This window comes from Streptomyces silvisoli, assembly GCF_029269905.1.
In the GTDB taxonomy this organism is placed as follows: domain Bacteria; phylum Actinomycetota; class Actinomycetes; order Streptomycetales; family Streptomycetaceae; genus Streptantibioticus_A; species Streptantibioticus_A silvisoli_A.
Window position 1 is genome coordinate 114,951 of the sequence record NZ_JARJBC010000016.1, and the last position, 57,671, is coordinate 172,621.

Annotated in this window: 46 protein-coding genes (1 of these 46 only partly in view); 29 read left to right on the forward strand and 17 right to left on the reverse strand. The window is 69.8% G+C overall.

The features are described 5' to 3' along the window. A protein-coding gene (locus P3G67_RS23945; protein WP_276095310.1) for an nSTAND1 domain-containing NTPase crosses the window boundary here: on the forward strand, positions 1 to 3,745 show its 3' portion. 272 nt of this gene lie to the left of the window's left edge; 3,745 of the gene's 4,017 nt are visible here — the last part of the coding sequence; its start codon lies beyond the left edge, outside the window; it ends in the stop codon at positions 3,743 to 3,745. A gap of 139 nt (positions 3,746 to 3,884) precedes the next feature. Here the strand turns inward: P3G67_RS23945 and P3G67_RS23950 are convergent, their stop codons facing one another. The 9 genes from P3G67_RS23950 to P3G67_RS23990 all read right to left on the reverse strand — a co-directional run bounded on the left by P3G67_RS23950 (position 3,885) and on the right by P3G67_RS23990 (position 11,264). Beyond that, complete coding sequence (locus P3G67_RS23950) at positions 3,885 to 4,169, reverse strand: hypothetical protein (RefSeq protein WP_276095311.1); 285 nt, start codon at positions 4,167 to 4,169, stop codon at positions 3,885 to 3,887. A gap of 142 nt (positions 4,170 to 4,311) precedes the next feature. After that, positions 4,312 to 4,908 carry a UTRA domain-containing protein gene (locus tag P3G67_RS23955; protein WP_276095375.1) on the reverse strand — a complete coding sequence of 199 codons (597 nt, stop codon included), beginning with the start codon at positions 4,906 to 4,908 and terminating at the stop codon, positions 4,312 to 4,314. A gap of 153 nt (positions 4,909 to 5,061) precedes the next feature. Beyond that, positions 5,062 to 5,868: an NshR/TsnR family 23S rRNA methyltransferase gene (gene nshR, locus P3G67_RS23960; protein WP_276095312.1), complete on the reverse strand. Its 807-nt coding sequence runs from the start codon at positions 5,866 to 5,868 to the stop codon at positions 5,062 to 5,064. Positions 5,869 to 5,966: 98 nt separating this feature from the next. Further along, entirely contained in the window at positions 5,967 to 6,989 is a 1,023-nt protein-coding gene (locus P3G67_RS23965) for a pyridoxal phosphate-dependent aminotransferase (protein ID WP_276095313.1), read from the reverse strand. Between the two features lie 4 nt (positions 6,990 to 6,993). Beyond that, positions 6,994 to 7,422, reverse strand: coding sequence for an ester cyclase (locus tag P3G67_RS23970; RefSeq protein WP_276095314.1), 429 nt, complete (start codon positions 7,420 to 7,422; stop codon positions 6,994 to 6,996). Positions 7,423 to 7,489: 67 nt separating this feature from the next. Continuing rightward, positions 7,490 to 8,728 (reverse strand): acyl-CoA dehydrogenase family protein, encoded by a 1,239-nt coding sequence (locus P3G67_RS23975; RefSeq protein ID WP_276095315.1) that lies wholly within the window; start codon positions 8,726 to 8,728, stop codon positions 7,490 to 7,492. Next, on the reverse strand, positions 8,725 to 9,591 hold the full coding sequence (locus P3G67_RS23980) for an SAM-dependent methyltransferase (protein WP_276095316.1): 867 nt from the start codon (positions 9,589 to 9,591) through the stop codon (positions 8,725 to 8,727). The genes P3G67_RS23975 and P3G67_RS23980 overlap by 4 nt, the downstream gene beginning before the upstream one ends. Continuing rightward, on the reverse strand, positions 9,588 to 10,169 hold the full coding sequence (locus tag P3G67_RS23985; RefSeq protein ID WP_276095317.1) for a DUF2867 domain-containing protein: 582 nt from the start codon (positions 10,167 to 10,169) through the stop codon (positions 9,588 to 9,590). Before P3G67_RS23985 ends, P3G67_RS23980 begins: the two co-directional genes overlap by 4 nt. A gap of 42 nt (positions 10,170 to 10,211) precedes the next feature. Continuing rightward, on the reverse strand, positions 10,212 to 11,264 hold the full coding sequence (locus P3G67_RS23990) for an alpha/beta hydrolase (RefSeq protein ID WP_276095376.1): 1,053 nt from the start codon (positions 11,262 to 11,264) through the stop codon (positions 10,212 to 10,214). Positions 11,265 to 11,703: 439 nt separating this feature from the next. Between P3G67_RS23990 and P3G67_RS23995 the strand changes: the two genes are divergently transcribed. From P3G67_RS23995 to P3G67_RS24105, 23 genes are all read left to right on the forward strand, one after another. Next, positions 11,704 to 11,889, forward strand: coding sequence for a thiocillin/thiostrepton family thiazolyl peptide (locus P3G67_RS23995; RefSeq protein WP_276095318.1), 186 nt, complete (start codon positions 11,704 to 11,706; stop codon positions 11,887 to 11,889). Between the two features lie 137 nt (positions 11,890 to 12,026). Further along, positions 12,027 to 12,830 (forward strand): alpha/beta fold hydrolase, encoded by an 804-nt coding sequence (locus P3G67_RS24000; RefSeq protein ID WP_276095377.1) that lies wholly within the window; start codon positions 12,027 to 12,029, stop codon positions 12,828 to 12,830. Next, the gene (locus P3G67_RS24005) at positions 12,827 to 15,493 is read left to right on the forward strand and encodes a hypothetical protein (protein WP_276095319.1); all 2,667 of its coding nucleotides are present in this window, start codon (positions 12,827 to 12,829) and stop codon (positions 15,491 to 15,493) included. Before P3G67_RS24000 ends, P3G67_RS24005 begins: the two co-directional genes overlap by 4 nt. Then, positions 15,490 to 16,491, forward strand: a complete 1,002-nt coding sequence (locus P3G67_RS24010) for a lantibiotic dehydratase C-terminal domain-containing protein (RefSeq protein WP_276095320.1) — start codon at positions 15,490 to 15,492, stop codon at positions 16,489 to 16,491. Before P3G67_RS24005 ends, P3G67_RS24010 begins: the two co-directional genes overlap by 4 nt. 4 nt (positions 16,492 to 16,495) lie before the next feature. Then, positions 16,496 to 17,602 (forward strand): lantibiotic dehydratase C-terminal domain-containing protein, encoded by a 1,107-nt coding sequence (locus tag P3G67_RS24015; RefSeq protein ID WP_276095321.1) that lies wholly within the window; start codon positions 16,496 to 16,498, stop codon positions 17,600 to 17,602. Continuing rightward, on the forward strand, positions 17,599 to 19,233 hold the full coding sequence (locus P3G67_RS24020; RefSeq protein ID WP_276095322.1) for a hypothetical protein: 1,635 nt from the start codon (positions 17,599 to 17,601) through the stop codon (positions 19,231 to 19,233). The genes P3G67_RS24015 and P3G67_RS24020 overlap by 4 nt, the downstream gene beginning before the upstream one ends. Next, a complete protein-coding gene (locus P3G67_RS24025; RefSeq protein WP_276095323.1) occupies positions 19,230 to 20,888 on the forward strand; it encodes a hypothetical protein in 1,659 nt (552 codons plus the stop codon). The genes P3G67_RS24020 and P3G67_RS24025 overlap by 4 nt, the downstream gene beginning before the upstream one ends. Next, positions 20,885 to 22,816, forward strand: coding sequence for a TOMM precursor leader peptide-binding protein (locus P3G67_RS24030; RefSeq protein ID WP_276095324.1), 1,932 nt, complete (start codon positions 20,885 to 20,887; stop codon positions 22,814 to 22,816). The genes P3G67_RS24025 and P3G67_RS24030 overlap by 4 nt, the downstream gene beginning before the upstream one ends. Further along, positions 22,794 to 24,143 carry a cytochrome P450 gene (locus P3G67_RS24035; RefSeq protein ID WP_276095325.1) on the forward strand — a complete coding sequence of 450 codons (1,350 nt, stop codon included), beginning with the start codon at positions 22,794 to 22,796 and terminating at the stop codon, positions 24,141 to 24,143. The genes P3G67_RS24030 and P3G67_RS24035 overlap by 23 nt, the downstream gene beginning before the upstream one ends. Then, a complete protein-coding gene (locus P3G67_RS24040) occupies positions 24,119 to 25,414 on the forward strand; it encodes a class I adenylate-forming enzyme family protein (protein ID WP_276095326.1) in 1,296 nt (431 codons plus the stop codon). Before P3G67_RS24035 ends, P3G67_RS24040 begins: the two co-directional genes overlap by 25 nt. Next, complete coding sequence (locus tag P3G67_RS24045; RefSeq protein WP_276095327.1) at positions 25,411 to 26,592, forward strand: hypothetical protein; 1,182 nt, start codon at positions 25,411 to 25,413, stop codon at positions 26,590 to 26,592. The genes P3G67_RS24040 and P3G67_RS24045 overlap by 4 nt, the downstream gene beginning before the upstream one ends. Further along, on the forward strand, positions 26,580 to 29,063 hold the full coding sequence (locus tag P3G67_RS24050; RefSeq protein WP_276095328.1) for a lantibiotic dehydratase: 2,484 nt from the start codon (positions 26,580 to 26,582) through the stop codon (positions 29,061 to 29,063). Before P3G67_RS24045 ends, P3G67_RS24050 begins: the two co-directional genes overlap by 13 nt. Beyond that, entirely contained in the window at positions 29,060 to 29,653 is a 594-nt protein-coding gene (locus P3G67_RS24055) for a pyridoxamine 5'-phosphate oxidase family protein (RefSeq protein WP_276095329.1), read from the forward strand. The genes P3G67_RS24050 and P3G67_RS24055 overlap by 4 nt, the downstream gene beginning before the upstream one ends. Further along, on the forward strand, positions 29,650 to 30,843 hold the full coding sequence (locus P3G67_RS24060; protein WP_276095330.1) for a YcaO-like family protein: 1,194 nt from the start codon (positions 29,650 to 29,652) through the stop codon (positions 30,841 to 30,843). The genes P3G67_RS24055 and P3G67_RS24060 overlap by 4 nt, the downstream gene beginning before the upstream one ends. Positions 30,844 to 30,849: 6 nt before the next feature. Beyond that, on the forward strand, positions 30,850 to 32,223 hold the full coding sequence (locus P3G67_RS24065) for a TfuA-like protein (RefSeq protein WP_276095331.1): 1,374 nt from the start codon (positions 30,850 to 30,852) through the stop codon (positions 32,221 to 32,223). Then, positions 32,220 to 33,941 carry a tryptophan 2-C-methyltransferase gene (gene tsrT / locus P3G67_RS24070; protein ID WP_276095332.1) on the forward strand — a complete coding sequence of 574 codons (1,722 nt, stop codon included), beginning with the start codon at positions 32,220 to 32,222 and terminating at the stop codon, positions 33,939 to 33,941. Before P3G67_RS24065 ends, tsrT begins: the two co-directional genes overlap by 4 nt. Beyond that, positions 33,938 to 34,744, forward strand: coding sequence for an SDR family oxidoreductase (locus P3G67_RS24075; RefSeq protein WP_276095333.1), 807 nt, complete (start codon positions 33,938 to 33,940; stop codon positions 34,742 to 34,744). Before tsrT ends, P3G67_RS24075 begins: the two co-directional genes overlap by 4 nt. A 67-nt stretch (positions 34,745 to 34,811) precedes the next feature. Beyond that, positions 34,812 to 36,392: a TIGR02677 family protein gene (locus P3G67_RS24080; RefSeq protein ID WP_276095334.1), complete on the forward strand. Its 1,581-nt coding sequence runs from the start codon at positions 34,812 to 34,814 to the stop codon at positions 36,390 to 36,392. Then, on the forward strand, positions 36,389 to 37,564 hold the full coding sequence (locus tag P3G67_RS24085) for a TIGR02678 family protein (protein WP_276095335.1): 1,176 nt from the start codon (positions 36,389 to 36,391) through the stop codon (positions 37,562 to 37,564). Before P3G67_RS24080 ends, P3G67_RS24085 begins: the two co-directional genes overlap by 4 nt. Continuing rightward, on the forward strand, positions 37,561 to 41,661 hold the full coding sequence (locus tag P3G67_RS24090) for a TIGR02680 family protein (protein WP_276095336.1): 4,101 nt from the start codon (positions 37,561 to 37,563) through the stop codon (positions 41,659 to 41,661). Before P3G67_RS24085 ends, P3G67_RS24090 begins: the two co-directional genes overlap by 4 nt. A 4-nt stretch (positions 41,662 to 41,665) precedes the next feature. Then, positions 41,666 to 42,925 carry a TIGR02679 family protein gene (locus P3G67_RS24095; RefSeq protein WP_276095337.1) on the forward strand — a complete coding sequence of 420 codons (1,260 nt, stop codon included), beginning with the start codon at positions 41,666 to 41,668 and terminating at the stop codon, positions 42,923 to 42,925. A gap of 232 nt (positions 42,926 to 43,157) precedes the next feature. Continuing rightward, positions 43,158 to 44,195 carry an SEC-C metal-binding domain-containing protein gene (locus tag P3G67_RS24100; protein WP_276095378.1) on the forward strand — a complete coding sequence of 346 codons (1,038 nt, stop codon included), beginning with the start codon at positions 43,158 to 43,160 and terminating at the stop codon, positions 44,193 to 44,195. 102 nt (positions 44,196 to 44,297) lie between these two features. Beyond that, positions 44,298 to 44,654, forward strand: coding sequence for a calcium-binding protein (locus P3G67_RS24105; RefSeq protein WP_276095338.1), 357 nt, complete (start codon positions 44,298 to 44,300; stop codon positions 44,652 to 44,654). A gap of 897 nt (positions 44,655 to 45,551) precedes the next feature. On the opposite strand, the gene P3G67_RS24110 is transcribed toward P3G67_RS24105, so the two are convergent. Continuing rightward, positions 45,552 to 45,752, reverse strand: a complete 201-nt coding sequence (locus P3G67_RS24110) for a hypothetical protein (protein WP_276095339.1) — start codon at positions 45,750 to 45,752, stop codon at positions 45,552 to 45,554. Between the two features lie 189 nt (positions 45,753 to 45,941). On the opposite strand from P3G67_RS24110, the gene P3G67_RS24115 reads away from it, so the two are divergent. After that, on the forward strand, positions 45,942 to 47,417 hold the full coding sequence (locus P3G67_RS24115) for a NaeI family type II restriction endonuclease (RefSeq protein WP_276095340.1): 1,476 nt from the start codon (positions 45,942 to 45,944) through the stop codon (positions 47,415 to 47,417). A gap of 379 nt (positions 47,418 to 47,796) precedes the next feature. Here P3G67_RS24115 and P3G67_RS24120 read toward each other — a convergent pair whose 3' ends face one another. The 7 genes from P3G67_RS24120 to P3G67_RS24150 all read right to left on the reverse strand — a co-directional run bounded on the left by P3G67_RS24120 (position 47,797) and on the right by P3G67_RS24150 (position 54,274). Then, complete coding sequence (locus P3G67_RS24120; RefSeq protein WP_276095341.1) at positions 47,797 to 48,294, reverse strand: hypothetical protein; 498 nt, start codon at positions 48,292 to 48,294, stop codon at positions 47,797 to 47,799. Between the two features lie 459 nt (positions 48,295 to 48,753). Continuing rightward, the gene (locus P3G67_RS24125) at positions 48,754 to 49,218 is read right to left on the reverse strand and encodes a hypothetical protein (protein WP_276095342.1); all 465 of its coding nucleotides are present in this window, start codon (positions 49,216 to 49,218) and stop codon (positions 48,754 to 48,756) included. Positions 49,219 to 49,246: 28 nt separating this feature from the next. Then, positions 49,247 to 50,830 carry a restriction endonuclease fold toxin-2 domain-containing protein gene (locus tag P3G67_RS24130; protein WP_276095343.1) on the reverse strand — a complete coding sequence of 528 codons (1,584 nt, stop codon included), beginning with the start codon at positions 50,828 to 50,830 and terminating at the stop codon, positions 49,247 to 49,249. A 910-nt stretch (positions 50,831 to 51,740) separates the two neighbouring features. Then, positions 51,741 to 52,430 (reverse strand): pentapeptide repeat-containing protein, encoded by a 690-nt coding sequence (locus tag P3G67_RS24135; RefSeq protein WP_276095344.1) that lies wholly within the window; start codon positions 52,428 to 52,430, stop codon positions 51,741 to 51,743. 74 nt (positions 52,431 to 52,504) lie between these two features. Next, positions 52,505 to 52,696, reverse strand: coding sequence for a multiple cyclophane-containing RiPP AmcA (amcA, locus tag P3G67_RS24140; protein WP_276095345.1), 192 nt, complete (start codon positions 52,694 to 52,696; stop codon positions 52,505 to 52,507). Continuing rightward, complete coding sequence (gene amcB, locus P3G67_RS24145; protein ID WP_276095346.1) at positions 52,693 to 53,850, reverse strand: cyclophane-forming radical SAM peptide maturase AmcB; 1,158 nt, start codon at positions 53,848 to 53,850, stop codon at positions 52,693 to 52,695. The genes amcA and amcB overlap by 4 nt, the downstream gene beginning before the upstream one ends. A 199-nt stretch (positions 53,851 to 54,049) precedes the next feature. Continuing rightward, positions 54,050 to 54,274 (reverse strand): hypothetical protein, encoded by a 225-nt coding sequence (locus P3G67_RS24150; RefSeq protein ID WP_276095347.1) that lies wholly within the window; start codon positions 54,272 to 54,274, stop codon positions 54,050 to 54,052. A gap of 261 nt (positions 54,275 to 54,535) precedes the next feature. On the opposite strand from P3G67_RS24150, the gene P3G67_RS24155 reads away from it, so the two are divergent. The 4 genes from P3G67_RS24155 (at position 54,536) to P3G67_RS24170 (ending at position 57,511) form a co-directional block, all read left to right on the forward strand. Continuing rightward, positions 54,536 to 55,801: an XRE family transcriptional regulator gene (locus P3G67_RS24155; RefSeq protein ID WP_276095348.1), complete on the forward strand. Its 1,266-nt coding sequence runs from the start codon at positions 54,536 to 54,538 to the stop codon at positions 55,799 to 55,801. Next, complete coding sequence (locus P3G67_RS24160) at positions 55,798 to 56,310, forward strand: NUDIX domain-containing protein (RefSeq protein ID WP_276095349.1); 513 nt, start codon at positions 55,798 to 55,800, stop codon at positions 56,308 to 56,310. The genes P3G67_RS24155 and P3G67_RS24160 overlap by 4 nt, the downstream gene beginning before the upstream one ends. Positions 56,311 to 56,383: 73 nt before the next feature. Next, positions 56,384 to 56,704, forward strand: coding sequence for a peptide deformylase (locus P3G67_RS24165; RefSeq protein WP_276095350.1), 321 nt, complete (start codon positions 56,384 to 56,386; stop codon positions 56,702 to 56,704). Positions 56,705 to 56,722: 18 nt separating this feature from the next. Beyond that, the gene (locus P3G67_RS24170) at positions 56,723 to 57,511 is read left to right on the forward strand and encodes a glycoside hydrolase family 25 protein (protein ID WP_276095379.1); all 789 of its coding nucleotides are present in this window, start codon (positions 56,723 to 56,725) and stop codon (positions 57,509 to 57,511) included. Positions 57,512 to 57,671: the final 160 nt, after the last annotated feature.

Here is a 57,671-nt window from a genome sequence, read left to right on the forward strand (position 1 = left end):
GGGCCTGTACGACCTGTCCCAGTGGCAGAACCTGTGGGAACAGGCGGTGGGCGTCCGGACGACCACCGAGGAGGAAACCGGCGATCCTCCGCAGTCCCCACCCGAGGTGGGCGTTTGCCCGTACCGTGGACTGGCCTCGTTCCGCCAGGAGGACGCGCGGTGGTTCTTCGGCCGGGAAAGGGCGACGGACGCCCTGGTGGCCCAGTTGCGCGCGGCCCGGAATTCCGCCGGCCTGGTGATGCTGGTGGGCGCATCCGGGGCTGGAAAGTCCTCCCTGCTGAGGGCCGGGCTGGTACCGGCGCTGCTCAACGGGGCACTGGACGAAGGGGATTTCGTCGCGGGTCCCGCACTGGTGATGGTGCCGGGCACCGATCCGCTCGCCGAGTTGACCCGGCGAATACCCGAACTGGCCGACGCCATACCGGATGCGGGCACACCAGAGGCGACGGAACCAAATATTCCGCAATTCGCCGAACAGATAAGGGAATCGGTTACGGCCTGGGCTCGGCGGGTGGCGCCGCCCACCGCCCGCCCCATCCTCATAGTCGACCAGTTCGAGGAGTCCTTCACCCTCTGCCGCGATGAATCGAGCAGGCGCGCATTCATCCAACTGCTCCATGCCGCGGCTTCCCCCGCACAACCCGGCGGCGACGCGCCGGTATTGATCGTGCTCGGTGTACGAGCCGACTTCTACGGCCAGTGCCTGGTACATCCGGAACTGGCCGACGCGTTGCAGCACCGGCACATGGTGCTCGGCCCGCTCACCACCACGGAACTGCGCGAGGCGGTGATCGGCCCGGCCAAGGCGATCGGCCTGGAACTGGAACCAGGCCTGGCCGAACTGATCATCAGGGAAGTGAGCGCCGGTGACGGGCAGGCCGGCCCCGACGGAGCGCGCCACGCGCATGAAGCCGGGGCACTGCCGCTGCTCTCACACGCCCTGCTCGCCACCTGGCAGCGACGCAAGGGGGGCAGACTGACGCTCTCCGGCTACCGGGCCGCGGGCGGCATCCGGGGCGCGGTTGCGGCCACCGCCGAGCGGGCCTGGTCCGGCCTCGACCCGGCCGGGCGCGCCGCGGCCAGACTGCTGCTGCTCCGGCTGGTCCGGCTGGGCGAGGACACCCAGGCCACCCGAAGGCGCGGCACCCGGCGCCAGTTGGCGGACGAGTCCACCGATCCGGACAAGACCGAGGAGTCACTGGAGGCCCTGGTACGCGCCCGACTGGTGACGCTGGACGCGGAGTCGGTGGAGATCACCCACGAGGCGCTGCTGCACGCCTGGCCGCGACTGCGCGACTGGCTGGACGAGGACCGCCATGACAACCTGCTGCGGCAGAGGCTGGAGGAGGACAGCAGGGCCTGGGAGGCTTCCGACAAGGACACCGCGCTGCTGTACCGGGGCAGCCGCCTGGAGGTGGCCCGCGCCTGGGCCCAGTCGGCGGGGAACACCTTCCTGACCCGTGGCGTCGCCGAGTTCCTGGCCGCGTCCGCCCGGCTGCGACGGCGCACCGTCTGGCTCGCCCGCGCCGCGGTGTCGGCGCTGGTGGTCCTCGCGGTGCTGGCGGTGGTCTCAGCGGTGGTCGCCCGACAGCAGCGGGACGACGCCGTCTTCGAGCAGGTGGTCGCCGAGGCCGACCGCGCCCAGAACGTGGACCCGTCGCTTTCCGCCCAACTCGACCTGGTGGCACACCACTTGCGGCCGGGCGACCACGGCGTCGCGGGCCGGCTGATCTCCACCGAGAACGCGCCTCTGGCCACACCACTGCTCGGCCACACCGGCGCGGTGTACCTGACCTCGTTCAGCCCCGACGGGCGCATCCTGGCCACCGCCAGCTACGACCGCACCATCCGGCTGTGGGACGTGGCCGACACCACCCGCCCCAAGCCGCTGGGCAAGCCCCTCGCCGGGCACACCAGTTGGGTGAGCGCCGCGGTCTTCAGCCCGGACGGCCGCACCCTGGCGAGCTCCTCGGACGACGGAACGATTCGGTTGTGGGACGTGCGTGATCCACGCCAACCACGGCCGCTGGCACCGCCGCTGGCCGGGCACGACGGCACCATCTACCTCGTCGCGTTCAGCCCGGACGGGCACACACTGGCGTCCGCCGACGAGGACCACACCGTCCGGCTGTGGGACGTGCGCGATCCGCGGCAACCACGGCCGCTGGGACCCCCGTTGACCGGGCACACCGGGGCGGTGCGCTCGGTGGCGTTCAGCCCGGACGGACGGACGCTGGCCAGCGGCGGCGACGACAACAAAGTCCGGCTGTGGGACGTGGCGGATCCGGCCCACCCGCAGCCACTGGGCGAGCCGTTGACCGGGCACACCGCGGGGGTGCACTCGGTGGCCTTCGCCCCGGACGGGCGCACGCTGGCCAGCGGCAGCACCGATGACACCATCCGGCTGTGGAACGTGACCGACCCGGCCCACGCGGCACCCCTCGGCGCACCGCTCACCGGTCACACCGGACCCGTGTGGTCAGTGGCGTTCAGCCCGGACGGCACCATGCTGGCCGCGGGCAGCTCGGACAGCACAGCCAGCCTGTGGAACGTCAGTGACCCGGCGTACCCGTCCCAGGTCGGAGAGCCCCTGGCGGGCAGCAGCAGCGGGATGTACACCGTCGGCTTCAGTCCGGACGGGCGCACGCTGGCCACCGGGACGGGGGACAGCAAGGTCCGGTTGTGGTCGATCCCGACGTCGGATCTCCTCGGCCAGACCGGCGCGTTCAGCCCGGACGGCCGCATCCTGGTAACCGCGGCGGCCGACAACACCGCCCGGCTGTGGGACGTGACCAAGCCGACCCGGCCCGTACCGCTCAGCAAACCGTTCACGCCGGGGCTCATTTGGGAGCGGGAATGGCCGGCGATATTCACCCCCGACGGCCGAACGCTCGTGTTCCGGTCAGGAAGCGACACGGTCCGGCTGTGGAACGTCGCCGACCCCACCCGTCCGGTCCCCTACGGCCCGCCACTGGAACTGCGGACCCGCTACGCGGGCGCGAACGCGATGGCCTTCAGCCCGAACGGCCGTGTCCTGGCGACCGCGTACGACGACGACAGCGTGCAGCTGTGGGACATCGCCGACCCGGCCCACCCCATACCGCTCGGCGCGCCGCTCACCGGTCCCGCGGGGTACGTCAACGCACTGGCCTTCAGCCCTGACGGCCATACGCTCGCCTGCGGCAGCGCAGACGACGACGTACGGCTGTGGAACGTGACCGGCCCACGGCACCCGACGCCGCTCGGCGCGCCGCTCACCGGCCACCTGGGCCCGATCAACGCGCTCGCGTTCAGTCCGGACGGGCACACGCTGGCCAGCGCCAGCGACGACAGCACGGTCCGGTTGTGGAACGTCACCAATCTGCTCCGGGTGACCCAGCTGGGCAGGCCGCTCACCGGTCACACCGAATCGGTCGCGTCGCTGTCGTTCAGCCCGGACGGCCACACGTTGGCCAGCGGCGGTGACGACAACGAGGTCCGGTTCTGGAACGTGTCACGTCCGGCCGCGGCCACCGCCATCGGCGAATCGATCAGCCCCAACGCCAAGACCGGTCACTTCCTGTCGTTCAGCCCCAAGGGGGGTCTGCTCGGGGTGTCGAGCGGTTCCGACACCGTGCGACTGTGGAGCCTGGACGTCGACCAGGCCGCGCGTCGCGTCTGTTCGACCACCCGGGGTCTGCTGACGAGGGAGACCTGGCAGAAGTACCTGCCAGGTCTGCCGTACGAGCCACCGTGCGGGAACTGAATGGCAGTTCGTGATTTCCATCACACCTGGCCGTTCTGACTGGCAGGCGGCCTCCCGCACGGGCCCAACCCTTGTTACCGTCACGTAGAGCCCGAACGTTGGTGCATCCCCCGTCGCCAGCGCTCGGGCCTTTTCCTTTTCACGCCTGCCCGTTGGCCGGCGCCAGCCAGTGCGCGACCGCGCGCACGGCGCCCTCGTCCAGGGCGTCGACGATCTGGGCCATCGCGGAGGAGTCCTCCGGCCCCAGGTCCGTCAGACCGGCCGCGCCGAGGGCGGCCATCAGCACCTGGTGCCGCCGCTCCTCGCGTGCGCTGCGCCGCGACTGCGGTGCGGCGGGCGCCACTTGGGCGCCCGCCGTCCCGGGCCGACAGCAACCCACGCCGGACGAACAGCGCGCCGGGGTGCACGGGGTCGCCGTGGCCATGGGCACTCCAGTGCTCCAGCTCCGCGCCAGCGCGCCGGGGTGTACGGGGCGGCACCTTCGCGTACCGCCCCCGGCGCGGGACAGCGCCATGGTGCGCGCGGGGGCGTGCACCGCCGTGAAGACGGAGACAGCTTGGCCGCGGTCACCACCTTGGCAGGCGGGTGGTGAACACCAACTCTGTGCGGTCACCGGGCAGTACGACCTCGGAGACGTCCACCACCCGCCCGGTGACGTCCGTGGACACCTTTCGCAGCGCCATCACCGGAGCACCGTCCGGAAGGCCGAGCTCCGCCGCCTCGTCGGCGGTCGCCGGGCGCGCGGTGACATGCTCCACGACCTGGTCGACCTCGATGCCGACGGTGTACAGCTGACTTTGCGTACCGCCCGGCCAGGGCTCCTTCGTCTCGTCCAGCAGGTCCGGGTTGGCCGCCACGAGGTCGTGCGGGAGGTAGGAACGCACGATGTTGAACGGCGCGTCCTCCTCGCGGTAGCGGGTCCGGTAGCTCCGCTCCAGCAGCCGGGCCCCGACCGGCACCCCGAACACACCGGCAAGCTCCTCGTCGGCCTCCACCGCGCGGTACGCGGCATGGAAGACGAGATCGCAGGCGCTCAGCCCGGTTTCGTACTCGGTGGACCCGGTGGCCCGCCGCTCCTCCCGGGACGCGCGTGCCCGGTCCTTCTCCCGCTGGTGCCGGTCGTTGGAACGCCGGACCTCTCGACGTCCACCCCGCTGCGCCATGATCACCTCGCCGTCGCTGACCACCGTGGCTCGCGCACCCTAGGTCGTCACGGCGCGACGCGCCGGACGCCCCGCCGAGCGGGCTCGCGGTGACCATCCCCGGCCGTCCACGCCCCGACAGGCGGCGACCACGCCCAGCCGCCGTGCGGCTCCTCAGCGGCCGGAGAGGTTCCAGTGGGCCCGCTCGTGCAGCGCGATCCCGGCGGAGACGGAGACATTGAGCGACTCGGCCGCGGGATTCATGGAAATCGACACCGTGTTGACCGAGAGGCCCTCGAACTCGCTCGACGCACCGGTCTTCTCACTGCCGAACAGGAGCGCCAGCCGCTCATCGATGCCACGCAGATCACCGACGCCGAGTTCTCCGTCGGCGCCGAAGGCCATCAGACGCGTACCGCTGTCCCGGAAGTAGCCGATCGCCTCCTCCCGCGACGCGAGGACGACCGGGAGCGAGAACACGTACCCTCGGCTCGCCCGGACCAGGCGCCGGTCCGCGATGCTCACCAGATCGCTGTCCACCAGCACGATGCCCCCGGCTCCGAGCGCGAAGGCCGTCCGCACGATGGCACCGATGTTGCCGACGATCTTCACCCCGTCGAGGACGATGAGGTCGCCGGTCGTGCCGGCCAGGTCCTCCAGACGGCACGGCTTGGGTACCCGGGCGATACCGAACGTCTTGGGCTTCTTGTCGCCCTTGAACACCTGATTGACGATCGAGGACCCCATCAGCCGGACCGGAATGTTCCGCTCCTGGCAGGCGGCGAGCAACTCGCTCGGCACGGGGTGGCTCTCCAGCCCGTAGACCTCGATGAAGTCCAGCCCCGCGCGAACGCACTGCACGAGAGGCTCCGTGTCCTCGATCAACGCCGTCCGGACAACGGACCTCGAGTGCTTGGTGACGTCGATGATCCTTTGGACCGCGGGATCGGATCGCTCGGTGATGACATCGGGGCTGGCCATGGCTGAATTTTACCGTGCGTCACCGCGACGACGAGCCTCCAGCCCCGGGCAGCCCGCCTTCCCGGCCGCCCCGGCCCGGCGCGATCATGGCCGGAAGGTCAGGCCGGCAGTGTGGTGGATCCGAGCCGGCTGCCGTACTTCCGCGCGGCGGCGACCACTGTGGCGCGATCGTGGTGGTCACCGACGGTCAGACGGGTGCCGATGGCCGAGGTACTCACCGCGATACCGAGAGCACGCAGGTGCTCGGCGAAGCCGGGGTGCCCGGGGACGAGCACGAAGTTCGTGGCACTGTCGACGGCGTCAAAGCCGCAGGCACGTAGTTCGGCCGTCAGGCGCGCGCGTTCGGCTCGGATCTCGGCCATGCGTGCGGCGTGCCGAGCGGGTTGCCGGAGCGCCTCCACCGCGGCCGCACAGGCGAGGTCGGACACGGTGAAAGGCATCGAGAACTCGCTGATCCTGGCGATCAGTTGAGGGTTCGCGATGGCATAGCCGATCCTCAGTCCGGCCAGGCCATAGGCCTTGGAGAACGTTCGCGTCACCACCACGTTGGGGAGGGAGACGGCCAACTCGGCCGAGGACCGGGGGTCGGCGTCCTCGTCGAACTCCCGGTACGCCTCGTCCAGCACGACGACGACCTCGCGTGGTACCCGGGCGGCGAAGTCCGCGATGTCGGCGGCGCGGGCGCGGACTCCACTCGGGCTGTGCGGATTGATGACGGCGATCAGCGCCGGTCGTTCGGTCTCGCCGATCTCGGCCAGTCGATCGAGGTCGGTCCCCAGTTCCGCGGTCAGGGGAACCTCGATCGGCACGCCGTGCTGTCGGCGGGTGTAGATCGGGTACATCTCGAAGCCCGGCGACATGTAGGCGACGACGGCTCCGGGCGCCACCGTCGCCCGCCAGATCAGGTCCAGTATCTGCGAACTGCCCGCGCCGAGAAGCACCTCGGCCGACCGACAGTCGTTGGCCGCGGCGATCAGCTCGACGGCCCGGGCGTGCCACACGTCGGAGGGATACCGGTTCGCCTGCCGGAGCACGTCGCCGAGTTGTCCGAGCGTGAGCGAATCGGGAGGGAACGGAAGTTCGTTGCGGTCGAGCCGGGTCGACGGCGCCGTGGATGACATGCCGTCACCTCTTGGTCGGGGAGACGGCGGCTTCCGGCAGCGCGCCCAGTTGCCGGTACAGACCGAGGAGGTCCATCTCGTCCCAGTGCTGGGCCAGCAGACCGTTCTCCACCAGGAAGATGTCGATCAGACCGACCGAGAACGTGCGACCGGTGGGTGCGATGCCCAGCATCTCGCCCACGTGCCGCCCGCTGAACGTCATCCGCACCACGATCTTGTCGCCCTCGACGATCAGGTCCCGCACGGTGAGTTCGAGGTCGGCGACAGCATGGCACCACCGGCCGACCACGGCCTTGAACGCGGTCCGGTCCGGAACGGCGGGGTTCGGATGGCGGTAGTCGGCGGCCATGCAGCGGTCGAGCAGATCGGGGTTGCCCGTGTTGTAGGCACTGACGAAGTCGTCGACGAGCCGCTCGGCGATCGCGCGGTCCATGCTTTCCCACTTTCGGTTGTCGGACCGGCCGGGATTCCAGTCTGCTTCGAGCTGTCGGGACCCGCGCTCAGCGGGCGAGGTGGGGCGCGGTGTCCGCCGCAGTGGCCAGTTCGGTCGACATCGGCGGGTTGACCGGCGCGACCGGCAGGCCCAGCGCTGTCGAGGAGATGAGTTCCTGCGCGTCCGCGTTGCTGTAGGGGTGCATGGTGCCGGCCCGGACGTCGCGCTGCGCGCGGTCGTAGAGTGAACCGGCCTTCAGCGCTGGTGAACCGACGAGCTGCACCACCCGGTCGACGATGCTCACCGCGTTGTTGGTGCCGACCAGCTTGGCCGTGATCACCCGGGCCATGCCCTCCTGGACGTCGAGAGCGGTCCACAGACTGTTGCCCATGACCTCCTCGGCGGTCCGCCCGATCACCGCGCGCGCGGTCTCCACCAGCACCTCGCACTCGGCGATCGTGTTCTGGGCGAAAGCCCGGTGCTGCCAGCCGCGCCGCTGTACGTCGCGAACGCACTCCTCCAAAGCGCCGACCGCGATCCCCAGGTAAACGGCCCCGAAGGAGGGCATCGCCCAGCCCCACAACGTCTGCAGCAGCGTGCCGTCGAGATGGCCTTCGGGAAACTGGAGCGACACCGCGTCGTCGGGCACCTCGACGTCGTGCAGTTCGACGTTGTCGCTGCACGTCGCGCGCATACCGGAGGTGTGCCAGGTACCCGTCATGACCGTCAGGCCAGGAGCGTCGGCGGGGATCCGGAAGACCAGCACCTGCGGGCCGTCGGGGTGGTCCTCGTACACGGCCATCGAGGTGAGATGGGTCGCCACTGCAGTCCCGGTACCGAAGGTCTTCTTTCCGCTCACCAGGTAACCGCCGTCGACCCGCAGCGCCTTGCTGCCGGTGGACCGCACGAGCGCGTGGCCGGGCTCGGCGGTCGCGCCGGCGAGGAAGACGGTGCCGTCGGCCGCGCCACGCAGCAGTTCCTCGGCGCGTTCGTTGCCGGTGCTCCGCCAGGCCCTGGCGAGCTGCCCGGTCATGGACAGGTGCATGTTGACCACGAGCGCCGTGGAACCGCAACCAGCCGCGAGCCGCTCCTGCGCGACGACCATGTCGGTGAGGTCACCGCCGAGACCGCCCAGTTCCTCCGGCACCGTGAGACCGAGGTAGCCGCTCTCGCGCAGTTCGTCGATGTTGCGGTGCGGGAACTCGCCGCGCTCGTCGAAACCGGCTGCGCGGTCCCGGAACCGGTCGGCCAGCTCTTCGGCGAGCGTCACGAACCGTCCGCCGCGCAGCGCGAGGTTGATCTTCATCCGCGTCGCCTCGCATTGCCTTGGTTTTCGGGTGTGCTGTTGAGCTCTGCGGTGATCAGCCACGTTCGTGCCACTCCGGGCACGTCCCGCGCCGGGGTTCGCGGTATCCGTCTGCCCACCGCAATGTCCAGATCGGATGGCTCGACGACGGTGGCCTCCCAGCGGTGCCCGGCCAGCCACTGCTCCGGTTCGGCGACGCCGGACTGCCAGGCTCGCCCCTCGGCCCGCATCTGGGCCAGCCAGTCCTGCATCCACGGGGCCCGGTAGGTGTCCGTGTTGACCTGCTCTAGTGCGAGGACGCTGCCCGGCGCGGACAGCGCGCTCAGCTCACCCACCACCGCGTCGGCCTGTTCCTCCGTCAGGTAGTACAGCAGTCCCTCGACGAGCCAGACGGTCGGCGTACCGGGATCGAACCCGGCCGCTCGCAGCTTCGCGGGCCAGTCCTGCCTGAGGTCCGCCGACACGATCAGCCGCTCGCAGGACGGGGCCGGCAGGTCGGCCTTCCGCAGCAGGTCTTCCTTCGCCTCGAACAACTCCGGAAGGTCGAGCTCGAAGACCCTTGTTCCGGCGGGCCAGTCGAGGCGGTAGGCCCGGCTGTCCAGTCCGGCGGCGAGCAGCACCACCTGGCGCAGCGCGCCGGGTCCGGTCGCGGCGATCAGGTAGTCGTCGAAGAACCGGGTGCGTACTGCCAAGACGTCGAACCGCGGTGTCGGCGCGTCGCGAAACTCAGCGAGCAACGGCGCGTTGGTGAGCTCGGTGAAGGTGACCGCGAGAGGATCGGCGAACAACCGGTCCGCCCGGACTGTCTCCGCGGCCCGGGCGTGGGCGATCCACTCGGCAGTACTGCTGACCCCGGCGGTCACCGCGCCTCGTCAACGGCAGGGACGTCCGGGGTGTTCGCGGCGCGCGGCGCGCGGGCCGCCAGCGCCTCCAGTCCCCGCTGCAAGGAGTCGCGCAGCATGCGCTGCTGCATCCGGCGTACCGCCCGGTAGTAGAGCTCACCCGGCTTGTTGCGCGCCCGCAGCACCACCCCGAGGCGCGCGTGTCCAGGGGCCACCAGGAACGAAACCCGGAAGTCCCACATCGGGTCGGTGTCGCCGAGCAGCACCTCGTCGTCCTGGATGCTGTAGACCTGCCAGGGTCCGAAGCGCTTGCCGACCGCGAACTCGGGCTGGGTACGCTTGCGGGGGTTGGCGACCGGCTCGAACCCCAACGGTTTGAACAGCACGCCCTGGATGTGGATCAGCGCGTCGGCGATCGCCAAAAGCCGCTCCGGAACGAAGTTGGGCCGGACCATCGCAGCCTGGGCCAGCTCCGGCGCGGTCACCGGGACATCGGCGGGCAGGTCGACCTCGACAGCCGACGCGGCCAGGTACGAGGTCTCGTCCCGGAACGTGGCGAGCCGGGTGCCTTCGGGCACGGCGCATTCTCGGAAGCGCATGTGATCACTCCATGGCAGCGCGAACTTGATGATGTCGGTCAGTCAGGCGGGAAACCGGCGGTTCAGCCAGTCGGTCGCCGCGGCGAACCACCGCGTCGAGTTGTCCTGCAGATTCATCACGTGCCCCGCCCCGGGCAATACATACGCTTCGATATTCGCAGCCGGAGAATAGAAGGGCTGCTCGTGCGCGATAATTGCGGACGCATCTGTGCACGGAAACGAAAGGGGACCGCCGCAGAAGAGCTGATCATTCTCGCCGACCCCGACAAGAACAGGAACGGTGATCGCTTGCGAGATTTTCGGGTCAGCCGCAGCCGGAATGGTGCGTTCCTCACCCGTGGTCATGGTCGATTTGGTCAACTCGTCCAGATCGACGATCACCGGCGACGAATCGCGTGAATCGTAGAAGTAGGTCGCCCTGGTATTGGGCAGCGTGGTCAGGTAACCGTCCGGCTCGGTCTCCCCGGTGAACCGGGGGTCCTGGGCCGCGGGGTGCATGTCGGAGAACAAGGTGCCCAGCTTGGGGCCGTAGGAGTGCAGGAAGCCGCTGGCCACGACACCGTCGACATCGTGATAGGTGGCCGCCTCCACCAAGGCGACGCTGGTGCCCACGGAGTGCCCGACCAGCACGATTCGACCGAAGCGACGGCCGTGGCGGACGCCGGAGCGCAGTTGGCCGACGATCTGATGCACGACGTCGGCCTCGCTGGCCATCGTGAGCAGGTCAGCGGGTGGCCGACCGCTGTCACCGGTCCCCGGGCGGTCAAGGGTCAACGTCGACTGCCCACGGGCGGCCATCCAGCTCACCCAGGACGGGCGGCCGGGCGCCGACGGCAGCAGCCAGTACTGCTTGTCGTAGGTCGCACCGGCCAGCAGGATCTGCAGCGGGTGCTCGCCCAGGCCGTCGGCGGGCAGACAGAGAAGCCCGCTGACCTGCACCGATGCCGTACCGGCCAGGTGCGCAGGGAAGCGGACCGAGCGACAGGAAGTGCCGGCGGCTACCGGCGGTCGCCGCGAGGCGGCGCTAGCGGAATCCCCGGCCGACGTCGTGGCGAGACAGCCGAAGAGGATCAGGATCACCGCGATGGCTCGCATCGCCACCGCAGAAGGCCGTCGAAAGCCAATACAGGCGTACAGAGCTCTTCTCCCCCGCGTCAAGAGCCATAAGCGGAATGCATTACACCGGTTCAGTTGCCCCAAGAAGGCACTGACGGCGTCTACTGACTCGTCAGCAACCGCAATCCGCCCAACTGACGGCGATTCAAACCGACGGCCGCGGGCCTGTCAAGGGTATGAGCGACGATTGCCCAAATCGACATATGTCCACCATTGGTACGGCTACACGGAATGACGCTTGCGAATTCGAATCGGCGGTAGACAGATCAATGGCTGCGTGCTCTCATCGAATGAGCCTCAGCTTGGCGATCATTCGAGAGCCGGGTAATTCTTGAGCGCGTCGCCGAGATCCCGTAGGCATCCAAAAGTCAGCGGCTACCTGCCGTCTGTAAACACCAGTGATGGAGAGGTCGATTAAATGAGCGCTCCTGCCGAAATCCACGCGGACCTCGGGGTCATGGGCCTGACCGGGCTCGACACCGACACCCTCGAGATCAGCGACTACCTGGACGAGTCGCTGCTCGACGAGCACGACCTGACCCACACCATGGCCATCTCGGCCTCGTGCACCACCTGCATCTGCACCTGCAGCTGCAGCTCCTGAGCTAGGTAGCTAGCTCGCACCATCGAGGGCCGCTCTCGCCGCCAGCACGGGGCGGGGGCGGTCCTCGCCCCCTGGCGGTCCACGACGACGTCAGCACACGGTGCGGCGACACAGAGAGGACTCGGCACTTGCGACCAGTGATTCTCGTCCACGGCCTGATGGGCACGGCGAACACGCACTACGGACCATGTCAGGGCCTGTGGACCCATCCGGTGGTCACGGTCGACCTGCCCGGCCACGGGACGGACGAGGAGTTGCCGAGCCATCCGGCCGCGGTCGCGATCGACCGAGTCAGGGCGGCGATCCGAGCACAACCGCAGCCTCCGCTGGTGGTCGGGCTCTCCTACCTCGGTGCCGCCGTCGCGCTGCGAGCCTCGGCAGCCGAAGGCAGCCGTGCGGTGCACGGCGTCGTACTGTCCGGATACTCATTGATCGTGGGGCCGAGCACACTCGGTCGCTGGCTTACGGCGTTCACCGACATGGCCGCCGACCAGCAGGGCGCTCGCGCGCACTTCGCGCAGGTGCACGGGCCCGAGTGGGAGCGGCTCCTCACCGCCACGACGGCCGAGCTGAGCGATGGATGCCTGACGCTGCCGCAGGTCGAGGACATCGAGCGGCTCGGTCTGCCGGTACTGCTGATCAACGGCGCGCTGCTGGAGAACGAGCGGCTCGCGGTGCAGCCGGCTGCCAAGGCGGGCGCCGACGTCGCGGTGGTCGCCGGCGCGGGACACCTCGTACCACCGGACAGTCCGCGCACCTTCGTCGCAGCGGTCGAGGAGTTCTCCACACGGATCACCGAGCAGCGCACCACATTCCATGAGCGCAGGCGCTCCGCCGCCCGTGCCGCCGGTCGCGACACCAAGCCACCCGCGGCGCAGACCCCGACCGGACCGGACGCACAGGACGAGCGGACGACCGTGACGCACGGAGGTGCGGCGTGACCAGCCGGCCGGAGGAGAACACTCGTCTCGTGCCGCACGGCGTGGTCCGCGTCTGCGGCATCCCGGTGTCGGTACTCGGTGAACTCAGCTCGGCGAAGGTCGCCGAACTCGCCGACGAGCTGAACCAGGTGGAGCAGGCCTGGGCCGCGTGCGCCCCCTCGGTCGCCGACGCACTCACCGATGTGGTGCCGACTCTGGCCGATCGCAGGCAGCGCAGCGAGGTTCTGGCCCTGCGCCGGGCTCTGCACCGGGCCGGAGAACTGACCGAAGCCGATCTTCGGCCGATCTCCGAGCTGCCCGAGGCGGCACGGATACCCGGACTCACCGAACTCGTCGCACTGGCCGCGACCCGCGCCGAACTCGCCGAGCGTCTCGTGGCCGACTACGACCAGGCCTGGACGACCGAACAACGGGTACTGGCCGAGGTCGCCGCCCGCAGTGAGCTGCGCACCACCGCACAGCTCACCGCGGACGGCATGCTGCACAACCTCGACAGGTTCGCCGCGGACGTGGCCGCAGGCGCCTCGCGCGGCAAGCGTGCCCGCACCACCGAAGCGACCCTGGTGAACCTGGTCAGCCGGAGCGCGCTGAAGCCGTCCCCGTTCGGGCAACTCGTCCACACCCGGCCGATGTTGATCGATGACGAGTCGGCCGCGGACAACCCCGGCGCCGATGTACGGCAGTCGGTGTGCCGGTTGCCGCGTCAGCTGGTGAACTGGGTGGAGCGCACCCTGGCCGCACACCCCGCGCTCGCCGGTACCACCGTGCTCCGCCGGGCACCCTACGCGGCGGCATCAGCCAAGGGCGTCGTGTTCATCGTCAGAGGGCGGGACGGTACGCACACCGCTGCCGCGGTGGAACGGATCGTGCGGGTCCAACCGTCTCCGGTACTCGCTGCCGTGCTCGCGCTACCGGCTGACGAACCGATCCTCGAACAGGAGCTGCGGAAGCGGTGCGCCGAACTGCCCGGCGCGGACGGTGAACTGACGGGCCTGATCGACCAGGGCGTGCTGGCGCGTGACCTGAACATCGGCGAGCAGGAGCCCGATCCGCTGCCGCGGATCGCGGAGTGCCTGCGCGACGCCGACGAGATTCTCCGTGCCTGTGTGGAGCGGTTGGTCGAGGTGGAAGCGCGCTTCGGAGGCGAGGACACCGACGCCCGAGCCCAACTGCTTGAGACCGCGCGTGCCGCCATCGCCGAGTTGGCCGGACTCTGCGAGGTGCCGCTGCCGCCACTTGACGCGGCACGGACTCTCGTCTACGAGGACTCGGTGGTCACCGCCGCGCAGCGCGAACCCCGCGACCGCTGGGAGCGGCACCTGCCAGCACTGGCCACGATGCATCGGCTGATACCCCTGTTCGACGATGACGCCCACGTACGGGCGATCGCCGGTCAGGTGGTGCTGGAGGCCTTCGGCCCCGGGCCGCACCGTCTGCTGACCCTGTACTCGGCGATGTCGACGCCGAAACTGCGCGCCCTGCTGACGGCGCGGCTGGTGGACGTGACCGCGCCTGTGCCCCGCGAGTTGCGGCGCGTCCAGGACGAGATCCTGCGACAGCCCGTGATCGACCCGTCCCGGCCGGAGGCCGCACTCGACGGTGCACGGCTGGCCGAGATCTCGGAGCGAGCGCCGCAGTGGGTGTCCCGCTGGCCCAGGGTGCACTGGCAGGTGCAGCGCTACTCGGCCGAGCACGGTGAGCGGCTGGTCGTCAACAGCGGCGCCACCGGCTACGGGCGGGCGATCTCCCGGTTCTGCGCGGCCTACGCCATGGCACCGCGACCGGCCACCGGGTTCACCGAGGCCGTCCGCGCCGACATCGCGGCCGACGACGACCCTGCCGCCCCACTCACCGACCTTTCCGCGGTGCTCGGCATCAACGCCAACGTGCACCCGTCGTTGCTGGGCACCCATCTGCGCTACCCATGCGGAACCCCGAACGACTGGGGCGGGCCCGGGATCTCACTTGAGGACTGCTGGGCCGAGGTCGATCCGGCGACCGGACGGTTGCTGCTGCGCAACGGGAAGCAGGGACCGCCGCTGCGGCTGGTGACGCTGAACTTCCTGCTCAACGATCTGGCACCGCAGCTGTACCGGTTCCTGAACTTCTTCGGCATCGGCAGCCTGGGCAACCTCGCCTGGTGGGACCGGGTCGACCAGCGTGGCGGGCACAGTACGGAGGTACGGGCCTATCCGAGACTGTGTCTGGACGACGTCGTACTGGCCCGCAGGACCTGGAAGATCCCGCGCGCCGAACTGCCTGATCTGACTCGGGTGGACGATGCGGCCGCGTTTCGTACGGTACGGGCCTGGCGACGCTCACTCGGCCTGCCGGAGCGGGTCTTCTGGCGGTCCTTCACCGTCCCCGACCCGCTGGTCGTGGTGTCCGACGAAGAGCGGGAGCGGCTGACCCGGACGCTGGTGAGTTTCCCCAGCGCGGCCGAACGCAAGCCGGCCTTCCTCGACTTCACCAGCGTGACCAGCGTGCGCACCTGGCAACGGGCCATGCGGCGCACCGGGGGTGAGTTGACCGTGCAGGAATGCCTGCCCGCACCGGGCGACGAGAACGCCGGTACGGCTCAGCCGGGCAGCGCTGCCTCCGGGGAGCTCGATTCGCTGCCCACCCAGGAGTTCACCATCGAGACCTCAGGACCCGCGCGATGACCGGAACCGACCTGACCTGGCTGTCCGTCCACGCCTTCTACCACGGCAACACCGATCAGCTGGTCACCGAAGCGGTCCTGCCGATGTTCGACGAGTTGCGGTCGCAGGGCCTGCTGCGCAGGGCGTTCTTCCTGCGGCACTGGGAACGCGGCCCGCACCTGCGCGTCCGGCTGCAGGTCGAGGCCGAGCACGCGGAGCGAGTCCGCTCGCGGGCACAGGAGCGGCTCACCGGCTACCTCACCGAACACCCGGGCCCGACCGATGTCGATCCCGAGCGGCTGCTGGCCTCGTTGCGCCAGCTGAGCCTGCTCGAACACGGATCCGACGCCGATCCCGAGCTGCGCACCGCAGAACCGGCGAACACCCTGCGCTGGATCGACTACGTCCCCGAACTGGCCAAGTACGGTGGCTCGGTCGGCGTCGCGATCGCCGAGGACGTGTTCGACGTGAGCAGCATGCTCACCGGACAGGTCCTGCGCCAAGTCGACAGCGACAACGCCCGACTGGGCATCGCCCTCCAGTTGCTGCTGATCACCAGCCGGTCGCTGGGTCTCGACGACGACGCCAGGACCGTCTTCTTGAGGTCCTATCAGGAACGCTGGCAGAGCTACCTGCCGGATGCGCAGAAGATGTTCGCCGCCTGGGCACGGCAGTACGACCACCAACGAGCCCGGTACCAGTCGCTGGTCGCCGACCTTGTCGAGGGCAGGCCCATCGGCAAGGGCCTGGGCGAGCACTGGGAACGCACGATGGACGCAGCGGTGGCGCGGCTGCGCCCGCTGGTCGCCGACGGCAGCGTATGGCCGTCCGAGGTGGAGCGGTCAGCGCCACCGTTCGTCGCGATCGCCGCGCTGCTCTGCCAGTACCTGCACACCACCAACAACCGGATGAACGTCCGTCCGCAGGGCGAGTGCTTCGTCGCCTATCTCGCCCACCGTGCGGTCACCGAGAACGTGTCCCGTCCCCAGGCCCTGGCGGACGCGGCGAGGAAGGACTGACGAGATGTCGACTGGCAGCCCGCAAGGAGATCTGACGGTCAACGTGCCGTGGTCGGTGCAGGAGGACCTCCTGCTCGATGTCGCGGCGCCGACCCTCGACCACTCGGTCGAGCTCGGCGAGACCCGAAGCTGGTTCTACCTCCGGGAGAACTTCGAAGGCAGGCCGTATCTGCGGCTGCGTTTCGACACCGACAGTCCGTCCGTGGCACGGCGGCTGTCCGCCCGCATCAGTGAGAGCGTCGGTCCGGCCGCGCGGGAGAACCTGTTCGACTACCGGCCCTACAACCGGGAACACGACTGGCTCGGCGGCCCGGCCGGGGTGGGACTCGCGGAGTCGTTCTGGGCCGACACCACCCCCTGGGCACTGGACGCCATTCGCGCGACGCGTGGCGACCGGGCCCTTCGGATGGCCCTGACGTTCGACATGCTCGTGTGCAGTGGTGCGCTGCTGGCCAGCAGGCTACCGCCGAGCATCGGCAAGCACGGCTTCAAGGCCGGCTACCTGTCCTACCTCGCCACCTTCGAGGGCTACATGCTGCTCATCCGGGACCCGGAAGGCACCAGGGCCCGGCACGCGCAACGTTACGAGGCCAACCGGGACAAACTCCGGCCGCGGCTGCGTGCCCTCGTCGAGGGCATGCGCGACCCGGACGGTGACCTCGCCGAGCTGCCGCCGCTGGCCGCCCAATGGGTCACGACGCTGCGCGGCTACCTGCCACTCATCCAGCAGGGCTTCGACGAAGGCCGGTTCTTCCTCTACGCGACGCCGAAGAGGAACGAGGTCGCCAAGCTCACTCCGTCGCCGGACGGGCTGTACCGTCGGCCGAAGGTGCCGTGGCTGGCCGACCTGCCCGAGCCGCCGGTCGCCGGCATCCACCGGGCCATCGCCGACAACCAGTACTACCAGGGCATGATCCGCGAGGACCGCCGGTTCCTGGCCTCCCGGCTGGCGCAGGCCTACGTCAACTGGCATCTGTTCCGGCTCGGCTTCCAACTCGCCGACCGATACACGCTGTTCTACCTGGTGGCGCGCGCCTTCGAGGAAGAGTACGACCTCGACGCGGCCGAGCTGATCCGCTCGGTGCGGCCGGAGGCCGAGGTCGCCGGATGACTGCTCCACACCCCGCTACCGCGACGGCGTCCGGAACCGCACCGCTGGACACGGACGGTGTCGACGCCTTCGTCCGGCGGCTGCGTGGCACCTTCGCGGAGATCTATCCGACGAACTGGCAGATCGACTGGCGGAACGTGCCGAGTCCGTTCCGCTGGTACGACGACCTGCCCAGGATCGATCTGCCGCCGCTGCCCCGCCAGTTGCTCCGCGGTGGCCCGACCGCGGCTGACGCGGTCGCCGACCGCGGCCTGTTGGCCTGGCTCGGAGCGCTACTGCACGCCGGGTACGGCCTGAGTGGGGTGCGCTGGTACCCGGAGGGCATTGCCAAGAGCAGTCCTGAAGAGCCCACACCGGTGCATCGCGACCCGCATTACCAGTTGCGGCGTGCGGTCCCTTCGGGCGGAGTGACCTTTCCCGCCGAGTGCTACGTCACCGTCGGCACCGGCGATGCCCAGCTCCCGGCTGGCGTCTACCACTACGACGCGACCCGGCACGCGCTGGTGCCGCTGGCGACGGGTCGGCCACCGCTGGGCATCGGGCGTGCCGACGGCGGCGTGCGCATCGTGTTGACGGTGCCGCTGTGGAAGAACCACTTCAAGTACGGTGACTTCTCCTACCGGCTGGCCGCGATGGACACCGGTGCCGTGCTCGGTCAGTTCGCGCTGGTGGCGCGGCAGTGGGGACGTCCCTGCCGGGTGTCGTTCGGCGTGGACGAACGGCTGCTGCTCGCCCAGCTCGGTCTCGACGACGCTGACGAGGCCGCGCCCGTGGTGGTGGACGTCGGCCCGGGTGCCGGGGAGACGGACGCCGCACCGGCGGAGCGGGCCTCGACGGGTGTCGGCGTGCTGCCTTGGCGGGGAGGCAAGCGGGTGGACCCGGCAGCGGGTGCCACCCGGATGCACGCGGCCTGCCTGCTCGCCAGCCGGCCGGGTGAGCCGCTGGACCTCGCGCCGGTCCCCGTCGACGAGCTGCCGGTCAGTCGGCAGGCCACGCTGCCGAGCGTCGCCGACGAGCCGGTCACGGTCGCCGACGCGCTCGCGCGTACCGCGCTGGGCGAGCAGTTCCGCGGCGAACCGGTCGGCCCCCACGAGGTCGCCCGCTGGATGGCGCAGGTGGCCGCACCGCTGGACTGCGACGTCCCCGGCGCGGGCAGCGGCATCGCCCATCCGCGGTGTCTGCTGCTGGCCCGCGCGGTCACCGGCACGGCACCGGGCGCCTATCTACCGCTACCGCACGGGGAGCTTGCCGAGCTGGCCACCGGTACGTTCGGCGAAGTGGTGCAGGCGAGCCTGTTCGGCTCCTACATGAACTTCCGCCAGGTGCCGCTGATCGCGGTACTGGTCGGTGCGGCCGATCCGCAGCACGGGGTGAACGGCCCGGTCGCCTACCGGGGCCAGCACCTGCTGGCGGGGCTGCTGGCGCAACGGCTGGCCGTCGCCGCGAGCCGCGACGGCTACTCGGCGCACCCGGTACTCGGGTTCGTCAGCAAGGACCTCGACGAACCGCTCGGCCTCGCCGAACGCGGCCTCACCTCGCTGCTGGTGATCGGGGTCGGACGGTACCGGCGCGGGCTCTACCTGGAGAGTGGAATGAACCCGGCGACCGGGGTGACGGGGGGCAGGAAATGACCGAGACGTTGCTGCGGCTTCGCGCCGACGCCTACTACATGCCGGTGCGTGACGGCATCTGGATCCGCACCACCGCCGGCTCGTTCACCCTGCGCGGCCCGAACGCCGCCGCCTGGGTACAGCAGTTGGCTCCGCTGCTGGACGGGGGCGTGCGGCCGGAGCAGCTCTACGCGTCGCTGCGCCCCGAACAGGTCGACTACGTACGGAAGTTGATCGGCGCCCTGGAGTCCCGTCAGGTACTCCGGCGTGAACCGGACACGGAGGATCCTCGGCTGGCCGAGGCGTTCCCGCAGCAGATGGAGTTCCTGCGGCACATGACCCCGGACGCGCAGACCGCGTTGCAGCGCGTCCGCAGCGCCCAGGTCGCCGTGGTCGGCGACGCACGACGGGCCACCGTGCTCGCCGCCGCGCTGGCCGAGACGGGCTTCGCCGACATCGCCGTCGTCGACGGGGAACCCGACGCGGAACTGCGCGAACTGGCCGAGGAGTACGCGGAGCGTGGCAGGCCGCTGCGGCTGGGCTCCTCGTCCGGTCTGGAGGGCCGGACAGTGGTTGGTGTCTTCGGCGCCGACGAAGCCGACGCGGCGTTCGCATTGGCCGATCGCGCCGCCGAGGCGGGCGTTGGTGCGTGGCTCGGCGTCGTGCGAGGCCAAGCGATGCTGCTGAAGGGACAACTGCCCGGCTCGGGTACCGCCTGCCTGCGCTGCGCCTGGCGCAAGTTGGTGCACCCCTGCGTGGCGCTCCCGGCATCCGACGGGCTTGGCCACACCCAGGTCGCCCTCGCCGCCGCCGTACTCGGCCAGGAACTGTTCCAGCACGTCGCGACGCGCGAGGTCGATCGGCTCGCCGAGGGTGTTGTCGTCGACCTGACGCGGCTGAGTATCTGGCGGACGGCGGTCGACCCGGACCCGGGTTGCCCGGCCGCGGACGTACATGCCGACGACCCCGCTCCGGTTGCCCGCGAGGGCCGCTACCCGGATGTGGTGTTCGGCGCGCGTTGTTTCGGACCACTGGTCACCTGCTCCCCCAAGCAATACCGACAACTGCCGTTGACCGCTGTGCGGTTGGAGACCAATCCCCCGGGCCGGGTCGCGCCCGTGGCACACGGCGACGGTCCGCTCATCGTGGCCGAGACCATGGCCGACGCCCGCCACGAAGCGGCGCTCCTGGCCGTGCGCGACGCCGTCGCCGGGCACACCGGCGAGCAGTTCGACGTCGGTACCGACCGCTCCGAGGCACTGGGACGTGCGTTGCTGCGCTGGGCCGACACGCGACTCAGCGATGGCTGGGCCCCGGCCGAGCCCGGTTCGGGCGGGCAGGTGAGGGCCCGGTTGGCTGGCCTCGCCGGGGACCTGCCACCGGTCGTGCTGGAGGCGCACGCCTGCGGTCTGTGGCGCGCCAAGGCCGCCGGGCGGCGACCGCTGACGGGCATCGACGCCGAGCATGCGCAGGAGCGGGCGCTGCTGGCCGCGCTGGGCGCCGTACAGCTGTCCGGCGAGCTGTCCGGCGAGACGGACGCTCCGGTCCCGGCCGCCAAGCCCCGGCACCCGGCGGTAGCGGAACTGGACCGGATCTGCTCGGCCCTGGGGCGCACCGTGCGACCCGTCGGCCTGCCGCCGCTGGTCTCCGGGCACTTGGTCGGAGTATCGCTGTGACGGCGGTGATGGCGGCGAACGCCGATGTGCTGCGCCTGCTGCGGCGTGCCGCAGGTGCAGGCACAACGGTGACCGACGACGCGGACCACCTGCCTGCGGACCGGCTCGGCGTCCTGGTCGACCTGAGCTGGGACGCCGACCTCGCGGATCTCCCGGCGGCCGACGTCCCGATCCTGCCGATCCACGGGATGCGGGGCAGGCTGGTGCTCGGTCCGATCATCGAGCCGGGCGTCGTGGGATGCCCCCGCTGCCTCGCGTTGCGGGTGCGTGCGATCGACCGGCCAGCCGGGGCGTCGACCGACGCCGAACTGCGCCCGCTGGCAGCGCGGGCAGGCGAGTACTGGTGGCCACCGGCCACCCCGAACCTGCTGGCCGCGGTGCTGGCCGACGAGCTCGACCGGCTGGACGCCGGCGAACGACCGCGCAGCAGCGGCGCTGCCTACGTGGTGGACATCGGCGGGATCGGCGGTGACTGGCACCCGGTGCTTCCGCACACGCTGTGCCGGTCGGCGCACTGCGTGGCGGCGAGCACCCCGATCCCACCACCGCTGCCGGAACTGCACCGGCCGATCCCCGCGTTGGGTGTCGGGCAGACGCGCCGGTTCAAGGCGACGTGGTTCAGCGAGCGGCTGGAGGACGAGTACCTGGATCCCTGGTCCGGGCTGGCAACCGCACCCGCGCTGGCCGGCAATGCCGCACTGCCCTCGGTACAGGCGGACGTGCCGACCGCGTGGGGGTTCGCCGAGATCGCCATCGGCCGGGCGGACGACTACGCGACCGCCCGCACCAGCGCGGTGCTGGAAGGGCTGGAACGGTACGCCGGCTGGCACTGCGGCGGCCGCGACCCGGTGCGGATGGCCGCCTTCGCCGATCTCGACAACGCCGTCGACCCCCGGGACCTCGGCCTGCACGAGGACGATGCCTATCGCACCGCCGGTTTCGAGTACACCGCGTTCACCCCGCACACACCGACGGGCTGGGCCCGCGCGTACTCGGTGCGCACCGGGCGGGAGACCCTGCTGCCCTTCCATGTCGCCTACTACGGGGCGACTCAGCGCACCGACACCGGCCCCGCGTTCGTGTACGAGAACTCCAACGGTTGCGCACTCGGCTCGGGCGTCGAGGAGGCACTGCTCGCCAGCTTGCTGGAGATCGCCGAACGGGACGCGTTCCTTTGCGCGTGGTACTCCCGCACGCCGCTGCCCGAACTCGATCTCACCGATCCGGTCGACGAGCGGGTGGCCGCCGCGCTGCGCATGCTGCGTCATCACACCGGCCGGGAGATCCGGGCCTTCCGCGCGGTCGGTGAGTTCGGCGTGCCGGTGGTCATCTTGGTGTCCACGTCGGACGATCCGGCCGAGCCCGCGACGCTGAGCACCGCAGGCTGCGCGCTCACCGTCTCCTCGGCGCTGCTGGGCGCGGTACAGGAGATGGCCGCCGCGGCACCGGCCATCTCGGTCAACTACCGGGCTCGCCCTCAGGACGAGCTGATCAGAGCATTCGAGCAGCCGGAACGGGTCCGGCACATGACCGACCACGCGCTGGTCGCCGCGCTGCCACGGGCCCGTGAGAGGTTCGCCTTCCTACTTGAGCAGCCGAACGGGCCGATGTCGACAGTCGAGTCGCCTGTTCCCGGCTTGCTCACCCCGCAGGGAGACATCGCGGCCGACCTGGCAGCCATGCTGGCGGTCGGTGAGCGGGCGGGCCGGGAGGTGATCGTCGCCGACCACACCACCGTCGAACTGCACAGGCTCGGACTGCGCTGCGTCAAGGCGGTCGTACCGGGCACCGCACCGATGACCTTCGGACACCTGCACCGCAGGCTGCCCGGTGCCGCGACGATCCGGGCTTTCCAGCTGCGCAACGGGGTCGACCCGGCGCAGGCATCGATGAGGGAGGTCTGGCATGAGCCCCACCCATTTCCTTGAGACGCCCCCGCCGGGGGTGAGCGCGCTGCCGGGCGGCCTCGGCTGGACGGTCACCGACCGGTCCGTCGCGGTGCGCCTGCTGAGCGACGACCGGCTCGGTGTCGTCGAGTCCGCGCCGGTGATGGCGGTGCTGACGGCTCGGCTGCCCGCCGAGGTGCGCCCGCTCGCCGCCGAACTGGCCGAGTTCGCCGAACGGATCATGTTGCAGGCCGCACCGCAGCGCCACGCCGCGCTGCGCAAGGCCTTCGGTCGCTTCTTCACCGCGGACGCCGTTGCCGCACTGGTACCGGCGATGCGGCAGATCGCCGAACGGATCGTCACCGGCCTGGCCGGTGACGGCGGCTGCGAGTTCATGACGCAAGTCGCGTTCCGTTACGCCATCGATGTCGGCGCTCACCTGCTCGGACTGCGACCGGCCGAGTTCAGCCGATTGCACAAGCTCAGCCAGCGGCTCGCCCTTGTCGCCTACGCGTCCAGGGTGGCCGATCCGGCCCAGGCGGTACGGGATGGGCACGCGGCGCTCGTGGCCATTCGCGAGGCGATCGCGACAGCCCGGGTCGGCGCTCCCGACGGAACGGTTCTCGGCGCGTGGAACAGCGGCGAGATCGGCGATCTGTCCGATGTGGACTTCGAGGCGAACACGGTCATGCTCATCCAGGCCTCCCTGGAGACCGTGGCCGGCATGCTGGGAAACGCGGCTGCCCGGTTGCTCACCACCCCCGGCGCGCTGGCCAACGTGGAGGTGCGCGACGCTCTGATCGACGAGGCGCTGCGTGCCGAACCCCCGCTCAAGACCCTGGAGCGGATGGTCCGGGAGCCGATCGACCTGGATGGCTTCCGGTTCGAGGCGGGCCAGGTGATCTCAGTCCGAATCGCCGACGCCAACCGGCTCGACACCCAGCCGGAAGGCGCGGAGAGCACCGTCGCCGGGCGGGCGGTGCTGTCCTTCGGCTGGGGCGCCTACCGCTGTCTCGGCGCCCGGCTGGCCCGGCACCAGGCACAGGAACTGTTCGGTGCACTGCACCGGATCGTGCCCGGTTGCGCGCTCACCGAGGCCGAGGTCGAACGAGTGCGGCACATCCGCTTCGACATGCCGCGCAGACTGCTGGTGGGCTGGACCGCACCCGCCGCCCCGCCGACCGACGCACTCACCGAAGCGCTCACCGAAGCCCTTGCCGAGCACGACCTCGACCGGCCGCTGAGTTCCGTCGAGCGCGTGGTGGCCGCGACGGTGCTGCAAGAGCGGGGGCACCAGCGGCCCGACCTGACCGATCCACCGCAAACCATTCGGGAGTGGGTGACATGGGCGATTCTCGACCATGGCTGAGCGCCGCCGTCGACACACTGGCGACCGCGCCAACCGGCCTGGTCACCGAGCACGGCCGTTACCGCTGGCCGGAGTTGGTGGCGCGGGCCCGTGAGCTGGCCACTGACCTACCGCCTTCGCCGTACGGCTGGGTGGTTCCGTCGGACGGCTCGGTGCGCTCGGTGATCGGCCTGCTCGCGGTCGGCCTCGCCGATCCGGCACCTAGCTGGGTGCTCGGCGATCCAGGGCGGTGGAGCACGGGCGAAGCGGTCGGTGAAGTGCTGTGGCAGGCGGGGGCGTCCTGCTCGCCACCGGGTTCCGTACCCGGCGTCAGTTACGCCACCGCGACCTCCGGTACGACGGCCCAGCCAAGGCTGCTGTTCGGCGATCCGGCCGCGCTGCCCGACGCGGTACGGCTGTACGCCGACGGGATGCCCGAATACGCCGACGCCGAGGTCTTCGCGGCCTGCTCGGCGCTCGACTTCGCCGCCGCCTTCTACATGACCGTCGTCCCAGCCATCCTGCGCGCTCGCGATCTGGTGCTGTTCGCGCCCCACCGCTGGGACGTGGCGGTGCGCGAACTCGACGGCCGAAAGGGAGTCTGCCTCGCCGCGCCGGTGCTGGCCGCGCTCGGCGGACGCGCCGCTTCCAGTGGCGACTACCGCGGTTTGTCGCTCGTGCCCGCGGGCGGCGGGCTGACCGCGGCGCGAGCCGAACGGATCAGCGCCGGGTTCACCGGCTGCTCCTTCCTGACCATGCTCGGCTCCACCGAGACCGGCCTGCTGACCGTGGGTCGCGAGGTGCGTGAGGACGGGCACATCGGCAGTCCGCTACCGGGCAAACCGGTGTGGCTGGCCGATGTCGGAGCGGACGGTGTGGGCACCCTGTGGACGAAGGGCCCGGACACCCGGTTCGCTGCCAGTGACGGCAGACTGCTGCGGAACGCCGACGGCGCGGTCAGCACCGGCGACCTCGCTCACCTCGACCCGGCGGGCACCGGGTACTTCCTCGACGGCCGCAGCGACGACCTGATCAAGGTGGATGGCGTCAGCGTGTATCCCAACGCGGTCGCCGCGGCGGTGCGCGCCCTGCCCGGGGTGCTCGACGCCGCCGTATCGGTCGATCGCAGCGGTCCTGCCGATCGGATCGTCGTGACGGTCGTCGGTGAGACCACCGAGCGCCGCGTTCGCGAGGTCTGCGGCGCGCTACCCCAACCCGTCGTACCGCAGCGCGTGACGATCACGGCTGGCGAGGACGCCGCGTACAGCGAACGCGGAAAGGTGCTGCGGTGAGCGCGGACGCGGCGGCCCGGGCGAGGGTGACCGCGACGCTGCTGCGCAACCCGGCCGCGCTGTACGAGAAGTTGCACAGACGCGGGCCGGTGCAGTGGAGCGAGCCAGGACGGACGTGGCTGGTCGTCGGCTACGCCGCGGCCCGGATGGTGCTGCGTGACACCAGGTTCCGGATGCCGGGCCCGGGTGCCGACGCCAACTGGGGTGAGGGCAGCAAGCACGGTGAGTTCGTGCGCAGCCTGCTCCTGGAAGCCGAGGGCGCCCACCACGACCGGTTGCGCAGGATCCTGTCCCCGGCGTTCACACCACGGGCGATCCGGGCACGCGAGAACCGGATCACGTCGGCCGTGCACGGCCTGCTCGACGACATCGGTCCGGCAAGGGAGTTCGACGGGGTCGCCGCCGTCAGTTCCCGGCTGCCGGTGGCGGTGGTCGGCGACCTGGTCGGCGTACCACCCGAGGACCGCCCGCGGGTTTCGCGGCTCTGCCGGGCGATCAGCACCGGCGGCGGGCTCAGTACCGGTGCGGCCGAACAGGCCGCGGTGGACACCGCGATCACCGCGCTCGATGAACTCACCGAACTCGTCGGTGACTGGCTGGCCGCGCCGGAGCGGCTGTCGGCGGGCTCGGTGCTGGCGGCAACGGCCGACGGCAGCCTGCTGAGCAGGGTCGAGACCGTCGCCACTGTGTTCAGCCTGTACCTCGCCGGCCATGACACCTCGCGAAACATGCTCAGTGCGCTACTGCTGAAGCTGGCTACCCAGGACGGCCTGCTGGCTCGGCTCGCCGAGGACCGCGCGGCCGCCGGGGACGTGGTCGACCAGGTGCTGCTCGGCGAGTCGCCGCTGACCTTCACCGCACGCGTGGCACTGGAAGACGTGCTGGTCGAGGGGGAGTTGATCGCCAAGGGCGATCCGGTCCAGATCATGCTCGGCGCGGCCAACCACGAACTGCTGGCCACCGGCCGCTCCCCCGGCCAGCTCGCCGGGGTGAGCTTCGGCGAGGGACGGCACGTCTGCCTTGGTGCGCACCTGGCCAGGCTGGAGGGCACCGCGCTGCTCACTGCCGCGGCGCGGCGCTGGTCGGCGCTGACCCTAGCGGGAGATCCGCAGTGGACACCGCACTTCCTGCACCGTGGCCTGGACAGCCTGCCGCTGAAGGCGACGTGGCGCGATTGACCGAGCCCGAGGAGACCCGGCTCAGTCCGGTGATGGTCCGGCGGCGCTGCCGCGTCGCCGTCGACGTCCTGCGCGGCCTGGGCGGCGACGGGGTATGGCGCGCGGCACAGGAGCTGGCGGATGCCGCGGAACGCTGCCGGCTCATCGGCGGCGCGATAGCGGACCGCATCGCCCCACTGGTTCCGGTGGCGGACCAGGACCAGCGACGGCAGCTGCTGCGCGCCAGGCGCGACGCGTTCAACGTCCGCCCGCTCACCGCGATACCACCGGTCGAAGGTGTTGCGGCCTACCAACTGGCCATAGCCGACCGCGACCGATGCGCCGAGGCGCTTCGCCGGTGCACCGACGAGTTGGCCGCGTCGACGCGGCGGACACTGCGTGCGGCGCTGGCCGACCCCGGCTTCGCCGCGTCGGTGGAGATGTCGGTACCCGGCCTGGTGTCGGCCGTGTCGACCGACGATCCGGGCAGCATGTCGGCACGTTCCCGGCGACGTGCGCTGACCCTGCTGCGCTTGGTGCAGCGGGCCGCCACCAAGCCGAGCCCGTTCGCCCGGTTCACCGACTCCACCGTGCTGCTGCCCGGAGCCACGCATCGCCCACCGAGCAGCCACGTGAGAATCGACCGGCGCACGGTGGACTGGGTGCGTGACTGGATCGGCACGTCGGGGCTGGCCGTGCTGCCGACCGGGCGGGTGCTGCTGACCGCGAATCCCAGCGCGACCGTCGCCGACGGCCGGGTGAGCTGGCTGGCGGGCGACGGTCAGCGGAGCGCGCGTTGCACCGAACAGTTGGCGGCGCTGCTGGCCCGACTGCGTACCCCGGCACGACTCGCCGAGCTGTGCCCGTCCGGAACCGTTCCGCACGCCCTGCGTCAGTTGATCCACAACGGACTGATCGAGGCCGGCCCGTACCTGCCCGGCTGGGGCCGGGAGACGCTCGCGGTCGCCGCCGAGGCGGTAGGCACCCGCGACGAGAGTGCGCGGGCGGTCCATGACGCGTTGTGCGCCCTGCACGCGATCGAGTCGTCGTCCACGTCCGAGCCGCTGTCCGCGTCGAGCGTGCGAGAGCGGTCCGGCCGGGCCCGTGACGGTGTTCGCCGACTCGCCGAGGCCTGCGGGCGACAGGACGAGGGCGGCGACCGGCTGCTGATCACCGAGGACCTGGTCGCGGTGGACGCCGCCGACGGCCCGTCGCCGACCACGCGAATGCTCGCCGACCTCGGCCGGGTCCAGCGGATCGCGCCACTGCTCGGCGGTGAGCTGCCTTTCCAACTCGCTGCCGCGGTCTGCTTCCGAGCCCGGTTCGGCGACGCAGCGGTGCCGTTGCTGACGGCGTTCCGCTGGTTCGTGGAGACCGGTCGGCAGGCAGCGGACGAACTGATCGCGAAGTCCGCCGAACCGGTGCTGGCCGAAGTGCTCCGCCTGCGCGGCGAACTGGCCGACGGGCTGGCCAGGCTCGCCGCCGAAGCACCCGATCTGCCCACCGTCGCCTGTGACGGCGGTTGGCTGGGCGAACTCGCCGACGCCCTGCCCGCCGAGGTGGCCCCGTGGACGAACGCGGCATGGCCGGTGCAGTGGGTCGGTGACCAACTCGTGCTCAACGGAATCAGCGTCGGCTTCGGCCGCTTCCCGGCCAGGGTCGCCGGCACTCTCGGCGAAGCCGAACTCGCCCGGCTGCGCGCGGAAGTCGCGAAGACCGTGCCACCGGGCGTCGTGCCGACGGACATCGCGGCCCGGTTCGGTGCGACCGCGAACGAGCACCCTCTGCTGCTGCCGGCCGCGCTGGCCTATCCGGGCAGCGCCCTGGAATGCGAACCAGCCGCGCGGGTCGACCTGTCCACCGTCACGGTGCGCGTCGAACACGGCAGGCTGGTCGCCCGCAGCACGGCCTTCCCCGGCCGGACGTTGCTTCCGGTACCGCACAACGCGACCCTGCCGAGCATCGCGCCACCGCTGTTCCGCTGGTTGAGCCGACTGGGGCCGTCGCAGGGCAGCACGCTCGCACTGTGGGATCTCGTCGACTCCACCACCGGCCAGGACGGCGTACGCCACTATCCCCGGCTGACCCTCGGTGACCTCGTGCTGTGCCGGCGAACGTGGAAGGTGCCCGGCGAGCAACTGCCGACCGGGACCGACGTGCAGACCTGGCTGCGCTGGACCGAGCGCACGGGTGTGCCGCGCCGGTCGTTCGTGCGCGAAACCACGCTGCCCGATCCGTGGGACGTGTTGCGCGGCCGGGCCTCGGACCACCGCGTGCAGCAGGCGCGTTCCCGAACCGGGGCCGCGGTGCGCAAACCGGCCTACGTCGACCTGGCGCAGCCGCTCGGCAGGCCGCACGAGATGGCTGTGCCCGGCGAGACGCTGACGTTCACCGAACCACTGCCGGATCCGCTGGCCACCAACGCCGAAAAGTACGTCGTCGAGTACGTGATCGAGACATATCAACCGCTCCACCGTGGGAGGACCTCATGACCGCCGAAGCAGCCTGGATGCCGATCCGGACCGCGTTGGCCGAAGCAGCCGACTACTGGATCTGCACCGTGCGTTCGGACGGGCGACCCCACACCGTCCCCGTCTGGGGCGTGTGGTGGCGTGACGGCGTGGTCTTCTCCACCGTCGGGTCCAGCATGAAGGTGAAGAACCTGCGCGCTAACGCGAAGGCGACCGTGCACCTGGGCAGCGCCCAGGAGGTGGTCATCCTGGACGGAACCGCGACGGAGATCACTGGTCACGACGAACTCACCGAGATCGGCGCGCTGTTCGACACGAAGTACGCCTCGGGCGTCGCGAACACCTACGACCTCGTCACCGCACGGCAGTCCGGGATGGCCATCTGCGCGGTACGGGCGGAGGTGGTGCGGCACTGGCGCTCGGACGACATGTTCCGCTCGCAGCGGTTCACCTTCGACGCCGACGGCCGTCCGGTGCTCGCCGAACCCGCCAGCATGCCCGACCTCTCGTCCGAGATGCCCGACCACGGCGCCGAGCAGGGCGCCGACGACGCACAGGGCGTGTGGAAGGACGACGCCAAGGCGGCGGGCGACAAGGTGTCGCCTCGATGACGGCCGCACAACACGAGGTCGTCAAACGGTTCTTCACCGGCACCCACCGCACCCGTGAACCGGAGCAGACCTGGCGACTGGCGACCCGCCTGTTCGACCGGTGCGGCATCAGCAGGGTCGCCGACGTCACCGGTCTCGACATCCTGGGCATCCCGACCTGGGTCGCGGTCCGGCCGCTGGCCAGCACGCTGAGCGTCAGCCAGGGCAAGGGAGCGACCCACACCGCGGCGAAGGTCTCCGCGTCCATGGAGGCGATCGAACTGTGGTACGCGGAGAACCTGCCCAATGTCGACGAAGAACCCATCGTCGCCACGGCGGCCGAACTACCCCTGCCCTACGCCTTCACCGGCCTGCAACGAGCCGCCCGCAGCCTGCTGACCGAGCACACGCCGTTGACCTGGCTGCGGGCCGAGATCATCGGCGACCGGCGGACCACCTGGGTGCCGCAACCGTGCGTCTCGATCTCCTCGCTGGCCTCGTCTGCCTGGTCGCCGCCGCTGCTTCGGGTGTCCAGCAACGGCCTAGCCAGCGGCAACTGCGTCGAAGAAGCGGCACTGCACGCCTTGTTCGAGCTCGTCGAACGGGACAGCACCGCCGACCTGCTGCACCGCCCGGTCGAAGTACGCGACCACATCGCGCCGGACACCGTCGACGACCCCGGCTGCGCCGAGCTGATCGCACGCATCAAGAGCGCCGGCGCATGGCTGGAGCTGGTGGACAACACCCGTGACCCGCACTTCCCCTGTTACGTCGCCTACCTGTGGTCCCCGGAGGACCCGTCCATCTACTCCGGTTCCGGCTGTCACACCGACCCGGCCGTCGCGTTGTCGCGGGCGATCACCGAGGCCGCGCAGAGCAGGCTCACGGTCATCAACGGGACGCGTGACGACGTACGCGGTGCGCTGTACCGCTCGCACCGGTGGGACACAGAACAACCCAGCACCCCCTCCGACCGGGTCGGCAGCTGGGCTCAGGCGGTCGAGCGCCTTGAGCGGGTCGGGTGCGCCTCGATGGAAGAGGAGCTGACCCGGTGCGCCCGGCTGGTCAGCGACCGAACCGGGCAACCGGTGATGGCCGTTCAGCTGTCCGCCCCGAATGAACCGCTGGCCGTCGTGCGGGTCGTCGCCCCCGGTCTCCGGTTCGGCACCGGTGACGAATGCCCCCGACCGGTCCAGCCGAGCAGGAGTTGAACCGCCATGACCGTGCACGTTTTCGCCGGGCCGACCATCACGCCAGAGCGGATCACCGACCTGCTGCCGCAGGCCGAGGTGCATCCACCGGTCCAACACGGTGACCTGCTGCGGCTGCCGGTGACCGCCGGGGACACCGTGCTGATCATCGACGGGCTCTTCCAGCAGGCCCCCGCCGTGCGGCACAAGGAGATCCTGCACCTGATCCACTCCGGGGTCCGGGTGGCGGGGACGAGCAGCATGGGCGCGTTGCGCGCGGCCGAACTGCACCGGTTCGGCATGATCGGCATCGGCCAGGTGTTCCGCTGGTACGCCGACGGCACGGTGACCGCCGACGACGAGGTCGCGGTGTCGCACCTGAGCCGCGAGGACGGCTACCGCCAGATGTCCGACCCATTGGTCTCGGTGCGATACGGCCTCGGGTGCGCCGTCGACGTCGCGATCACCGCCGCGGAACGCGACGCGTTGTTCGCCCGAGCGGCGGAGCTGCCCTTCGCCCAGCGCAGCTGGCGGACCCTGTGGCGGATCACCGAAGCCACCCCGCTCCGCGACGCCGCCACCCGGGCCCGCGGCTATCTCGCCGAGCACCCCCGGAACACCGACGTGAAACTGCTCGACGCCGAATCGGCCCTGCGCTGGGTGCTCGACAATCCCACGCCGGACGACGCCCTCCCCTCGCACGGCACGAGGCCGGTCACGCTGGACACGGTCTACCTGGCGGACTGGCGATGGGAGAACACTCCGGCACCGAGTGGCGACCGGCAGGTCAGCGACTACCACACGCTCGGCTTCCTCCAACTCTTCCTGCCGGCGTATCCGCAGATCTACTGGCACACAGCGGTCAGCCACATCGGCGGTGACGCGGCGGGCGCACTCTCCGCGGCGCGGGCGGCCGGTCTACTGGGCACCGCAGACGAGCCCGGCCCGGGCATGCGCGAATGGCTCACCGACAACGAACTGGCCACCCGGCCGGGCCGGGACCTGGTGCTCACCGCTCTCGTCCGGTCCTTTCGCACCGCGCCCGGCGTACGTACCGGCCACACGCTGCCGGAGTTGGTCTCCTCCGCCGAGCCGTTGGTCCGGCTGGCGCGCAACTGCGCCGCCGCCGCCGGTGCGTTGAACGCCGCCCGCCGACAGCGCCATCCGGACTTCCAGGTCGAACACGTGCGGACCGACCTGGTGGAGGAGTTCTTCACACGGCGCTGGCAGTGCGCCGACCTGGAAAACGCGTGCTGGGACCGGGGATTGACCGGTATCGGGCAACTGCACGAGCTGGGCAGGTACTTCCTGCTGCTCGGGCGGTCGGGCCGGGTGCCGGAACAGGCACTCGCGGCGGTGACCATCGGCGCCGCGACCGAGCATGGCAAGGAGCTCCGATGAGCAGAGGTCTGATCACGCTGGTCAACCCGAACAAGGTGCACCCACCGATCGCACCCTATGCACTCGACGTGCTCACCACCGCACTGGAGCGGGCCGGCTTCGCGGTGGAGGTGATCGACCTGACCTTTCACCGCGACGACTGGCAGTCCTGTCTGGACGGCTACTTCGCGACCAGGTCACCGATGCTCGTCGGCGTGACCGTCCGCAACACCGATACCGTGTACGCCTTCGAGCAGCGCCCGTTCATCGGCGAGCACCGGGAAATCATCGCTGAGATACGGAGGTTGACCGACGCGCCGATCATCGGCGGCGGCATCGGCTTCTCCACCATGCCCTTCGCCCTCGTCGACTACTTCGGCATCGACTACGGCGTCAAGGGCCCCGGCGAAGAGATCATCTGCGACCTGGCCGACGCGCTCGTCACCGGCCGTCCGACGAACACCGTCGCCGGGCTGATCCGCAACACCCCGGACGGCGTCATCCGCGTGCCACCGCCGGTACTCACCTCCCGGCCACGCACCCAACCGCTGCCGAACACCGGCTACAACGAGGCCCGGGTCTGGCAGGTGGACCAGACCGGCACCTACATCCGGCGCACCGGCACACCGTTCAAGGTGGACAATCTCGAGTACTACCGGCGGGGTGGCATGGCCGGCATCCTCACCAAGAACGGCTGCGCCTACCGATGCTCGCACTGCGTCGAACCGGACGCCAAGGGTGTCCGATTCGCTCGTCGCGACGCTGCCGCCGTCGTCGACGAGATGCAGTCGCTGGCCGCGCACGGCATCTTCGACCAGCACACCACCGACAGTGAGTTCAACCTCGCGATCGGACACAGCAAGGACGTGCTGCGCGAGATAGTCCGCCGCAAGCACGCGAGCCGGTTCAGCCCGCTGCACCAACTCCGGCTGTGGGTCTACTGCCAGCCGGCGCCGTTCGACGCCGAACTCGCCGGTCTGCTCGCCGAAGCCGGCTGCGCCGGCGTCAACGTCGGCACCGACCACGTCCGGCCGGATCTGTTGCGCGGCTGGAAGACCACCGAGAAGGGCACCAGTTACTACACCTTTGCCGACACCGAGAACCTGGTCCGGCTGTGCCATGCCAACGGCATGCTGACCATGGTCGAGTCGCTGCTCGGGATGCCCGGCGAAACCGAGCAGACCCTCCGCGAATGCGTCGACGCGTTCATGGCCCTCGACGCGACGGTCACCGCCTTCTCCCTCGGCCTGCGCCTGTTCCCCTACACGCCGATGGGGATATCGATGGCCGAGGAGTGCGCGGGGGTGCGCACCCTGCCGGGCCTCCAGTCGAACACGGCCACCGGCCCGATCGTGCTCAAGCCGCTGTCCATGTGCGACGGCCCGGTCGAGTACGAACGGCAGTTCATGTTCGACGAGCGAGGCGACTTCAGGCTGGTGTGTTACTTCTCGCCGGAGCTGACCGAGGACGCTGGCACCGTCACCGACCCGACCGGGCGGTGGTACCGCTCGGTCGACCTGCTGTGGAGCCTCATCGATCCCGCCGACCACTACCGGGTGATGCTGCCGACGGTGTCCGGATCGAGCGAGCACGACAACAACTACGCGGACAACCCGTTCCTGACCAGCCTGACCGTGCTCGGCTACACCGGGGCGTTCTGGGCGCACTGGCGGGACCGGGAGGCCATTCTCCGGGAATCCCGCGACGCGGGCATCGTCCAGCCGGTTGGTGCGGCATGACGCGTGGGCTTGCACTGATCACGGGTGCGGGCGGCGGCATCGGCAGCGCGATCGCCGTCGCGCTGGCCGAAGCCGGCATGTCGGTCGCCCTGTTGGGTCGCCGCCCGGAGCCACTGGCCAGAACCGCCCGCGCCTGCGCCCGGTTCGGCGTGCCCGTCGTCGAACTACGCGCCGATGTCACCGATCCCGCCCAGGTGCGCGCCGCGGTGGACACGGCCGGCCCCGTCGATCTGCTGGTGAACAACGCGGGTGCGGTCGACCGGCACGAGGTGCCGCTCTGGGAGGCCGACGGCGACCAGTGGTGGCGTACCTACGAGACCAACGTGCGCGGCACCGTGAACCTCTGCCGCGCCGTGCTGCCGGGAATGATCGCCAGAGCCAGCGGGCGAGTGGTCAACATCAACTCCATCCTCGCCCTGCGGCACGAGCCGCACTACTCCGCTTACAGCGCCTCGAAGATGGCGCTGCTCGGCCTGTCCGGCATGCTCGCGGAACCTCTGCGAAGGCACGGGGTCCTGGTGTTCGACATCAGCCCCGGCATGGTTCGTACCGACATGACGCTCGGCATGGCGCTGTGTGCTGGCCGAACCGACTGGACGGCGATGGACCTCATCACCACCGCGCTGGTCCGACTGGCGGCCGGCGAACTCGACCCGCTCGCCGGCCGCTTCCTCCACGTCGGCGCGGATGATCTCGACCTGCTGCTGGCCAACGCGACTGCCCTGGCCGGTGGCGAAGCCCGCACCCTTCGCCTGAGCGCCTATGGCCCGGACGACCCTCTGGCGTCGATGATCACCGCATAAGGCGGCCCGGCAGCGACGAGTTGCCGGTTCCCGTCCGAGCAGGTGGCGGGTCTGGGAAACTGGGCCCGTGTCCGATGTTCCACCGCCCCAGCCGTTCGCCCATCTGCAGGCGCCGAACGCCGCTCTCTACAGCCAGGTCCTGGCAGTGTTCGCGCAGGCGCGGGAGCGGTTCATCGTCCATCTGCGGCCGGAGGACGTGGCCGCCGAGCTGCGCCAGGGCTCCGACGACGCGGCGGCGGTGTCGGTCGAGGCCGTCGGCGCGGCGCTGGAGAAGCTGGTCGAATGGGGCAACCTACGGGCGGACGCCGACACCGGCCGGGTGACTTCGGTCGAGGACTTCCACCGGGCGCGCTACCTGTACCAGCTCACCCGCCACGGTCAGGCCGCGCTGCGCGCGATGGCCGTGTACGAGCAGGCGCTCGGCCGGCGCGGCCAGTTGCAGTCGGTGGCGCTGGCGGACATCGCCGAGCAGCTGGGCTCGCTGCTGGTCCTCGCGCAGGCGGAGGACCCCGACCCGGCCAAGGCTCACCTGCTGCTGCTCCAGATCGCGGAGCGGTTCGGCAGCCTGGCGGACAATGCCCAGGCGTTCATGGCCTCGCTGCGCCGCACCATCGACTTCCAGGACGGTGACGAGGAGGCGTTCATCGCGTACAAGGACCGGCTGGTCGAGTACATCGAGCGCTTCATCGCCGACCTGGCGGGCCGCGGCGCGCAGATCGCGGACCTGCTCACCCGGCTGAACTCGGCCGGTGTGGAGCGATTGCTGCTGGCGGCAGCCCGTCGGGAGGCCGGTGACGCCGTACCCGACTCGGACGAGCCGGAGGCGGAGCAGGCGCGCGCCCAGGCGACGCAGACCGCGCTGACCGCGTGGGAGAACCGCTGGCGGGGCCTGGCCGACTGGTTCCTCAGCCGTTCAGCACGGCAGCCCTCCCAGGCGAAACTGCTGCGCGGTGCGGCGGTCAGCGCGATCACCGGCCTGGTCAACACCGTCGCGGCGCTGAACGAACGGCGCGGTGGCCGCTCGGACCGGTCGGCCGACTTCCGGGCGCTGGCCCGGTTCTTCGCGCAGGCCCCGGACGACGCCGCCGCGCACCGCCTGTGGCGGGCGGCCTTCGCCCTCACTCCGGCCCGGCATCTGACGGTCGACGCCGCCACCGAGACGGCCTGGCAGGAAGCGGACCTCGCCGCCACCACGCCGTGGGCCGAGGCCCCGCCGTTGGAGATCAGCCCGCGGCTGCGCGAGACCGGTTCGTACGAGCGGCGCGGCATGCCGAACCGGGTCGCGGACCGTACGGCGGCGCGGCAGGTGCTGGCCGAGCAGGTCGAGTTGGAGGCCGCCCAGACCGCTGCTGCCCGGGCCCGGTTGGCCACCGACGGGCCGGTGCTTCTCTCCGAGCTGGCCGGCCCGGACGGGCTCGACCCGCACGCGTTCCGCTTGTTCCTCGCGGTGCTCGGCGACGCGCTTTCGGCACGGATGCCCGGCGAGAGCGAGTCCTCGGCGCTCACCGGGGACGGCACCATGGAGGTCCGGCTGAAGCTCGTGGACCCGGACACGACGGTGGAGATTCCGACCACGGACGGCGTGCTCTCCGGACCGGAACACATCATCGAGATCATCGACCTCGCACCCACGGGGAATGCGGCATGACCGACACCGACGTCCAGGCCGAGCGGCGCCGGGCCGCCCGCGCACTGCTCGCCTCGCCATTGCTGACAAGCAGAAGCGAGGAGTTCCGGCTGGTCCGCAGACACGCGGGCGAGCTGGCGGCGTGGTTCACCCAGGAGACCGGGTGGCGGCTCGTGGTCGACGCCGAGACCGCGCGCCTGTACAAGTCGCCCGCCCGGTTGGACGACGCGACCAGGCCTGCCCGGGCGCCGCGTACCAGGGTGCCGTTCACCCGCCGCCGATACGTGCTGCTCTGCCTGGCACTCGCCGTACTGGAACGGGCCGACGCCCAGATCACCCTCGGCCGACTCGCCGACGGCGTGCTGACGGCGGCCGGCGACCCGGAGCTGGTGGCGGCGGGGATCGAGTTCGGGATGGACCGCCGCGAGGAGCGCTCCGACCTGGTGGCCGTGGTACGGCTACTGCTGGACTGGGGCGTCCTGAACCGGGTGGCGGGCGACGAGGAGGCGTACCTGTCCGAGGCATCCAACGATGTCCTCTACGACGTGCGACGACGCGTCCTGGCCGCACTGCTGGCCACGACCCGCGGACCGTCCACCGTCGAAACCGGCGCCCCGGACCAGCGCCTGACCCTGCTCACCTCCGACGTCACGCCCGACACCGAGGAATTGCGGCTGCGGGCACTGCGCCACCGGCTCACCCGCAGGCTGCTGGACGACCCGGTGGTGTACTACACCGAGCTGCCGGAGGACGAGCGCACCTACCTGGTGTCCCAGCGACACGCGATCACCCGCAGGATCAGCGAACTCACCGGCCTGGTGGCCGAGATGCGCGCCGAGGGGATCGCCATGGTCGACCCGGAGGACGAGCTGACCGACCTGCGGATGCCCGAGCAGGGCACCGACGGCCATGCCACCCTGCTGGTCGCCGCCCACCTCGCCACCGCCGAAGGCCACCGCACCGAGCCGCAACTCGTCGAGCTGGTAAGGCGACTGGCCGTGCAGCACCGCTCGTACTGGCGCAAGGGCGTGGCCGAACCCGCCGCGGCGGCGGAGTTGCTCGCCCAGGCTCTCGACCGGCTCGCCGCCCTCGACCTGGTGACCCGGGAAGGCGGGACCGTCACCGCCAAGCCGGCGCTGGTCCGCTACGCCCTGGCCGCCCCGACCATTCGAAAGGCCCGTTCCCGCGCATGACCGCTCCTCTGCCCGAGCCGACCCGCACCCGCTGGCAGCCGTTGCGCGCCGGGCTGGTCGACCTCTTCTACTACGACGCCGAGGAGTTCCGCTTCCACGACGGCAGGCTGCTGCTGCGCGGCAACAACGGCACCGGGAAGTCCAAGGTGCTGGCGCTCACCCTGCCTTTCCTCCTGGACGGCGAGCTCGCCGCGCACCGGGTCGAACCGGACGGCGACCGCGGCAAGCGGATGGAGTGGAACCTGCTCCTGGGCGGCAAACACCCGCACGACGAACGCACGGGCTACACCTGGCTGGAGTTCGGGCGGATCGGTGAGCACGGTGAGCCGCGGTACCGGACGGTCGGCTGCGGTCTGAAAGCGGTCAAGGGCAGGGGCATCGCCAAGCACTGGTTCTTCACCACGTCCCTGCGCGTCGGCCCGGAGCTGCCGCTGATGTCCGCCACCCGCGTGCCGTACACCCGGGAGCGGCTGCGCGAGGCCATGCAGGGCCACGGGCTGGTCCACGACACGGCGGCCGAGTACCGCAGGGCGGTGGACGAGCAGTTGTTCGGCCTCGGTCCTGGCCGTTACGAGGCTCTGGTCAACCTGCTGATCCAGCTGCGCCAGCCGCAGCTGTCGAAGAAACCCGACGAGAAGCTGCTCTCCAAGGCACTCACCGAGGCACTGCCGCCGCTCGATCCCGCCCTTGTCGGCGAGGTCGCGGAGGCGTTCCGCGGCCTGGACGAGGAACGGCACGCCCTGGAGGCGCTTGCCGAGGCATCCGGCGCTGCTGCCGACTTTCTGACCCACTATCGCCGTTACGCGCAGATCGCGGCCAAGCGACAGTCGTCCGTACTGCGCGTCGCGCACAGCCGGTACGAGCACCTGGGCCGCGACCTCGGCGAGGCCGAGGCCGAGCATGCCGGCGCCGAGGAGCAGTTGGGGCAGGCGGAGGCGCGTCTGGCGGAACTGGAGGACGCCCGGGAGACCCTGGCCGCCACCCGGGACGCGCTCGTCCGCAGCCCCGAGATGGACGCCGCCCGCGAACTGGAACAGGCCGGGAAGACCGCCGAAGCCCTGCGCGCTGTCGCCGACGACCGTACGAGCGCCTGCCGCACCGCGCGCCGCCAGGCCGACGACTGGCAGCGCCGCGCCTCCGCTGCCCACGCCCAGCACGAGGTCGACCTGGCCGCCCTGGCCTCGGCCGACGACGCCGCACGCCACGCCGCCGAAGCGGCAGGAATCGACCACGCGCCGGTGGCCGGGACCCTGGAGGGCGACCACGCACCGTTCCACGACACCCGCCGGGCGGGTGAGGGGGCGGTCGCACAACGCCGCCAGACGGTCGCCGGCCTGGCGGCGCTGGTCGCCGAGGCCGAGCAGGCTCGCGGGCGGTCCCGTACGGCGCAGACCGAGGCCGCGCGCCGCTCCGGCGACCTCGCAGCCGCCCGCGAGCGGTCCGCCGAGGCCGCGCAGGCCGTCGCCGAGCAGGGCGCGGCCCTGACCGCGGCCTGGCGCACCTGGGCCGCCGGCACGGCCGAGTTGCGCCTGCCCGGCCCCGACGAGGCCCTGGCGGCCCTGGAGGCTTGGACGGACACCCTGGCCGGACGCAACCCGGCGGCCGAGGCCGCCGCCGTGGCGTACCGCGCGGCCGTGGGCGCGCTCACCCGCCGCGAGGCCGAACTCGACGCCGAACACGCCGCGGTACGGCGCGAACTAGCCGCCGTGGACGACGAGATCGCCCGCCTGGAATCCGGCGGCCACGACGCCCCGCCCCTGGCGTACACCCGCGACCCGCGCGCCCGCGCCGACCGTCCGGGAGCGCCGCTGTGGCGGGCCGTCGACTTCGCCGACGCCGTACCGGCCGAGCATCGCGCCGGGATCGAGGCCGCGCTGGAAGCAGCCGGGCTGCTGGACGCCTGGCTCACCCCGCACGGCACCCTGCTCGACGCCGACGACGCCACCCTGCTGTCCGGCGGCAAGGCCCCCGGCACCAGCCTCGCCGCCGTGCTGCGCCCGGCCGTCGACCGCGCCGATCCGTTGGCCGCCGCGCTCGACGACCAAGCGGTTCAGGCCGTCCTCGCCACGATCGCCCTCGGCGCCGACACCGACCACCACACCTGGGTGGCCACCTGCGGCCGGTACCGGATCGGCGCCCTGACCGGCCGCTGGACCAAGCCCGTCGCCCACTACATCGGCGAAGGCGCCCGGGAGGCCGCCCGCCGCGCCCGGCTCACCGAGCTGGCCGCACGGCGCGGCGAACTCGCCGCCACAATTGAGGAGTTGGACGAGCAGCGCGGCGTCGTCCGGGCCCGGGCCAATACGCTCGCCGCCGAGCAGCAGGCCCAGCCCTCCGATCACGCACTGCGCGAGGCACACACCCGCGCCGGTCATGAGGCCGAGGCCGTACTCCGCCTGACGGACCGCCTGGCCGAGGCCGAGCGGGAGGCCGCAGCCCGCCAAGAGGACGCGGAACGCGCCGACCGCGAGGTCCACGAGTACGCCCTGGACACCGGCCTGCCCACCACGCGCGCGGAACTCGAACAGGTCCGCGACGCCGTGTCCGGCTACGCCGCCGCCCTCGCCGCGCTGCTTCCGGCCGCCGCTGCCCGGACTCGTTCCGCCGCCCTCGCGGCTGAGTCCGCCGCCGAGGCCGAGACCGCCGCCACCGCCCTCGCCGAGGCAGAGGAGGCCGAGACCGCAGCCCGTCGCACGGCCGACGCGGCGGCCGAACGTCACCGAGTGCTGGCCGAGACGGTCGGAGCGAGCGTCGAGGAGCTGTACCGGCGGCTGGCCGAAACCGACGCGGCGATCGCCGCCCGGGACGCCGAGGAGAGGACCACCCGCCGCAGGCGGGACGAGGCCATGACCGCCCGCGCCCGCGCCGAGGGACGCTGCGGCGAGATCCGCGCCCGGATCGAGGAGGCCACCGCCGAACGCGACCGGGCCGTGACCGCCCTCCACGCCTTCGCCGCCACCGGCCTGCTCACCGCGGCTCTTCCCGAACTCGCCGTCCCGCCCCTGGACGAGCCCTGGGCCCCCACCCCGGCAGTGGCCCTGGCCCGCACGATCAACCAGGAACTCGACGGCACCGACGACTCCGAGCGTCGCTGGGAACTGATCCAGCAACGGATCTCCGCCGAGCACAAGACGCTCACCGACGCCCTCGGCCGCCACGGCCATTCGGTCGGCATGACCCTGCACGACGGCATCATGATCGTCGATGTGGTCTTCCAGGGCCGCACCCACGACGTGCCCGCCCTCGTCGCCTCGCTGCGCGGGGAGGTCGAACAGCGCACCCGGCTGCTGTCCGCCAAGGAGCGCGAACTGCTGGAGAACCACCTGGTCGGTGAGGTCGCGGGAGCCCTCCAGGAGCTGATCGCCACCGCCGAGGAGCAGGTGCAGGCGATGAACGAGGACCTGGCCGCCCGGCCCACCTCCACGGGCATGGCCCTGCGCCTGGTCTGGCAGCCCGCCAAGGACGCGCCGCCCGGCCTGGAGGCCGTCCGCACCCGTCTGCTACGCCAGTCCTCCGACGCCTGGACCCCGGCCGACCGGGCGACGGTCGGCGAGTTCCTCCAGGCCCGGATCGCGCACGACCGCGAGAACAACCCCGGCGACTCCTGGGCCGACCAGCTCACCCGCGCCCTCGACTACCGCGCCTGGCACGCCTTCACCATCCAGCGCCGCCAGGACGGCCAGTGGCGCTCCGCCACCGGCCCCGCCTCCGGTGGCGAACGCGTGCTCGCCGCCTCCGTCCCGTTGTTCGCCGCGGCCTCCTCGCACTACTCCTCCGGCAGCCCGCACGCCCCGCGCCTGATCGCCCTCGACGAAGCGTTCGCCGGCGTCGACGACGACTCCCGGGCCAAGTGCCTCGGCCTACTCGCCGCGTTCGACCTGGACGTGGTGATGACCAGCGAACGCGAGTGGGCCTGCTACCCGACCGTGCCCGGCGTCGCCATCGCCCAGCTGAGCCGCCGCGAGGGCATCGACGCCGTCCTGGTCACCCCCTGGCGCTGGGACGGCACCGCACGCACCCGCGAGACCCGGCCCATCCCACACGTCCCCGCCCAGGCGACCGCCACCGACCAACCGTCCCTGCTCGACAGTGAGTGAGCCGGTGACCGACCTGCCGCGGCTGCGTCGCCTGCTCGGCGGCCCCGAGACCGCCTGGCTGCTGGACCGCGCCCGTGACCGGCTCGCCAACGGGCGGCCCCTGGACACCCCCGCCACGCTCAAGGCCGCCACCCTCGAACAACGTCGTGCGGTCGAGTTGTTGCTCGGCCGCCGACTGCGCTCGGGCAGCTCCCTGACCGTGCCACTGGCCGAGGTCGACCGCGTGCTGCGCGAATCGCTGGCCTGCCCGGACGGCCTCGCCGCGGCGGTGGTCGCACTGACCGGCCCGGTGGCCGACCGGCGGGCCCAGGACAACGCCCTCGCGGCCGCCTGGAAACGGGCCCTGAGCGAACTCGACCACCCGGCCGTTGCCGACCGGGTCGAACTCGCGCCCTGGCGCGCCAAGGTGGAGGCCACCGGCCTACTCAAACGCCTCTCCGGAGGCGACCCCGCAGCCGCACAGCAGCTCGCCGCCGACACGGTACGGGTGCTCTCGGCGCTGCCCGCCGACGGCCTCACCCTCCCCGTCCTCGCCGCCCGCACCCTCGGCGACGCACACGCCCTGGACGACGGCCGCCCGCTGGGCGCGCTCGTCCTCTCCGGCGTCCGCGCGCTCGCCGCGCTGCCCGCCGGGACAGCCACTGGTGCCGAGGGCCGCCGAGCCGCCTGGGCCGCGGTCGGAGTGGCGTTGGACGACCTCTCCTCCCGGGTCCTCGTCCTCGGCTTGCCCGGTTCCACCCGCGGCACCACCGGTCGCATCCTCGCCACCGCCCGCGAAGGCGGCGAACCCTGTGTCCTGACACTGCGTCAAATCACCACACAGCAGCCCGAACTCGGCCTGACCGAACACACCATCGTCCACGTCTGCGAGAACCCCGCCGTCCTCGCCGCCGCAGCCGACGAGCTGGGCCCCGACTGCCCGCCGCTGGTCTGCGTGGAAGGCAACCCGTCCGCCGCCGCCCGCACCCTGCTCACCCACATCGCCGGCCAGGGCCACCCGATCGCCTACCACGGCGACTTCGACTGGGGCGGCATCCGCATCGCCACCGGCATCCTGCGCCTGCCGACCGCCACACCCTGGCGCTACGACACCCCTTCCTACCTGGCCGCCGTCGAACGCGGCCTCGGCACCCCGCTCACCACAGGCACCCCGGCCCCCACCCACTGGGACCCCGCCCTCGCACCCGCCCTCACCCAACACACCATCCGCGTCGAGGAGGAACACCTCCTCGACCAGCTGCTCGCCGATCTCCACGGGCACTGAGCACCCAACGCGCGGACCAGTACGACGTCGTTGCTCTGGACCTCGGAGCGGGCACAACGCGGCTCCACACCGCGAGCCGGTTCCCCCAGCGGACGCCACAGTCCGACGCCATCGGCAGCCAATCCCCCGCTACCCGAGCGCTTCGTTCGATCGCCTCCGGTGGACAGAGCGAAGACCTGGACAGCGGGCACATATGCACGCTCCGTACAAGGGGTAGGCTGTCCGGGTGACCATGCGCGCAGCCGCAACTGCCGGAAACTCGCAATACGCGTCCTTCCTCGGTCAGTTGAACGAGGAGCCCACCGCGGCACAGTTGGAGGACTGGGCCCGCCGCCACGCAGAGAACTCCGACGCCGAGCAAGCACTGCTGGACGCGGCGCGTCAACACGCTTTCGACGGCGACCACGAGCGCGCCCTGGAACTGTTCACCGAAGTGCACGGCCGAAGCGGCGAACAGGCGCACGCCGCGCAGGTCGGCATCGCGGAGCAGCTGTTGGCCCTTGGGCGGAGCACGGAAGCCGACGAGCAGCTCGCCGCGCTCCGCGACGCCCTGGACAGCGCTGCGGAGCCGGACCTCGATGTCTATGCCGACGTCGCCGTCATGCTCGACGAACAGCAGCGGAGCGAGGACGCCATCGCCTGGTGCGACGCGGGCCTCGTCCGCTCCTGCCAGCCAGCCGACGCGAGCGAGGAGGGCATCCTGCCGAGCGCCCACGCGCGCATGCTCCTCCTCCGCAGCGAACTGCGCAGGGAGAAGGGGCTGGAACCGGACGCGCTGGATGAGCAGGCCGAGGAAGAAGACGAACGCAGCCGCCAGGCCACCCGACAACTCTTCGAGGCTCTGGCCGAGGCAGTACCCCGGCAGCGTGGCCTCCTGCCGGACGACGGCGCGACCTACAACGCGGTGATCCTGCACTGGCCAGAGCCGGAGTTCACGGCCGTGCGCGCGCACTGGCCGGAGGCAACGGAACTGTACGGCGAGGACTACACGCACTACTGCGCTCTCCTCCAGCGTGAAGCGCAGGGCTACAGTGACGCCGGCGCCGCCCGTACCGTCATCGTGCACGGCACACTCAACGACTACGACGCCTACTCACGCAGCACGGGCAAGGACCCCGCCGAGCGCCAGACCCGTCGTGACTACGGCGAGTGGTGCGCCGCCAACCACCCCGAACGCACCCTGGCCTGGCCCCCACCGCGCAACGGGCCCTGCTGGTGCGGCTCGGACCGCAAGTACAAGAAGTGCTGCGGTTCACCGTCCTGTACCTGACTCGAGCGTCACCCCGCCGCATGGCCAGTGCCTGGCACCCACCCCCACCAGGCAGACGCCAGGCCGTCACCACGAACACGCAGGAGCAGGAGAGGCATCCCCATGGACGAGTCCGACCTGGGTCGCGTGATCGAGATCGTCCTCGTCGACGCCTACGGTGAAGAGGAAGAATCAGCTGCCTGGGAGACCGTCCTGGAGGACGTCATCGACGTCCCGGCTCAGGCACAACTCCTCGGCCAGACAGTGACCGTCACGCATATAGGGTCTCCGTCCGGCCGTGCGGAGGTGACCGCCCACTGCCAACGGCCATGCGGAAGGCGGGGCGACGTGGCCTTCGCCGACCTCGCATTCCCTCCCGAGAGCGAGGCCGCCTGGCTCCACGCCGCCTACCGGCGCTACCTCGGGCTGCAGCCCTTCCCCGCCGTACCGCGCCCGGAGTGGACCTGGCCCGACCGATGACCCCGGTCGCCGTCGGCCGCTCCGCTGAGACAAGCCGCGACGTACGCATTCCCTGCACGGGTTCAGAACCGACTCGGGCGCTTTCGGACCTGGTCCATCCAGTGCACCAGCGCGATGCCCCGCATGCCCCTGCACACCGACGGCCAATCGCGCAGGGCGAAGGGCAACCGCACGGAACAACTCTTGGATTAGATGGACTGCGGACCAACTCGCTGTGCCCGTCGACGCGTCGGCGGCGCCCCCGGTCACTACTGCGGCCCGCCCTCCGCCGGTAGGCGCTTCACCCTACGGGCGAGTGCAGTGCGCCGCCACGCAGGCGCCGTCCGCGCAGTGCCACTGACCAGCCGCAGGGCGAACTGAACATCGTCGGAGCCCCGCGCACTTGTAAGCGTACACCAACGCCTCGCCTCTGTTCGCTCCCCTGATCCGCCCTACCTCTGCCCCAGGTTCAGCACCCGTGCAGTCTCGTCCACCGCCTGTCCACCGGAGCCGCACGCCAGGGACGATCAAGACCTGCCGTCGTCGGGAAATGACCAGGTCAGGGACCCGGTCGTCCAGCTTCGCCACTAACAACGAAACCGCTGGCCTACGCATTGCGATGCATAGAACGAGAGTGCCCGATCTGAGCGATTTCCATGGTCACGAGAACAGAAAAACCGCAGGTCAAAGGCTTGACCTGCGGTTCCTCTACGAGCCGCCTAAGGGAATCGAACCCTTGACCTACGCATTACGAGGGCCTGCAAGATCGTGACGAGGGGTGACGGGAGGTGCCACCGGATCCCGTTTACCCAGGTCAGAGCATTGCGGCCTGGATCGGCGTGACGTCCTGTCCAACGTGTCCTGTCCCGTCCGCTCACGCAGCGCTCACGCAGTACGCCGATTGAAGGGCTGCGATCCCTACTCCTCCTGCACCTCGTCGTCGACGTCGGCCCTCCGCGCGGGCGGCCGTTCGCTGCCCTGGCGCCACGCGGAGTAGAGGATCGCCACGGCGGAGGTGACTCCGATGATCTGATCGGAGGGGAGTCCAACGGCGATCAAAGTGACCGCTGCCATGACGATGGTGGCGAAGGCACAGAGGTCTGCAGTGCGCTGGCGCATCAGATTCCCTTCACATACTGGGGTTTCAGCAACGCGGGCAGCCTGCTGGGGCGCGCCACCGATCCGGAAGTTTGATCTTTTGATCAAGTAGATCAAATGCAATACTTGGGCGATCAAATCAGGGGGATCATGAGGAACGGGCAAGGACGGGGGCGCCCGTGGGCGCCAGTCGAGGACCTGAGCGAGCCGATGACCGAGATCGTGGTGCTGCTCCGCGAGGTGATCGACGGCAGCGGCCTGGGATTGCGCGGACTCGCTGAGAGGCTGAGAGTCGAGCACCGCGGAGGACCTCCGCCACGCGGATACCAAACGCTCTCGAAGAGGCTCAGAGGCATAGGACTACAGAACGAACCGCACCTGATCTACAGCATCGTTTCTGCATGCGCGGGGGAAGGTCGCAGGCAAGAACTGACGTCGCGAGTCACCGAGCTCCTCGCCGATGCCCGCGTCGCCGCGCCCCCTTCCGATGGCGCGTCCCGGAGACGGGCGTCGGCAACGGATCGGAAGCTGATCGCCGCACTCGACGAGATCAACACGCTACGAAAGAAGCTGGACCGGCTGCAAAGCAAGGCAGATCGGGCTGAGAAACAGCTCCTGGAGGCGCGCGAGCTCCTTGCAGCGACTCGCGCGGCGGCCTCAGGGAGATCGCCAGCATCCACGAGCCCTGCGGCAGACTCTGCTGCCCTTCGGAAAGAGGCCCGGTCGTGGACCAGCATCGTTCCTCCCCCGCGTAAGACGCCGACAGAGAACAGGTCTCCCAGATCATCGACCCGAGAGGTCAGCACCAGCGGCGAAGACGTCATCCGGTTCCTGAACTCCGTCCCGGCCCTCCGAGAGCGAACGGCTGCATCTCTGCGGGCAGCCTTCGACAGCGTGCTGGACGGGGAACGGACGGGCCGCTACGACCTGAACACACTGGGAAAGAGCGAGAAGGTCTATCTGGGCAGCAGAGTGGAGCACTTCCTCTGGGAGGCTTGGGGTCTCAAGGGACGCAAGCACGCCAGCATCGCGAGCGTGCCGCTGAAGTTCACCTGGACAAGCACATGGGTCCTAGCCCCCGAGCACATCGGCCGTGTGTGCCTGCTGGTGCGTGCCAGCGACACGCAATCGCGCTGGGACCTTGGAGTGCTGGAGGTCACCCCCGAGCACTTGAACCGAGGACGGAACCGAGACGGCAAGCAGACATTGTCGGCTGCCGGCAGGGGCGCCATCCAATGGCTCTTCAAGGACGCCCCTCTGCCGGAGAACGTGCTGCTTCATCTCGATCAGCAGTCTCTGGCGCAGGTCCTCTCACCTGACGACAACGACGTTCCAAACGCTGGCCAGGCTCGCACGAACAACCTGTTTCGGGTCGTGCAGGGACGCCTTCTTGATCAAGCCGCGGTACAGACGGTGACGATGCAGGCTGACGCCCCCAAACGCGTGCGCGATGCCCGTCGCCACCTGCGCAGAGAAGGCATCCTTATCCTCGGACATCAGCTGAATCACCCTCAGATCGCCGAGGCCCTCGGCCTGCCACGCCCCCTCAAGGGCCAGTGGGTCAGCATCAGAGTGACCCGTCTGCGCCCTGACCACGGTGACGCACCCTTCGTGGAACTTGATGGCGAGAGGTGGACGGTCGCCGGTCCGGATGACACCGTCGAAGAGGGTCCAAATTTGTCGTGACCAATACGCTTGGGGCTAGCATCGCTGGCCCGAGGCGCGGCACCGCTGTCACACTCGGAGTCGCCTACTGAGCCAGCGGGCGTCCAGCCAAACCATCTTGTGGCTCTTGGTAGGCCCTTCCCTTGCGGGACTCGAACCCGCAACCAATGGCTTAAAAGTCCTAGGCAGAGCGTGACGGCACGTGCCCCCTGATGCTTCTTGGGTCAATTTCAGCCGGTTAGAGAGTTGCGGCCTGACGGCTGATCCAGCCTCGGGCGACCGATGACGCGACATCCGCTCACGCAGGGCGGGTATCTGACACCAGGTATTTGGGCTGAATGCCTGCGCGTAGACAGCCCCCCTCCGGCATGGAGACTCCGTGCGAAGGCGACGTCCTGGATCAGAAGGCTTCATGCAGTGACGGAGGCTTACGGGGCGCGAAGATGGTGGTGCGATGCCGCGATACCCAATGGTTCTTTGCCTCCTCAGTCAGTATCTGCTGACAGCAGGGGCATTGCTCTGGTGCCTCAGCGGGATCGATGGGGATTGCGATCAGGCGGGCTTCGCGTTCACGGCGGCGCTTCTCGGCTACATGACGTGCCAGTAGGTCGTGCACCCTGGCAAGTAGTTCCTGGTGTTCCTCCTTCATACGCCGTTCGAGACCAACACGCCACCAGGCAACGTCAGACGGGTCGAACGACGTGCCGCAGGTAGCGTTGATAATTTCCGTCACTTTGGCGACGTTGGCGAGGATCGTCTGGTTATAGAGACCTCTTGTGAATGCTTCAACCAATTCTTCGTGGGTCGGACGGCGATACTTGTGATAGTCGACTGACCAACGAAGTTGATTTTTAACACGGAGTACCTGTGCCTCAATCCATTCCTCTTCTGGCGTCATGCACAGCCGAGCACCTGCATGCTTACCACCGGTGTATCACAGGAAATCAACGCCATGCAGGTTCGATGCAGCGCGGCGAACGTTGAGGACGTTGCGGTCGGATACATAGCCGTATGTGCGGCGCGCGATCTCATGCCACGTCATCCATACCGGGTACGGTTCCGACGTTCGCGCGTTCTTAAGTACGAGGAGAATTTTTGACTGAATAGGTCCGGGCCCCTGTTTCACGGCAGTGATGCTAAGCCCGCTAAGCGGGTCAGCCGAGGTGCGCCACACCTGTGAGTACGCCCTTCTGCCGACAGGTCACTCGCCCTTAGCCTGGTGACCACTGGAAAGAGCGCAAGATGCCGCTGCCATTGATGCCTTCTTCCCGACCATATGCGGTGCGGCGTGCCTGCGAGGCAGATCGGGGACACGGCACCCATCCCCCTTCTTCCAGCACAGCCGTCGAGGAGGACCTCAGCCCAGTTCCCCCCGATCAGCGGCTACGACGCGTGCGATGTGAGCAAGAAAGACCCCAAGGGTGGTCTGGGGCGGTCCGTCGGGGACGATCTCGTCGTCGAAGTCCCATTCCATTCCGGCTTCGGTGTTGAACTCCACTGTCTCGCCGGTGGGGACGACCTCGCGGCGTAGCCAGTCGACGAACTCGGCTGCCTGCTGTGCGGTGACGTTGACGAGGGACACACCTTCGGTGCGGACGGAGGCGATTCCTTCGAGTTCCTCTTCGTGCAGGGTGTAGGTGAAGGACATGGTGACGTGCGCGGACGCACCGTCGGCGGGGTCGTCCCAGACGCGGGTGAACTCGCCCGGGGTTCGTTGCTGCAGCGCTGAGGCGAAGCTCTCCAAGGTCATCCTCCAGGTCGAGCCTTCGGCAGGGGTGAAGACGAACATCGTGGTGATCTGACCGAGGTCGGCCTGCTGCATGGTTGTGCTCTCCTGGGTCGTTCGCGTGTTAGGGGACGTAACGGGCGTAGCCGTTGACGCCGTAGGCGACCATCATGGATCGCCAGTAGGGCACCGAGGGCTGGTAGTCGGTGTCGATCTCCACGCCGCGTAGTTCCGTGTTGCGGGGATCGTTGAGGGCTGCGGCGTACTTGCGCAGTTCTTCGCGGTCCTTGGCGTACAGGAAGTCTCTCTTGCCGGTGGTGTGGGATTCGCGGATGGCGTCGAGGGTGCGCGGGCACTTCTGCGGGTTGCGGACGTGTTTGGCTTCGATCGCCATGCCGTCGGTGGGGCGCATCCCGTCGACCATGAGTGTGTCGTCCCGTTTGGAGATGCCGGGTGGGATGGGTACCTCGTATTCCGGGTAGCCCGCGACGCGGAGCTGGTATTGCACGTCCTCGGGGAAGCCGCCAGAGACGTCGCCTTCTCGTAGTCCGGACAACCACTGCTGGAACTGGGCCCGTTGGGTGGGCGTGAGCGGTGGGAAGCGGGGGTCCGGCGGGACCGGGGGCGCGATCGCCGGGGCGCGTGGGATGTTGCCGGAGGGCGGGTTGTAGGAGGCGGGGATGAGTTCGGGTATGGGGATGTCGGTGAGCGGTATCCGCAGCGGTGGCAGGAGGGGCATTCCGGGGAGAGGCGGTGCGTCGCCGCTGGGATTGGGTATGGGGACGCGGGCTTGGGTGCTGTCGAGGGTGTGGCCGACGCTGGCGAGGTCGAGTATGTGGTCGTCGGAGCTGACGGCCGCGTGCAAGCCGCCGTCCTCGCCGTTGCCGCCGAATGTCGGGCTGTCCAGCAGGTTGTCGATGACGCTCTTGTCGAAGAGGTCCTTCATCGCGTCCTTGGAGGCGCGGTGGCTGGCGGTCTGGATGTGGTCGGCGTAGTTCTCGCATGCCTTGGCGAGTTGGGAGCATGCTGTAGGCAGGTTCGCCAGCAGGGAGCAGTTTTCGTCGACTCTGCCTGGTGGGTGGTCTTTGCCTACGAACTCGGTGAAGAAGGCGTTGACCGCGTCCGCGGTTTGCCCATTGGCGTGGCTGGTGGCTGTCCGCCAAGCGTCCTGGGCGTCGGACAGGACCCCTTCCGCGATGGACTTGGCCTTCCGCCATGTGCCAGCGACCGCACGTAGCTTTTCGGGGCTGCCGCGGAACCGGTCGCCTACCACGTACTGGGTGACCGCGCCGGTCTCCCCCACGACCTCGGGTAGGTCCTCACCACGATTCCGAGGTGGCGGGGTGCAGTCTGGCGAACTCGCCGCATCACCGGCCAAGGAGGTGCCGATCTGGCCCATGGCGCGCAACATGTCTGCTGCGACCTGGCTGTCGTGTGCCATGAAGTCGTTGGCGGCCTTCAGCGTGGTCTCGCTGCCGCGGCCCATGATGTTGGTGGCTTCGCCGAGCTGGTTCACCGTGGTCTTCGCGGCGCTGTTGTACAGCTTGGCGAAGGCGTGCCCCGCGTCGTCGTCACCGGCCATGCCGTGCTGCTCGTCGAGTTCGTTCACCAGCGCGCCGACGGTCTCCGCCAGTGTCTCGTTGAGGAGGTACATGCCCCACGACGCGTTGATCAGGTCGACAGCGTGCACACGAAGCGTGTCGTCCATGTCCCCTCCCCGACCGCATGACCGGCCGTCAGTCTCGCATAGGGGAGTGACAGTGGATCTAGGCGCTTATCGGCCTTCGGGTTGGCTCCGTCTTCAGCTCCTTCGTGGCTACTTTGCGGCCAGCGACAGTTTTAGCGATGCGACGCGTGGCGGCTCAGTCGTCGGTGGCGCGAGGCCAGTGCCCGAGCCAGAAGGCGGCGTTGGACGGTAGGGGCTGGTCTTCGGTTGATCCGTCGTGGGGTATCAGCTCCGTGGGGACGATGTATCCCTCACCAGGGGCCAGGTGTATGCGGATGCATCGGAAGGGGCGGCCTTCGGCGACGTAGCGTCGTACGTCGTCGGTGTGCGGGCAATGGTGTTCGTGGTCTTGGTGGATCGCTTGGCTGATGTCTTGCGTGTCGCGGTCGCCGAGTAGCAGGTAGCGGTTGCCGGGGCCGAGGTTGAGGCAGAGACGGCGGCGGGATTGGTGTCTGGTCCCGCAGGGAAGGCGGTCCCAGTTGTCGATGTGGAGGCCGATGCGCCGTTGGCTCGCTGGATTGACCGTGGTGGTCAGTGTCTCTGGCGGGCTCGTGACGTAGCCCAGGTACTGGACGTCACTGCGGCCTGGGAAGCAATCAGGACGCAGTGCCGAGGCGGGATGTCAGCAACTTCGTCTCGGGCGGATAGCTTGTCGGTTGGGAGCTGCACCAGCTCGACCAAGCTGCTGTCCGGTATCGATGCGGTCGGTTTCAGTCGCTCCGCCAGGCCGGGGTCGAGTGGGCGCCAGTCACCGACGGGGACGACTGCCCCCTCTTCGTACTGGGATTCTCGGGTGGCTATGCGTGTGCTGCCGACCTCGCAGCGTTCGTGGAGGTCGAGGTACTCCCGGAAGGCGATGTGCAGGTTCACGACGGTTCCTCCCCCTCCTGGCTTACCTGCGGCCACCCAGGTCTTCGCCGTAGGTGACATCCAGCTCGGCGGTGAGCGCCTCGGCGAGCTGTGCCTGCTGGGAACGGTCGATGATGACCTTGCGTAGTTCCGCGACGCCTCGGAGCGTGGCGAGGTCGTTGCCGCGCAGGTCGCAGCCCTGGTACTTGCCGCGTGCGAACTCGGTGAGCCGCAGGGTGCAGTCGTCGAAGACGGTACGGCTCAAGTCGCAGTTGGTGAAGGTGGCTTCGGACAGTACGCACTTGGAGAAGACGAGAGGACCAGTTGCCCGGAGGTCGTTGAAGGTGGCGTAGTCGAGCTTGCAGTTGTCGAGCAGGACGTTTTCCGCAGTGATGCTGCTCAGAGCGGCGCCCATGAGCTTGCAGTTGCGGAAGACCACTCGCGACAGTTTGCTGTCGGTCCACTGCATCGGGCCGAAGTCGCTGCTGTCGAATTCGACGGAGGCGACCCGTACGTCGTGGAGGCGGGTCCGTTGTGCTCGTAGGCCCGTCACCCGGCCGGAGAGGAGCTGGGCGTTGGACAGGTCCAGTTCGCGCAGGTCTGCGTCCGCGTAGTGGAAGTCCTGGACGGTGCCCCTGCCGCCTTCGAGTGAGGTGACGTTGGACAGGTAGACGCCTGGCTCGCCGAGGCCGGGGAGGATGACGTCGATCTGGCCGAAGCTGCGGGTTTCCATGGGTCTCCAATTCTTCGTGTAGGGATTGCGAGGGGCGCGCCCGATGGCGGACGCACCCCGGTGGGCACTTGGGCTTACCTCTTCTTGTTCCAGTTGTCCCAGGTGGGCTGGTTGTTCCACGGATTGGCAGGGGCCTTGTTCCAGTTGTCCCAGGTCGGCTGGTTGCCCCAGTCGGCACGGACCGGCTGGACCTGCGGCGCGTGAGCGGCTATGAGGTCGGCGATGACGGGTGCGTCGGTGGATGCGAGTTGTTCCAACGGCGTCATGCGGCGTATTCCTTCCTCGCGGTGTCGGACAAGGCCATGACCAGGGCTTGTTGGGAGACGCGGCAGTGGTTCGTCTCGGTCGTGGCCAGGCTGCCGTTTTCGAAGTAGCGATTGCCCGCCTGCGCTCCTCGGCAGAAGTCGAAGAACGCACAGGTGGCCTCGCACTCGTCGAGGCCGGTCAGGAACTCCCGCACGTACCGGAGCCGGTGCGCCCGGTCCAGAATGGCGGGGATGGACTCCTCCAGCACGTTTCCGGCCCGGAAGTCTTCGTACGTTGGGGCGGTGGTGTCGGCCAGCTCGGGTGAGAGCAGCACGACGTCCCCACTCACGGAGATGGTGGGGATGGGATCGATCCGGCGTTCTTGCCAACGGGCGCGCTGACCGCTGCGGACCAGGTGCAGATAGTCGCCCAGCCGGTCCAGCTCCCGGATCGTCGCGCCATCGGGATGGCAGCGGCTCCAGGCGATGGCGCGCCGCCAGAATTCGATGGCTTGCTCGCGGATGGGCGGCCGTCGCTTGGTCTTGACGTCCTCGGCTTCCTCCATGTTCAGGCCGATGGACTCGCAGCCCAGGTCGGAGAGGAAGTCGAGGAGCACCTGGGGCTGGTCGATGCTGTCCTGGTTGACGACCGCGATCGCTGAGAAGGGGATGCTCCGGCTGCGTAGCCGGTCGATGCCCTTCATGATCCGATCGAAGGCAGGTTGGCCTCGGCGGTTGATGCGCTGCGAGTTCAGTGCGGCCGGTCCGTCGATGCTCACTCCGATCCGGAAGTCATGCTCAAGCAGCAGTTCGCACCATTCGTCGGTGACGAGCGTGACGTTGGTCTGCATGTAGTGGCGCAGCAGCCCTGCCTCCAGCAGCGGCTGGAAGGGGGCGAGCAGGCTGGTGAAGCGGCGTACTCCGAGCGCCATGGGCTCGCCCGCGTGCCAGACGATGCCCAGGGGCTGGCTGCCGTCCTCCCTGACCACCTGTGCGGCCGAGCGCGCCGCCGCGCGGGCGACCTCGACTGGCATATGGCTGCGCTGGTCCCGGTCGCGGAGGTAGCAGTAGGTGCAGTCGAGATTGCAGAACTTGGTGGGCTGGACGACGAACGTCGAGGGCCGAGTTGCGATGCGTGCCGCGTATCGCGCAGGCCAATCGTGATCGTGCAACATCTCAGCGACTCCTTGTCGTCTCTGGGCGGGTTGCCGGGCCGCGGTGCCTTTCGCGCGTGCCCCGCCTCCGAAGCAGGCTCGGGGCTCATCGCGGAGGAGTCCGTGGAAGGTGGCGGGGCACTCGGAGCGGCCCGCGCCTGGAAGGGGCGACCATTCGCTTGTGGCGCCGGGCGATGGGTGTTGCGGGGCCGCCGGAGCACTACTCCGCGGGTAGGTGGGCGTCTGCTGCGGTGACGGGCAGATTCGATGTCTCGGCGTGCGCCGGCTGCTCCAGTGCGCTGACTCCGAGCAGGCCAACAGTGGCGATGTTGCCGAGTATCCACACCACGCCGAGAAATGTCCCGGCACGATCCGCCTTGGGAAGCAGCGGCTGGATCGACGCCGTGTTGCCTGTGCGGCAGGCTGGGTGTCGCGCTCGATTCATCGGAATCTCCTTCGGCTCAAGAGCGGCACCGCCCAGGGTGGGAGAGGACGGTGCCGCCGACCTTGGCTCGGCCACCCGGAGCCCGCGTGCAGGTGGGGGAACCCCTGCCGTCCCGTGGTCTGCGGGCTCCGAGTGGCTGATAGCAAGTCAACGAGCGGTACCGCCCCGAAGGAGACCCCAGAAGGTGACCTCAAGACGGAGTCACCCTGTGATGAGTGGGCGTAGCATCGAGTCACGCCGCCCCGGGAGGGGGAGCTGTTGATGGACCGCCAGTCGCAGGACCCGAGCCAGGTCACTGCCGGGCTGCTCAATGACGAGCGTTTCCTCGCCGCTTGCCGACAGCGGGACATGGGAGCCCTCTTCCGGCTGCTGAATCACCGGGGAGTCAGTACGCGTCGTATCGCCTCTGCCGTAGAGATCAGCCAAGGGCGCCTGTACGACTACATGAACGGCCGAACGCGAGTGGAAAAGCTCGTGCTGTTCGAGCAGATCGCCGACGCCTTCCACATCCCCGGCCACCTGCTAGGACTCGCCCGCCGTGCCTGGGAGCCACAGACCACCGAACGGCATGACAAGCCGGGTACGTATCCGCGCGTCGATGGTGATGATCTGGCGGCCATGGACGCGTTTCGCAGCGCCGATCGGCAAACCGGGGGAAGCCGGTTGTACGGCGCGGTGGTTCGCCATCTCGGGGAGAAGGTGGCGCCCCGTCTGGTCGACACGGCCAGTGGACTTCAGATCTTCGCGACCGCGGCGGTCCTGACGGAGATGGCGGGCTGGATGGCACACGACTCAGGCCGCGACGACCTGGGAGCCCAGCACTTCGCCCGCGCGCTCCCATTGGCGCGCACCTCTGGCGACTTACCCCTGGCCGCCAACATTGCGGCCAGCAGAAGCCACCTCGCCCTCCACACCGGTGATCCCGCGTCTGCCGCGCATTGGGCACACATGGGCCTGTCCCTCGCGGGCAAGGGTCCTCGCATCGCCACGCTCACGGCGCGGCTCCATGCGATGCAAGCCCGGGCCTTGGCGGCGGGCGGTCAGCAAGCAGCCGCACGTCGTGCGCTGGACGCGGCGCACAGCGCGCTCGAAACCCCCTCAGACGCCGATCACCCGTGGCTCAGCCCGTTCGACGCCGCCTCTCTGGCCAGCGAGTCGGCACTTGTCATGCGGGATCTCCAGCAGTACGAGGCCGCCCTGCATCATGCCGAGCGCGCCATCGCACTGCGGGAGGACGGTCGGGCACGCTCATTGGCCTTCAGCCGGATCACCCTTGTCGGCATCCACGCACAGCGTGGTGATCTCGAAGCCGCCATTCGCGTGGGCCGCGAACTCCTCAATGCGAGCCCAACCCTCGGTTCGGTTCGAGTCATTCACCAACTGGACGACCTACGCAGGCTGTTGGAGCCGTACTGTGCGCATGCGCCAGTACGGGACTACCTGGCGCGCTTCGACGACGCCATAAGGTCCAGAATGCTGCTGCTCGCCGACATCATCACGTCGTCCCGGGGAGGCACGCCGACATGAGGCCCACACCCGCTGATCCGGTCACTTGGAACGCGTATCTCGCCGAAGGCAACGCGACACAGGCACGCAAGCGCGTCTCCGCCGATGTCCTGCTGCGGGACCCATCCGGCCGTGTGCTACTGGTCAAGCCGACGTACAAGCCCGGCTGGGACCTACCGGGCGGGATGGCCGAAGCCAACGAACCCCCGCACGAAGCTGCAACACGCGAGCTTAAGGAGGAACTCGGCCTCGCTGTGACGCTCCATGACGTACTGATCGTCGACTGGGTCGCCCCTCACGGACCCTGGGACGACCAGATTGCCTTCATCTTCGACGGCGGCACCCTCAACGAGGAGCAGGCTGCTGACATTCGACCGCACGACGAAGAGTTGTCCGAGGTGGCGTTCCTCTCCCCGGACCGGGCCGGTGAACTTCTACGGTCACGGCTACACGACCGTTTCCAAGCCGCGATACAGGCGCTGACCGACGGGCGCCCGAGGTACCTCCACGACACACGGCCCATCTGGTAGGCGAGTCTGCGGTAGCCGGTCCTCCAATAGATGCTGCGCCCGACGGAATCGGCTCAGACCAAGGGGAGTTCAGGTGATCGACGTGCGACCCAGCCAACGCATGCGTGGCCTCGGCGTCGTCCAACACGGCGTCGACGTACTCGACACCCCCGCCCGCGCCTTCGGTCTGCCCACCGAGCGGGAAGAGGCCGAACACATCGTGGACGAACTGTTCGCCGCCATCGAACGGATCGGGCAGGTCCACCCCTTCGCCAAAGGCATGGGCATCGCGGCCCCGCAGATCGGCATCGCACGGGCTGCCGCCGTCGTCCAGCCGCCCGGCGACGCGCCCGCCATCGCCCTGCTCAACCCGCGCATCACCGAACGTTCCGACGAGATGGACGAGCAGTACTAGGGCTGCCTGTCGTTCTTGGTGCCCGGTCCGCTGGAGATCAGGGTCGAGACCACGATGCTGACCGGCGAAACCGCGACCACCGTGCACGAACGCGGCCTCGCCCGCCTCGTCCACCGCGAGATCGACCACCTCGACGGGCTGCTGGGGACGTATCCCGTTCACGGGGTGGATACCTCCCACCGCGATCACGACGACCTCGGCGGTCGGCCCTTCGACTGGTCCGCTCTCTCCGCCCATGAGCAGTTCATCTCGATCAAGGCGACTCAGGGCGAGCACCACGAAGACTCGTGGCTGGGGAGGGACCTGGCCGCTGCCTCCTCTGCCGGAATGATCCACACCGTCTTTCATTGGCTCGACGCGAGCGAGTCCGGCACCAGCCAGGCCGAGTTCTTCCTCAAGACCGTCCACCGCTATGGATTCACCGGCACCCATTCTGGAGAGCTGGCACCGGAACTGGATGTGGAGGAATGCGTACGGGGCGGGCAACATCTGACCGTGCAGCGAGTGAGCGACTTCATGGAACGGGCCCGTGCCGACACCGGAGAAACGCCGACCCTGTACATCCGGCGGTCTTTCGTCGAAGAGTGCCTGGGCGGCACCAGGGCCCTGGCCAAGTACCCGGTACGGCTCGCCCGCTACCGCTCCGGCTCCGCCGAACCAGACCCGCTCCTGGGCGGCACTGGCTGGGACTTCTGGCAGTACAGGGAGGACGGCGCCGTCGACGGTATCGGCAGGGGGGTATGCCTTGACGTCTTCCACGACGACCTCGCCGCGCTCAAGCGTCGTGCGCACCTGCCCGGCCGCTGAAAGGTTCGCCGTCTCCGCCGTATAAAGCCCGGCGTCTTCGCGAACCGGCTCGGCGATGGGTACCCCACCCCTGCCCTGCCTCCTTCGCCACGCGCCCCCTTTCGAGCTCTTGGAGCTGACAGCGAACTCGGCATCCTTGCCGAAGAGACCGAAAGCGGGC

Bases quoted from the DNA above. Each gene is read 5' to 3' on its own strand.
- P3G67_RS23950 (WP_276095311.1), bottom strand. From the start codon at position 4,169: ATGGCCACGGCGACCCCGTGCACCCCGGCGCGCTGTTCGTCCGGCGTG.
- P3G67_RS23955 (WP_276095375.1), bottom strand. From the start codon at position 4,908: ATGGCGCAGCGGGGTGGACGTCGAGAGGTCCGGCGTTCCAACGACCGG.
- nshR (WP_276095312.1), bottom strand. From the start codon at position 5,868: ATGGCCAGCCCCGATGTCATCACCGAGCGATCCGATCCCGCGGTCCAA.
- P3G67_RS23965 (WP_276095313.1), bottom strand. From the start codon at position 6,989: ATGTCATCCACGGCGCCGTCGACCCGGCTCGACCGCAACGAACTTCCG.
- P3G67_RS23970 (WP_276095314.1), bottom strand. From the start codon at position 7,422: ATGGACCGCGCGATCGCCGAGCGGCTCGTCGACGACTTCGTCAGTGCC.
- P3G67_RS23975 (WP_276095315.1), bottom strand. From the start codon at position 8,728: ATGAAGATCAACCTCGCGCTGCGCGGCGGACGGTTCGTGACGCTCGCC.
- P3G67_RS23985 (WP_276095317.1), bottom strand. From the start codon at position 10,169: ATGCGCTTCCGAGAATGCGCCGTGCCCGAAGGCACCCGGCTCGCCACG.
- P3G67_RS23990 (WP_276095376.1), bottom strand. From the start codon at position 11,264: ATGCGAGCCATCGCGGTGATCCTGATCCTCTTCGGCTGTCTCGCCACG.
- P3G67_RS23995 (WP_276095318.1), top strand. From the start codon at position 11,704: ATGAGCGCTCCTGCCGAAATCCACGCGGACCTCGGGGTCATGGGCCTG.
- P3G67_RS24010 (WP_276095320.1), top strand. From the start codon at position 15,490: ATGACCGGAACCGACCTGACCTGGCTGTCCGTCCACGCCTTCTACCAC.
- P3G67_RS24015 (WP_276095321.1), top strand. From the start codon at position 16,496: ATGTCGACTGGCAGCCCGCAAGGAGATCTGACGGTCAACGTGCCGTGG.
- P3G67_RS24020 (WP_276095322.1), top strand. From the start codon at position 17,599: ATGACTGCTCCACACCCCGCTACCGCGACGGCGTCCGGAACCGCACCG.
- P3G67_RS24025 (WP_276095323.1), top strand. From the start codon at position 19,230: ATGACCGAGACGTTGCTGCGGCTTCGCGCCGACGCCTACTACATGCCG.
- P3G67_RS24035 (WP_276095325.1), top strand. From the start codon at position 22,794: ATGAGCCCCACCCATTTCCTTGAGACGCCCCCGCCGGGGGTGAGCGCG.
- P3G67_RS24040 (WP_276095326.1), top strand. From the start codon at position 24,119: ATGGGCGATTCTCGACCATGGCTGAGCGCCGCCGTCGACACACTGGCG.
- P3G67_RS24055 (WP_276095329.1), top strand. From the start codon at position 29,060: ATGACCGCCGAAGCAGCCTGGATGCCGATCCGGACCGCGTTGGCCGAA.
- P3G67_RS24060 (WP_276095330.1), top strand. From the start codon at position 29,650: ATGACGGCCGCACAACACGAGGTCGTCAAACGGTTCTTCACCGGCACC.
- P3G67_RS24065 (WP_276095331.1), top strand. From the start codon at position 30,850: ATGACCGTGCACGTTTTCGCCGGGCCGACCATCACGCCAGAGCGGATC.
- tsrT (WP_276095332.1), top strand. From the start codon at position 32,220: ATGAGCAGAGGTCTGATCACGCTGGTCAACCCGAACAAGGTGCACCCA.
- P3G67_RS24075 (WP_276095333.1), top strand. From the start codon at position 33,938: ATGACGCGTGGGCTTGCACTGATCACGGGTGCGGGCGGCGGCATCGGC.
- P3G67_RS24085 (WP_276095335.1), top strand. From the start codon at position 36,389: ATGACCGACACCGACGTCCAGGCCGAGCGGCGCCGGGCCGCCCGCGCA.
- P3G67_RS24090 (WP_276095336.1), top strand. From the start codon at position 37,561: ATGACCGCTCCTCTGCCCGAGCCGACCCGCACCCGCTGGCAGCCGTTG.
- P3G67_RS24100 (WP_276095378.1), top strand. From the start codon at position 43,158: ATGCGCGCAGCCGCAACTGCCGGAAACTCGCAATACGCGTCCTTCCTC.
- P3G67_RS24105 (WP_276095338.1), top strand. From the start codon at position 44,298: ATGGACGAGTCCGACCTGGGTCGCGTGATCGAGATCGTCCTCGTCGAC.
- P3G67_RS24110 (WP_276095339.1), bottom strand. From the start codon at position 45,752: ATGCGCCAGCGCACTGCAGACCTCTGTGCCTTCGCCACCATCGTCATG.
- P3G67_RS24115 (WP_276095340.1), top strand. From the start codon at position 45,942: ATGACCGAGATCGTGGTGCTGCTCCGCGAGGTGATCGACGGCAGCGGC.
- P3G67_RS24120 (WP_276095341.1), bottom strand. From the start codon at position 48,294: ATGACGCCAGAAGAGGAATGGATTGAGGCACAGGTACTCCGTGTTAAA.
- P3G67_RS24125 (WP_276095342.1), bottom strand. From the start codon at position 49,218: ATGCAGCAGGCCGACCTCGGTCAGATCACCACGATGTTCGTCTTCACC.
- P3G67_RS24130 (WP_276095343.1), bottom strand. From the start codon at position 50,830: ATGGACGACACGCTTCGTGTGCACGCTGTCGACCTGATCAACGCGTCG.
- P3G67_RS24135 (WP_276095344.1), bottom strand. From the start codon at position 52,430: ATGGAAACCCGCAGCTTCGGCCAGATCGACGTCATCCTCCCCGGCCTC.
- amcA (WP_276095345.1), bottom strand. From the start codon at position 52,696: ATGACGCCGTTGGAACAACTCGCATCCACCGACGCACCCGTCATCGCC.
- amcB (WP_276095346.1), bottom strand. From the start codon at position 53,850: ATGTTGCACGATCACGATTGGCCTGCGCGATACGCGGCACGCATCGCA.
- P3G67_RS24150 (WP_276095347.1), bottom strand. From the start codon at position 54,274: ATGAATCGAGCGCGACACCCAGCCTGCCGCACAGGCAACACGGCGTCG.
- P3G67_RS24155 (WP_276095348.1), top strand. From the start codon at position 54,536: ATGGACCGCCAGTCGCAGGACCCGAGCCAGGTCACTGCCGGGCTGCTC.
- P3G67_RS24160 (WP_276095349.1), top strand. From the start codon at position 55,798: ATGAGGCCCACACCCGCTGATCCGGTCACTTGGAACGCGTATCTCGCC.